This window comes from Methylomonas sp. 2BW1-5-20 (assembly GCF_052474515.1).
This window is the reverse complement of record NZ_CP184127.1, coordinates 1,670,889-1,728,559: the sequence shown is the minus strand read 5'-3', so window position 1 is coordinate 1,728,559 and position 57,671 is coordinate 1,670,889. Positions and strand designations below refer to the sequence as shown.

At 51.5% G+C, this 57,671-nt stretch carries 47 protein-coding genes (2 of these 47 cut by a window edge); 34 read left to right on the top strand and 13 right to left on the bottom strand.

Annotation, left to right across the window (positions count from 1 at the left end; genetic code table 11):
* The 11 genes from ACH50O_RS07900 to epsC all read left to right on the top strand — a co-directional run.
* Positions 1–336, top strand: the 3' end of a protein-coding gene (locus ACH50O_RS07900) for a toll/interleukin-1 receptor domain-containing protein (RefSeq protein ID WP_446811475.1). 1,071 nt of this gene lie to the left of the window's left edge; only the last 336 of its 1,407 coding nucleotides appear in the window; its start codon lies beyond the left edge, outside the window; the stop codon is at positions 334–336.
* A 9-nt stretch (positions 337–345) separates the two neighbouring features.
* Positions 346–1,404 carry an AAA family ATPase gene (locus ACH50O_RS07895; protein WP_446811474.1) on the top strand — a complete coding sequence of 353 codons (1,059 nt, stop codon included), beginning with the start codon at positions 346–348 and terminating at the stop codon, positions 1,402–1,404.
* A 46-nt stretch (positions 1,405–1,450) separates the two neighbouring features.
* On the top strand, positions 1,451–4,339 hold the full coding sequence (locus tag ACH50O_RS07890; RefSeq protein WP_446811473.1) for a formylglycine-generating enzyme family protein: 2,889 nt from the start codon (positions 1,451–1,453) through the stop codon (positions 4,337–4,339).
* On the top strand, positions 4,336–4,542 hold the full coding sequence (locus ACH50O_RS07885; protein WP_446811472.1) for a hypothetical protein: 207 nt from the start codon (positions 4,336–4,338) through the stop codon (positions 4,540–4,542). The genes ACH50O_RS07890 and ACH50O_RS07885 overlap by 4 nt, the downstream gene beginning before the upstream one ends.
* A 5-nt stretch (positions 4,543–4,547) precedes the next feature.
* On the top strand, positions 4,548–5,378 hold the full coding sequence (locus ACH50O_RS07880) for a formylglycine-generating enzyme family protein (RefSeq protein ID WP_446811471.1): 831 nt from the start codon (positions 4,548–4,550) through the stop codon (positions 5,376–5,378).
* A 159-nt stretch (positions 5,379–5,537) separates the two neighbouring features.
* Positions 5,538–9,431, top strand: coding sequence for an ATP-dependent RNA helicase HrpA (gene hrpA / locus ACH50O_RS07875; protein ID WP_446811470.1), 3,894 nt, complete (start codon positions 5,538–5,540; stop codon positions 9,429–9,431).
* 42 nt (positions 9,432–9,473) lie between these two features.
* Positions 9,474–10,169 carry a rhomboid family intramembrane serine protease gene (locus tag ACH50O_RS07870; protein ID WP_446811469.1) on the top strand — a complete coding sequence of 232 codons (696 nt, stop codon included), beginning with the start codon at positions 9,474–9,476 and terminating at the stop codon, positions 10,167–10,169.
* A 166-nt stretch (positions 10,170–10,335) separates the two neighbouring features.
* The gene (locus tag ACH50O_RS07865) at positions 10,336–10,659 is read left to right on the top strand and encodes a hypothetical protein (protein WP_446811468.1); all 324 of its coding nucleotides are present in this window, start codon (positions 10,336–10,338) and stop codon (positions 10,657–10,659) included.
* A gap of 426 nt (positions 10,660–11,085) precedes the next feature.
* Complete coding sequence (locus ACH50O_RS07860) at positions 11,086–11,247, top strand: hypothetical protein (protein ID WP_446811467.1); 162 nt, start codon at positions 11,086–11,088, stop codon at positions 11,245–11,247.
* A 514-nt stretch (positions 11,248–11,761) separates the two neighbouring features.
* Complete coding sequence (gene cysK, locus ACH50O_RS07855) at positions 11,762–12,739, top strand: cysteine synthase A (protein WP_446811466.1); 978 nt, start codon at positions 11,762–11,764, stop codon at positions 12,737–12,739.
* Positions 12,736–13,665 (top strand): serine O-acetyltransferase EpsC, encoded by a 930-nt coding sequence (gene epsC / locus ACH50O_RS07850; RefSeq protein ID WP_446811465.1) that lies wholly within the window; start codon positions 12,736–12,738, stop codon positions 13,663–13,665. Before cysK ends, epsC begins: the two co-directional genes overlap by 4 nt.
* Positions 13,666–13,805: 140 nt before the next feature.
* Here the strand turns inward: epsC and ACH50O_RS07845 are convergent, their stop codons facing one another.
* Genes ACH50O_RS07845 through ACH50O_RS07835 form a run of 3 tightly spaced genes read right to left on the bottom strand, consistent with a single transcriptional unit; the run spans position 13,806 to position 19,512 of the window.
* Positions 13,806–15,242 (bottom strand): TolC family protein, encoded by a 1,437-nt coding sequence (locus ACH50O_RS07845; protein WP_446811464.1) that lies wholly within the window; start codon positions 15,240–15,242, stop codon positions 13,806–13,808.
* The gene (locus tag ACH50O_RS07840; RefSeq protein WP_446811463.1) at positions 15,229–18,405 is read right to left on the bottom strand and encodes an efflux RND transporter permease subunit; all 3,177 of its coding nucleotides are present in this window, start codon (positions 18,403–18,405) and stop codon (positions 15,229–15,231) included. Before ACH50O_RS07840 ends, ACH50O_RS07845 begins: the two co-directional genes overlap by 14 nt.
* Before the next feature lie 21 nt (positions 18,406–18,426).
* Positions 18,427–19,512, bottom strand: coding sequence for an efflux RND transporter periplasmic adaptor subunit (locus tag ACH50O_RS07835; protein WP_446811462.1), 1,086 nt, complete (start codon positions 19,510–19,512; stop codon positions 18,427–18,429).
* 572 nt (positions 19,513–20,084) lie between these two features.
* On the opposite strand from ACH50O_RS07835, the gene ACH50O_RS07830 reads away from it, so the two are divergent.
* Positions 20,085–20,261 (top strand): hypothetical protein, encoded by a 177-nt coding sequence (locus ACH50O_RS07830; RefSeq protein WP_446811461.1) that lies wholly within the window; start codon positions 20,085–20,087, stop codon positions 20,259–20,261.
* Positions 20,262–20,430: 169 nt separating this feature from the next.
* Here the strand turns inward: ACH50O_RS07830 and ACH50O_RS07825 are convergent, their stop codons facing one another.
* From ACH50O_RS07825 to ACH50O_RS07810, 4 genes are all read right to left on the bottom strand, one after another.
* Positions 20,431–22,557 carry a peptidase domain-containing ABC transporter gene (locus tag ACH50O_RS07825; protein ID WP_446811460.1) on the bottom strand — a complete coding sequence of 709 codons (2,127 nt, stop codon included), beginning with the start codon at positions 22,555–22,557 and terminating at the stop codon, positions 20,431–20,433.
* A 2-nt stretch (positions 22,558–22,559) separates the two neighbouring features.
* Positions 22,560–23,807: an HlyD family secretion protein gene (locus ACH50O_RS07820; RefSeq protein WP_446811459.1), complete on the bottom strand. Its 1,248-nt coding sequence runs from the start codon at positions 23,805–23,807 to the stop codon at positions 22,560–22,562.
* A 107-nt stretch (positions 23,808–23,914) separates the two neighbouring features.
* Complete coding sequence (locus tag ACH50O_RS07815; RefSeq protein WP_446811458.1) at positions 23,915–24,112, bottom strand: hypothetical protein; 198 nt, start codon at positions 24,110–24,112, stop codon at positions 23,915–23,917.
* Between the two features lie 269 nt (positions 24,113–24,381).
* Positions 24,382–24,588 carry a hypothetical protein gene (locus tag ACH50O_RS07810; protein ID WP_446811457.1) on the bottom strand — a complete coding sequence of 69 codons (207 nt, stop codon included), beginning with the start codon at positions 24,586–24,588 and terminating at the stop codon, positions 24,382–24,384.
* 285 nt (positions 24,589–24,873) lie between these two features.
* On the opposite strand from ACH50O_RS07810, the gene ACH50O_RS07805 reads away from it, so the two are divergent.
* The 3 genes from ACH50O_RS07805 (at position 24,874) to ACH50O_RS07795 (ending at position 27,061) form a co-directional block, all read left to right on the top strand.
* Positions 24,874–25,302: a hypothetical protein gene (locus ACH50O_RS07805; RefSeq protein WP_446811456.1), complete on the top strand. Its 429-nt coding sequence runs from the start codon at positions 24,874–24,876 to the stop codon at positions 25,300–25,302.
* A gap of 55 nt (positions 25,303–25,357) precedes the next feature.
* Positions 25,358–25,528, top strand: coding sequence for a hypothetical protein (locus ACH50O_RS07800; protein ID WP_446811455.1), 171 nt, complete (start codon positions 25,358–25,360; stop codon positions 25,526–25,528).
* A gap of 462 nt (positions 25,529–25,990) precedes the next feature.
* Positions 25,991–27,061, top strand: coding sequence for an OmpA family protein (locus ACH50O_RS07795; protein ID WP_446811454.1), 1,071 nt, complete (start codon positions 25,991–25,993; stop codon positions 27,059–27,061).
* A gap of 227 nt (positions 27,062–27,288) precedes the next feature.
* Here ACH50O_RS07795 and ACH50O_RS07790 read toward each other — a convergent pair whose 3' ends face one another.
* Positions 27,289–27,867: a beta-class carbonic anhydrase gene (locus ACH50O_RS07790; RefSeq protein WP_446811453.1), complete on the bottom strand. Its 579-nt coding sequence runs from the start codon at positions 27,865–27,867 to the stop codon at positions 27,289–27,291.
* A 155-nt stretch (positions 27,868–28,022) separates the two neighbouring features.
* Between ACH50O_RS07790 and ACH50O_RS07785 the strand changes: the two genes are divergently transcribed.
* Positions 28,023–28,907 carry a LysR family transcriptional regulator gene (locus ACH50O_RS07785; RefSeq protein WP_446811452.1) on the top strand — a complete coding sequence of 295 codons (885 nt, stop codon included), beginning with the start codon at positions 28,023–28,025 and terminating at the stop codon, positions 28,905–28,907.
* 1,043 nt (positions 28,908–29,950) lie between these two features.
* Here the strand turns inward: ACH50O_RS07785 and ACH50O_RS07780 are convergent.
* The 3 genes from ACH50O_RS07780 to ACH50O_RS07770 form a co-directional block, all read right to left on the bottom strand.
* Complete coding sequence (locus ACH50O_RS07780; RefSeq protein WP_446811451.1) at positions 29,951–30,724, bottom strand: hypothetical protein; 774 nt, start codon at positions 30,722–30,724, stop codon at positions 29,951–29,953.
* Positions 30,725–31,166: 442 nt separating this feature from the next.
* Positions 31,167–32,075, bottom strand: coding sequence for a carbohydrate kinase family protein (locus tag ACH50O_RS07775; RefSeq protein ID WP_446811450.1), 909 nt, complete (start codon positions 32,073–32,075; stop codon positions 31,167–31,169).
* Positions 32,072–33,550, bottom strand: coding sequence for a RimK family protein (locus ACH50O_RS07770; RefSeq protein ID WP_446811449.1), 1,479 nt, complete (start codon positions 33,548–33,550; stop codon positions 32,072–32,074). The genes ACH50O_RS07775 and ACH50O_RS07770 overlap by 4 nt, the downstream gene beginning before the upstream one ends.
* Positions 33,551–33,712: 162 nt before the next feature.
* Here ACH50O_RS07770 and ACH50O_RS07765 point away from each other — a divergent pair, with 162 nt between their 5' ends.
* From ACH50O_RS07765 to ACH50O_RS07695, 15 genes are all read left to right on the top strand, one after another.
* Positions 33,713–34,810: a DUF2817 domain-containing protein gene (locus ACH50O_RS07765; protein ID WP_446811448.1), complete on the top strand. Its 1,098-nt coding sequence runs from the start codon at positions 33,713–33,715 to the stop codon at positions 34,808–34,810.
* Complete coding sequence (locus ACH50O_RS07760; protein ID WP_446811447.1) at positions 34,807–35,934, top strand: peptidase C39 family protein; 1,128 nt, start codon at positions 34,807–34,809, stop codon at positions 35,932–35,934. The genes ACH50O_RS07765 and ACH50O_RS07760 overlap by 4 nt, the downstream gene beginning before the upstream one ends.
* 79 nt (positions 35,935–36,013) lie before the next feature.
* Complete coding sequence (locus ACH50O_RS07755) at positions 36,014–36,172, top strand: hypothetical protein (RefSeq protein ID WP_446811446.1); 159 nt, start codon at positions 36,014–36,016, stop codon at positions 36,170–36,172.
* Positions 36,173–36,299: 127 nt separating this feature from the next.
* Positions 36,300–37,484 carry an alanine transaminase gene (alaC, locus tag ACH50O_RS07750; protein WP_446811445.1) on the top strand — a complete coding sequence of 395 codons (1,185 nt, stop codon included), beginning with the start codon at positions 36,300–36,302 and terminating at the stop codon, positions 37,482–37,484.
* A 36-nt stretch (positions 37,485–37,520) separates the two neighbouring features.
* Positions 37,521–38,831 (top strand): homoserine dehydrogenase, encoded by a 1,311-nt coding sequence (locus ACH50O_RS07745; RefSeq protein ID WP_446811444.1) that lies wholly within the window; start codon positions 37,521–37,523, stop codon positions 38,829–38,831.
* Between the two features lie 3 nt (positions 38,832–38,834).
* Positions 38,835–39,929 carry a threonine synthase gene (gene thrC, locus ACH50O_RS07740; protein WP_446811443.1) on the top strand — a complete coding sequence of 365 codons (1,095 nt, stop codon included), beginning with the start codon at positions 38,835–38,837 and terminating at the stop codon, positions 39,927–39,929.
* A 54-nt stretch (positions 39,930–39,983) separates the two neighbouring features.
* The gene (gene recJ, locus ACH50O_RS07735; RefSeq protein ID WP_446812125.1) at positions 39,984–41,729 is read left to right on the top strand and encodes a single-stranded-DNA-specific exonuclease RecJ; all 1,746 of its coding nucleotides are present in this window, start codon (positions 39,984–39,986) and stop codon (positions 41,727–41,729) included.
* 6 nt (positions 41,730–41,735) lie between these two features.
* Positions 41,736–43,277, top strand: coding sequence for an ArnT family glycosyltransferase (locus ACH50O_RS07730; RefSeq protein WP_446811442.1), 1,542 nt, complete (start codon positions 41,736–41,738; stop codon positions 43,275–43,277).
* Complete coding sequence (locus ACH50O_RS07725; protein WP_446811441.1) at positions 43,258–43,953, top strand: phosphatase PAP2 family protein; 696 nt, start codon at positions 43,258–43,260, stop codon at positions 43,951–43,953. The genes ACH50O_RS07730 and ACH50O_RS07725 overlap by 20 nt, the downstream gene beginning before the upstream one ends.
* Positions 43,950–44,411, top strand: coding sequence for a YaiI/YqxD family protein (locus ACH50O_RS07720; RefSeq protein WP_446811440.1), 462 nt, complete (start codon positions 43,950–43,952; stop codon positions 44,409–44,411). Before ACH50O_RS07725 ends, ACH50O_RS07720 begins: the two co-directional genes overlap by 4 nt.
* A gap of 69 nt (positions 44,412–44,480) precedes the next feature.
* Positions 44,481–45,356 (top strand): 4-hydroxy-tetrahydrodipicolinate synthase, encoded by an 876-nt coding sequence (dapA, locus tag ACH50O_RS07715; protein WP_446811439.1) that lies wholly within the window; start codon positions 44,481–44,483, stop codon positions 45,354–45,356.
* A 2-nt stretch (positions 45,357–45,358) separates the two neighbouring features.
* Positions 45,359–46,102: an outer membrane protein assembly factor BamC gene (bamC, locus tag ACH50O_RS07710; RefSeq protein ID WP_446811438.1), complete on the top strand. Its 744-nt coding sequence runs from the start codon at positions 45,359–45,361 to the stop codon at positions 46,100–46,102.
* Positions 46,103–46,214: 112 nt separating this feature from the next.
* A complete protein-coding gene (purL, locus tag ACH50O_RS07705) occupies positions 46,215–50,132 on the top strand; it encodes a phosphoribosylformylglycinamidine synthase (protein ID WP_446811437.1) in 3,918 nt (1,305 codons plus the stop codon).
* Positions 50,133–50,351: 219 nt separating this feature from the next.
* Positions 50,352–51,665: an ATP-binding protein gene (locus tag ACH50O_RS07700; protein ID WP_446811436.1), complete on the top strand. Its 1,314-nt coding sequence runs from the start codon at positions 50,352–50,354 to the stop codon at positions 51,663–51,665.
* Entirely contained in the window at positions 51,662–52,306 is a 645-nt protein-coding gene (locus tag ACH50O_RS07695) for a response regulator transcription factor (RefSeq protein WP_446811435.1), read from the top strand. The genes ACH50O_RS07700 and ACH50O_RS07695 overlap by 4 nt, the downstream gene beginning before the upstream one ends.
* A 67-nt stretch (positions 52,307–52,373) precedes the next feature.
* Here the strand turns inward: ACH50O_RS07695 and ACH50O_RS07690 are convergent, their stop codons facing one another.
* Both ACH50O_RS07690 and ACH50O_RS07685 read right to left on the bottom strand, forming a co-directional pair.
* Positions 52,374–53,204: an HDOD domain-containing protein gene (locus ACH50O_RS07690; protein ID WP_446811434.1), complete on the bottom strand. Its 831-nt coding sequence runs from the start codon at positions 53,202–53,204 to the stop codon at positions 52,374–52,376.
* Between the two features lie 106 nt (positions 53,205–53,310).
* Positions 53,311–55,062, bottom strand: coding sequence for a methyl-accepting chemotaxis protein (locus ACH50O_RS07685; protein WP_446811433.1), 1,752 nt, complete (start codon positions 55,060–55,062; stop codon positions 53,311–53,313).
* A 124-nt stretch (positions 55,063–55,186) separates the two neighbouring features.
* On the opposite strand from ACH50O_RS07685, the gene ACH50O_RS07680 reads away from it, so the two are divergent.
* The 3 genes from ACH50O_RS07680 to gyrA all read left to right on the top strand — a co-directional run.
* Entirely contained in the window at positions 55,187–55,669 is a 483-nt protein-coding gene (locus ACH50O_RS07680; protein ID WP_446811432.1) for a low molecular weight protein-tyrosine-phosphatase, read from the top strand.
* Between the two features lie 22 nt (positions 55,670–55,691).
* Entirely contained in the window at positions 55,692–56,411 is a 720-nt protein-coding gene (locus ACH50O_RS07675) for a dienelactone hydrolase family protein (protein WP_446811431.1), read from the top strand.
* 126 nt (positions 56,412–56,537) lie between these two features.
* Positions 56,538–57,671: the 5' portion of a DNA gyrase subunit A gene (gene gyrA, locus ACH50O_RS07670; protein ID WP_446811430.1), read on the top strand. The gene runs 1,479 nt beyond the window's last position; 1,134 of the gene's 2,613 nt are visible here — the first part of the coding sequence; it begins with the start codon at positions 56,538–56,540; the stop codon falls past the right edge of the window.

Genomic DNA, 57,671 nt, shown 5'->3' with positions numbered 1-57,671 from the left:
CCATCTGAGCAACTGCTGCAAGGTCTCTACACGGATGTCTATGGCAAGCCGCCACCAAATTTAAGTTTGGACGATCTGAAAAAGCATATCGTCGAAAGAGCCGGAGCTCAAGTTAAATCCCGCCTTGGAAAACCGTTGTATTATTTAGTTTCAAAGGAATTGATGAATGCGTTTATCGATTGTTTTGCCGCTAGGCTGGATCAATTAAAAGGCGTTCTGCAATTCATTTGCTGCGAACAAGCAAATGGCAAGGCCAAGGGCAAAGCTTGCCGGGAAGATCAAACCGAATTGCTAGAGCAGGTTGCTTATCTTCTATCATTAATCAATGAAGCCTAGGAACAGGCCATGTCCAACTCAATTACTATTAAACGTTTCCACCCCGAGAAGCTAAGAATTTCCAATTCGGAGGAAAATTTGCACCACATCTTCGAAGAAGCCGACTGCTATGCGTTGTGGTCAGCTTATGCTGCCGGCCGGCCCTTGCTGGTGCGCGGCAAGCCTGGTACAGGCAAAAGCCAAATGGCGCGGGCGATTGCCGAACAACTAGGTTGGGCCTTTGTTTGCGAAACGATCATGGGTTCTACCGAACTCAGTGACTTGCATTGGCATTTCGATGCTATTGGCCGTCTCGGCGAGGCGCAAAGCCTATCGGTATCCAAGGGATACGACCTCCACGGCAAAGCACGAGGTAAATTTGTTGCCAAGCGAAATAATCCCGTTTTGGAAAGGCTCAATCCACTGAACTTTTTATCACCGGGTGCGTTTTGGTGGGCGTATCACTGGTCGTCGGCGGAAAGCCAATATCAGCGTTGCGTTACCCGAAGTTCGGCTAAACCGTATTCCCCTGAAGGCTGGACACCGGAAACCGGCGGTGTGGTGTTGTTGATCGACGAAATCGACAAGGCCGAACCGGATTTGCCAAACGGTCTATTGGAAACCCTGGGCTCCTACGGCTTCACGGTGCCATATTTGGACCAAGCCCCGGCTAGTTCGCAACTTAATCCAATCAAAGCAGATCCGGCAAAATTACTGGTGATCATCACCACCAACGAAGAACGCGAATTGCCTAAAGCCTTTGTGCGCCGTTGTTTCGTGCATACCTTGAAAATGGAGGAATCCATCGAACTAATTGACTCCGATGCGGAGTCGCCATTAAGCAAACGCTTGCAATGGTTGATCGAGCGTGGGCAATTGCATTTTGGCAAAACCATTGCCAAACCGGTGTATCGTCAAGCCGCCGAATTGCTTTGGCAAGACCGCGATGAGAATCCGCACACTCAGTATCCACCTGGCTTGGCGGAGTATATCGACTTGCTCGCCGCACTCAGTTCATTGGGGCGCGAAGAACAACAACAGCGCCTGGACAAGATATGCCAATACGCGTTGAAAAAGGAATTGTCTTGATTGTGGGCAGCTTGTTTTTGGGCGGTTTATTCGCTAAGGATTGACGATGACCAATAAAGCCAACGCATGGAGTCGATTGGCCTTAGTCGAAGCGGCCGGAGAAGACGATGCTTTTTTGGAAAACTTGGCAAATCATTTTGGTTACTTTAAACACCACCAAGTTCAGTTGGCTGGGACACTAATAATTAAGGGACCGATCTTTAGCGGTAAACCGGCAATTGTTTTTACCTCTGAAGCTGAAGTTCGCCGTCCGCCAGCGCTTTTTCCGCGCATCTTAAGCATAGAAAAACTGGAAACTCGGCACGAGGACACGCAAAAACCGGCGTTTTTGTCCGATCCCCGCATGGTGTTGCGCCCAGAGGATTCGCCGCCAGGCACTTATAGCTTCGAGCCACCGCAACCCTTGCTGCCGCCGTGCCGTTTGTTGCCGCTATTGTTCAATGCCCTAAATCGACCGAAATCATCGCACAAGCTGGACACCCGGCAATTGGTCCGGCGAATCGCTCGTGGGCAGCCCCTGCAAAAAATACAGAAGTCAGAGCAAGCGCGTTGGCCGCAACGCTTGCTGATAATTGTCGACGCGAGCACCAATCTGGAACCTTATTGGGCGGATTTCGTATATTGGGTAGGGCAACTGCAAGCCTTGCTGGGTCAAGAAGCAGTGGAGGCCATCCGTTTCGATGAGGAAAGCCTCGGTGAGCCGTGCAGCTATGCTAGCCGTTGGCCGGGGAAAGCGGAGGAGCCCTGGTTTGTCTGGCAACCGCCGGCAGTCGATGTGGCGGTGCTGATTTTCAGCGATTTGGGAGAAGGCGACAGCCGTCGGGCAGTGCGATGGCGTCGGCAATTGGCATGTTTAAATAACCACACGGCGCCGGTATTAACCTTAAGTCCTGCTGCTAGCTCCGATGCTAATACTTTGGATTGGCTATGTCCCAACCCATATAACGACCAAGTCACCCCTCGCCATCCTTACCGCAACGGTTTTAAGTTGGACGGGCGGGCACCGGATTGGGAAGGGATATTGGCCTGGCTGTCAGCGCTGCCCTTGGTCGACGCTGGCTTGTTTCGCCGGCTGCGCCAAGAACTTAACTGGGGCGACAGTGCGTTGGAGACGGCGATCTGGAACCATCCAGAGGTGCGCCATATCGGGCTGGGGATTCGTTTGCAGGAAGCTGTCGCCGAAAAATACCGCCTGATTTATCGTCAGCGCCTAGCCGGTAGCAAAGGTGCCGAAACCTTCTGGCAATGCGTCACCAGCCATCACCACAACGCCTACGCCGGCCTGAAGCATCTGGAAAGCCTAAATCGTTGCTGGTTGGAAGACACCGAAGACCCTGTAATGCGTGAGTATTTTCAGAGATTGTGCAAAACGGCGCTGGACGAAACTACCGACATCAGGCATCAAGCGTTATTTCAGCAACAATGCCGCACCGTCCTCGACTCTCGTCCAAAACAACTCTGGCAAAGTTCGCTGGGCGAACTGCTATATCCGATCTATGCGGCTGCCCATGCCGATAGGATTCGCGCCGGCGAGTGGCCGGCAGAATTGGAGCCTGGTTTTCAGCCCGAGCGTCTGGCTTGGCTGATCGGGTCGGACGCGCCAGATAGCTCCTTGGTGGCGTGGAATTTTGTGCAAATCGGCAGCCAAGGAGAGCTTCAATGTCAGCAAGCGCGTGACACTAATCCCGATCAACGCTACCTGTTTCAAATCGTTGCACCAAAATTCTTGCCTCCGCGTTTGATTCACAAAGCCGCATCGACGGCGATACAGCAAACCCTGGCCGATGGAGCCAAGTTTTCAATCCCGGAGAATGAAAGCGTTGCGATTGAGGCAGGCAATTTTCGTTATAGACTCGACGCAATTCGCAAACCAACTTGGGCCAGTTGTATTAGCTTGAGTAATGCCGATAGCCGCGCAGCACGATTGTCCGTTAGTATTTCCTGGGTAGGAAGACAGTTCGATAACATTGGCTGGTATGTCACAGAACAGAATAAGGGATGTTGGTCTTTGCCAACGCCGTTTGGGGAAGACGTCTACGGTCTCTACGCCGACCTCACTGTCAATAATGTTACCCAGCGCTTTCGCTGGATAGAACCCGGCAGCTACATGATGGGGTCTCCGCCGGATGAGGCGGAACGATACGACAAAGAAACTCAGCATCCGGTGACTTTAAGCCAAGGCTTCTGGCTGGCCGATACCACGGTCACTCAGGCTTTCTGGCTGGTGTTGATGGGTGGCGACAATCCCAGCTATTTTCAGGACAGTCCGGAACATCCGGTCGAGCAAGTCAGTTGGGATGATGCTCAGCGCTTTGTCGAAACCTTGAATGCGGAAGTGTCCGGTCTGAGTGCGCAACTGCCCAGCGAAGCGCAATGGGAATATGCCTGCCGGGCCGGCACCACCACGCCGTTTTCCTTTGGCGACAACATCAGCCCGGAACAGGTCAATTATGACGGCAATTCTCCCTACGCCGGCGCTAAAAAAGGTGTATATCGGGAAAAAACCGTTCCGGTAAAATCCTTGCCGGCCAACCCTTGGGGTTTGTACGAAATGCACGGCAACCTCTGGGAATGGTGTCAGGATGTCTGGCAAAAAGACCTTGGCAGTGCGGCAGCGGTCGATCCGCTAACGCGGCCGGACGTAGACACGGGTGGTGCCCGTGTGCTGCGCGGCGGCTCGTGGCGCTACGATGGCAGGTACGTGCGTTCCTCCATCCGTAACCATTACGAGCCGGACTATCGCCGCAGCTACATCGGTTTCCGGCTTGCCTTAGGTCAACCCGAACTCAAGCCAGGACGAGCAGGCGGAGCCGTAAAACTGACAATGGCCCAGGACGCGCCCGGGCCGGACAGCGGCGTCGCGGAGCAGTCACGGGCCGAATTGGGTGGTTTTCTGCGGGATAAAGTGCTCGGAAAGGGGCGAAAGAAAAAATGAAATATGTTTTCTTCCGTATCCCGGTAGCCGATTGGGCAAAAGCCGAATTCAACCCATTTTGTACCCAGAATAGAGTTGTCAGCATCGATAAACAGTTTGTGGTCGCCGGTGCCCACGTAACCTGGGCATTCTCTACTGGTTTCCCGCGTTCCTGCGTGGAATGCTGGTTTAGAAGCGCCAACTTCGCTAATCAACATACATAATGGTTATGTCTAACCGCAATTACTTGTCACCACCCGTCTTCCCCTGCCCCTGGGCTTGCGAGTGGGGCGAAGATGCATGCGGCTTATGGCAGACCTTGATCTATGGCGGCGTTAGACAGATGTTTCGCTGGATAGAGCCAGGGACGTTTATGATGGGGTCGCCGCCGTATGAGTTAGGGCGGGAGTGGCTGGGCGAGGGATCGGAAACACAGCACCCGGTCACCTTAACCCAAGGTTTCTGGCTGGCGGACACGACTGTCACTCAGGCTTTCTGGCTGGCGGTGCTGGGTGGCGACAACCCAAGCCGTTTTCAGGATAGTCCGGATAATCCGGTCGAGCGAGTCAGTTGGGACGATGCCCAACACTTCATCGAAGCCTTGAATATCGATATCCCAGGCATGAGTGCGCAATTGCCCAGCGACGCGCAATGGGAATACGCCTGTCGGGCGGGCACCACGACGCCGTTTTGCTTTGGTAATAACATCAACACGGAACAAGCCAATTATCATGGTGAAACCCCTTATGCCGGCGCTGAAAAAGGCGTTTATCGGGGAAAAACCATACCGGTCAAGTCCTTGCCTGCCAACCCTTGGGGTTTGTATGAAATGCACGGCAATGTTTCGGAATGGTGTCAGGATGTTTGGACTGATGATTTGGGAACGACACAGGTCATTGATCCGCTGAGCAGCGCTGTGGAAGCAGGTGGCGACCGAGTGGTGCGCGGCGGCTCGTGGGCCAACGGAGGGACTGTAATGCGTTCCGCATTCCGTAGCCGCGCGGAGCCGGATTATCGACTTGGCACCACCGGTTTCCGGCTTGCTCTCGCTCATACTTAGCTTAGGCCTGGTCAGGTAGTAGGAGCCGAGTAAATCAGCGGACGTCGCCACGGACAGGCCAGCGCCAGGCTTTGGCTTGTGATCGCCGAGTTGGCCCGCTAGCACTGCCTTTTCCATGCCAAGTCCGTATAATCGGCGCTTTTTTAACATTCTGTTCTGATGTCCGCTTCTGAAACCCTGAAACAACTCGCCAAAAATCTCCAGAACTGCATGGGCACCGACCGCCACGGTTTGAAGCGGCAACTGGATCGCTTGCGCAGCGAGTCGAGTAAGGGTAAGGATGTCAGCGGGGCCTTGCAGCAAGTGGCGGACAAGATCGAACGCTCGGTAGGACGATGCAATCAGCGCCGCGCGTCGGTGCCGGTGATTAATTACCCGGACTTGCCGGTCAGCGGCAAGAAGGACGAGATTGCCGAGTTAATCCGTAATAATCAAGTCACCATCGTCTGCGGCGAGACCGGTTCCGGCAAGACTACGCAGTTGCCGAAGATTTGTCTGGAGATCGGTCGGGGCTTGACGGGGTTGATCGGTCACACCCAACCGCGCCGCATTGCGGCCCGCACCGTGGCCGACCGCATTGCCGAAGAACTGGGCCAGCCCATCGGTCAGGCAGTCGGTTACAAGGTGCGGTTTCACGACCAGACCCATCCCAATTCGCTAGTAAAACTGATGACCGACGGCATCCTGCTGGCCGAGTCGCAGAACGATCCTTATTTAAATCAATACGACACCATCATCATCGACGAGGCGCATGAGCGCAGCCTCAATATCGATTTTCTGATGGGCTATCTGCGCTGGTTGTTGCCCAAGCGTCCCGATTTAAAAGTGGTGATTACCTCCGCGACCATCGACCCGGAGCGTTTTGCCAAGCATTTTAATGATGCGCCCATCGTCAACGTTTCCGGTCGTACCTATCCGGTGGATGTGCGGTATAGGCCTATCGAACTGATCGAGGAAGACGACGAAACCTCCGCCGATTTACAGCAAGCCATTCTGGATGCGGTGGACGAGTTGTATCGGGATATGCGCGGTGACATTCTGATTTTCTTGAGCGGCGAGCACGAGATTCGCGAGACTACCGAATCTTTGCGCAAGTCGCATAATAATGCCCGCTACGAGGTGTTGCCGCTGTATTCCAAACTCAGCGTCAGCGAACAGGAGCGGGTGTTCAAACCCAGCGGTAACAAACCGCGCATCGTGCTGGCGACCAACGTGGCGGAGACGTCCTTGACCGTGCCGGGCATCCGCTGCGTGATCGATTCCGGTCATGCCCGTATCAGCCGTTACAGTCATAAAAGCAAGATTCAGCGCTTGCCTATCGAGCGTATCTCCCAAGCCAGCGCCAACCAAAGGGCAGGGCGCTGCGGCCGGGTGGCTGAGGGCATTTGCATCAGGTTGTATTCGAAAGAGGATTATCTGGCCCGCCCGGAATTTACCGAACCGGAAATCTTACGAACCAATCTTTCGTCGGTGATCTTGCAGATGGCGGCTTTAAAGCTGGGCGACATCGAAGATTTTCCATTCGTCGAGCCGCCGGACGACAAGATGATCCGCGACGGCAAGAATGCGCTGTTTGAAGTGGATGCGCTGGATAAGGCCGGTCAGTTGACCGATACCGGGCGACAGTTGGCGAAAATCCCCACCGATCCCAAGCTGGCGCGCATGTTGTTGTCAGCTGCCGAATTGGCGTCTTTAACTGAAGTGGCGATCATCGTTTCTGCTTTAAGTATCCAAGACCCGCGCGATAAACCTGCCGATAAAATGCCGCAAGCCGAGGCCAAGCACGCCCAATTCAAAGCCGAGGAGTCGGATTTTCTGACATTGTTGAATCTCTGGAATACCTTTGAGGCGCAGAAAAAGCATCTGACCAATAACAAGCTGCGCAAATATTGCCAAGATAATTTCTTGTCTTACATTCGCATGCGCGAGTGGTATGACATCCATGCGCAAATTATGCAGGTGGCGCGCGGTGAATTGAAGTTAAAGTTCAACGACAATCCGGCCAACTACGAGCAGGTTCATTGCGCGCTGTTGCCGGGCTTGCTGTCCAATATCGGTTTTAGGCATGAGCAATACGAATACCTGGGTGCGCGCGGGTTAAAGTTTTTCATCTTCCCCGGTTCCGGTCAGCACAAACTAAAGCCCAAGTGGATCATGGCCGCCGAGCAAGTGGAAACCAGTAAGGTTTACGCGCGCACAGTAGCCAGAATCGAGCCGGAATGGATAGAAGCCGCCGCGCAGCACTTGGTAAAACGCAATTACTACGACCCGCATTGGGAGAAAAACGCCGGTCGCAGCGGGGTTTACGAGCGCACCTTGTTGTACGGTTTGACTTTGCAAGCCAAGCGCAAAGTGCCATACGAAAACGTCGATCCCAAAGCCGCGCGGGAGATGTTTATCCGCCACGCACTGGTTAATCACGATTACCACAGCAACGCGCCGTTCTTTAAGGCCAACGAGGCCTTGCTGGAAGAGGTGGGCTACATTCAGCATAAGGGCCGCCGCGTCGATTTGGTGGAAGACGAGGAATGGCTATATCAGTTTTACGATAAAAAGCTGCCGGCTGAGGTGGTCAGCGGCATTACCCTCGATCAATGGCGCAAGCAGGTTGAACGCGATAACCCGAAAATCCTGTTTTTAACCAAGGCAGATTTGACTCGCAGCGACGACAATCAAATTAATGATTGGGATTTTCCGGACAGCAAAAAAATCGGCGACTTGACGATTGAATTGCACTATCGCTTCGAGCCCGGCCACGACGAAGATGGCGTCACGGCCATCGTGCCGGTGCATCAACTTAATCAAATCCGCCAAGCGCCGTTCGATTGGCTGGTGCCGGGCATGCTGGAAGAAAAAGTTACGGCTTTGATCAAGTCGCTGCCCAAGCATCTGCGTAAGCATTTCGTGCCGGTGCCGAACACTGCCAAGGCTTGCCTGGAAATTGAGCCGGATTTTAAGGGCTCTCTGTTCGAGTGGTTGAGTGGCCGTTTGCGCAAGCTGACCGGCGAATCGATACCGCTTAACGAATGGCAGCCGGATACGTTGCCGGACCATTTGAAAATGAATTTCCGCATCGTCGATGATCACGGTCGAGCCTTGGGTTATGGCCGCAATCTGATCAAGCTGCAAACCGAGCATGCCACCACTGCCGGTGACAGTTTCGATAAGTTGGCGCAAGAAGAGATGAATCACACCGGCTGTATCGCCTGGGCTTTCGACGATTTGCCGGAGACCTGGCAGTTCATGCAAAAAGGTCAGACTTTCATCGGCTTTCCGGCGATTGTCGATGAAGGCGACACAGTGGGGGTGAAGATCCTCGATACTCAATATAAAGCCGATCTGGCGCATTTCGATGGTTTGACCAAGTTGTTTCAATTGCAATGCCGGAAGGACGCGCAGTATTTGTTAAAAAACAGCGGAGTCCAGGCTACTTTGCAATTGGCCTACAACCAATTGCCCAAGCATCCCTTGTTGAAAGAACGGCCGGGCGGAGATTTTAAGGAAGATCTATTATTCTTGATATTTAGTAGCGTGTTCGTTGCTGATACCTCAATCCGCAGTCAACAGCAGTTCGACGCGGCGCTGGCGGCTAAAAAGTCGATGTTGGTCACGGTTGGGAATCAGGTGGGCAAGCACGTCACCGAAATCATGGCAAACTATCAGACCGTCAGGCAGCGGCTGAAACAGCCCGGTGTGGCCGCGAATTTACGAGAGGATCTCGAAAAACAATTAAGCCTGATGCTGTTTAGCGGTTTTTTACGTTACACACCCTTAGCGCAGGTGCAGACGATTCCAAGATATTTAAAAGCAATGGAATTTCGTCTGGATAAGCAGAAGCCGGATTCGGCGGATATACAAGGTTTGCACAGACTGTCTCAGCGCTTTTGGCAGCATGTCGAAAAGCAAACGAAGACGATGTTGCCGATGCCGGAGCGCGATAGCTTCCGCTGGGGGTTGGAAGAGTTGCGGGTGTCTTTGTTTGCGCAGCAACTGAAAACAGCATTTCCGGTTTCTGTGCCGCGCTTGGAAAAGATATGGAACGAAAAATTTTAAACAGCCTCTGATTTATGTGCTCACTAATTTAGGAAGCCGAAGATGATACCCATTCGAGATTCGATACCGTGTAACACCAAACCTTATGTGACATGGGGCATCATGGCTGTCTGCATTGCGGTGTATGTGTTCATGCTGTTTATGCCGGACGAAATGGGCCAGCATTTTGTCTACATGTACGGTATGGTGCCGATTCGCTATTCCAATCCGGATTGGGCTTATAGCTTTGGCTTGCCGCCGGATTATTATCTGTCGTTTTTCACCAGTTTGTTTTTGCATGGCGGTTTTGGTCATCTATTGATGAATATGGTGTTTCTGTGGATATTCGCGGATAACATCGAAGATTTGATGGGGCACAAACGATTTGTGGTGTTTTACATTTTGTGCGGCTTGTTGGCAACTTACGCACAATGGTATTTCTACCCGAAGATGGTGGTGCCGGTAGTTGGGGCTTCGGGAGCGATTGCCGGTGTATTGGGGGCTTATTTTTTCCGCTTTCCGCACGCTACCGTAGTGATATTGGTACCGATCCTGTTTTACCCATTGTTTTTCCAAGTCCCTGCGATTGCGTTTCTAGGGTTTTGGGTGATTATTCAGATTGGCGATGTCTTTACCGCTGCGTTTTTCGACAACGTGGCCGTAGACTCGGCGTGGTGGGCGCATTTGGGCGGTTTTGCAGCCGGCGCCTTGCTGCATCCGTTTTTCATCGAAAAAAAACATGAAGAGTATCAATACTAGCCGCTAAATTGTGCTTTGAAGCCACGCTTTGCCGGCAAAAAAGCAAGAAACACTAGGGCTTTTATTTTATAATGCGGCCGATTGGTTAACGGCTAAAAAGGCAATACAAATCAAGACCGTTGCCTGTGTTTGCAAAAGATTCTTCCTTCATTCGAGACAAATAAACATGAAAAACCTTAATGTCGCACTGGTAAGACTGCTGCAGTTTGTAGTGTTCGCGCTGTTCACATTCATTGTGTTGTTGTACTTCGGTACTTTGATTCTGTTACCGCTGGATATTGTGGTGCTGATTACTAAACTGCTGCACTTGGTCGGTATTGGCACTCTGTTTGGTGCAATTGTCGCGGTGCCGCTGGTTGCTTACCTCGGTAAAATTGTTTACGGTATTCCTGGCTTGATTCAGATGATCGTCGAAAACGGTATTGATCTGGCTAACACCGGCAAACAACGCGTAGAAGCGTTTAATAAAATCGCCGAGGCTGTAAAGTAAGGCGATTAGTATGAACGGAAAAAAGGGGCTTTTGGCCCCTTTTTTGTGCCTGATGCCTAGCTATAGCGGTTTGTAAATCGTGTCGAAAGTTTTTACAGCGGTGTTTTCTAGAAAATGGTATGTCATGCGGTGATTAACCGAAACACCCGGAATATATCGGTGCCGTACCGGTAATATCTACTAGATATAGCCTTAGGAGGCAGTATTCCTGGATGACAGGTAAAAGCAGGGAGCTTGGGCAGCTTGCAGTTCAAGTCGGAAAATTTTACAGCTCGCTATTAATCCAAGCCGTTTTTATTGTATTACTGGAACAAAGTCTTTTATTAACATTACGTTACGGTATTTGTGTATGTTTTTTGCTTAAATTTGAATGTGACAAGTTTTGTTAAATAATCATGCATTTAAGCACGAAGCTAGGGGAAGATTATGGACACAAAAAAAACCGAAACATCCGCCAAAAGCCGCAACGATGATTGCAATCATCCGTCATTGACAAAAGAATTTGTATCAGGCGTACCGACAGGAAATTTTGTTTGTGCACAGTGCGGCCGTCATTTATCCGCAATTTTAAAAGCTTCCAGAAAATAAAGCTTTTCTGCCGCTTAACACGGCTTCAAGGCGTGTTAAGCGGCAGATGCAGCAAATCTATGGACAAGCGAACGGTGGCGGTATCGCCCACCCAGGGTGGTAAAAAAGCAAGCGATTTAGTCATTCGTCTTCGCTTATATCCATGCCAATAAATCAGGCCTTTCTTTTTGACCGCTTCTCGTATGGTTTGAAGCCGAAACAGGGTTTGTGTTGGGTTATGTTTTTCGCATAGCTTTGGGCGCATTGCCGACGTCGAGAATCAAACCGGTTTAGCCCGTTAGATCGCCTTGCAAAGTTGCAAAATCTCTTGAAGAAGAGCAATCTGACATACGTGGAAACACAGACTCCCCGATCTATGCTTGAACTGTTTATAATTGGCGCATGTCTTTTGCCGAGTTGAACAGTCTGCGATAAAGATGATGTAAAATCTGCAAGCTGACCGGATCACCGGAAGCCAGTGTACCAGTGCGCACACTGGCTTTTTTTTGGCCTTATGAAATGGATGGATGATGATATGACATACTGGTACCCCGATAACTCTCAATCGATCGGCAAAACGCCGCTGGTCAGACTTAACCGTATTACCGATGGCGCGCAAGCAACTCTGCTAGCGAAAATTGAAGGGCGTAACCCTGGATATTCGGTGAAATGCCGGATAGGCGCGGCCATGATCAATGACGCGCAACAACGGGGCATATTAGGCCCAGGCAAGGAGTTGATCGAACCCACCAGCGGTAATACCGGCATTGCCTTGGCTTTTGTGGCCGCCGCGCGCGGAATTCCATTGACTTTGACCATGCCGGATACGATGAGTATCGAACGCCGTAAATTGTTGGTGGCGTACGGCGCCAAGCTGGTATTGACCGAGGGCGCGAAGGGCATGAAGGGGGCTATCGCCAAAGCCGAGGAAATTGTCGCTTCGGATCCCGAACGCTACGTACTGTTACAGCAGTTTAAAAATCCCGCCAATCCGCAAATTCACGAACAGACGACCGGACCGGAAATTTGGCATGATAGCGACGGTGCAATCGATATTTTCGTCTCGGGCGTCGGCACCGGCGGCACCATTACCGGCGTGACGCGCTATATCAAACACACGCAAGGCAAGCCTATCGTATCCATCGCGGTGGAGCCTGAAGCCAGCCCGGTATTGACCCAATTCCGTAACGGCCAGGACATACAGCCGGCGCCTCACAAAATTCAAGGTATCGGTGCCGGATTTGTGCCGGATATATTGGATTTATCCATCGTCGACGCCATCGAACAAGTCAGCAACGACGAAGCAATAGCTTATGCCCGGCGTTTGGCGCGGGAGGAGGGCATACTATCGGGGATATCCTGCGGCGCCGCCGTCGCCGTCGCCGTGAGAGTGGCAAAACGCCCGGAAAATGTCGGTAAAACTATCGTCGTGGTGCTGCCTGATTCGGGTGAGCGCTATTTAAGTTCTGCTTTGTTCGAAGGCCTGTTCGATGCGCAGGGAGTTGCGGTATGAGTCTGAGCGATTCAGACCAAGCCTGGGGTATTGAAGCGCTGGTAGTCGAGTTGCGCGAGTTGCGCTTGCGTTCGCTGGAAAATCGGCAGCGCCGCGAACATCCACCCAAGTTGCCGTCACGTAAGACGTTGAGCCAGATCATTGAGAACTTGGGCGCGGTACTGTTTCCCAACCGGCTGGGAATGCCGGATCTGAACGACGAAGGTATCGATTACTTCGTCGGCCACACCCTGGATAGCGTGTTGCGACAACTAAACCGGCAAATTACGCTGGAGCTGCAATTTATTGCCGAACAACAAGGCCTATCGTCCGATGTTCGGCAACAGTCGGTGGATATTACCCGCCAGTTTGCCGAGCAACTACCGGTTATCAGAGTGTTGATCGATAGCGACATTCAGGCGGCCTATGAAGGCGATCCTGCTGCCAGAAGCGCGGACGAAGTGCTGGTCTGCTATCCCGGCATAACCGCTGCTATTCATCACCGTGTCGCCCATGTGCTGTATACCCTGGGCGCGCCATTGGTGGCGCGGGTCATTGCGGAGCTTGCGCATTCCGCTACCGGGATCGATATTCATCCCGGTGCGCAAATCGCGGAAAGTTTTTTCATCGATCACGGTACGGGCGTGGTAATTGGGGAAACCGCAGTAATCGGCAGCCGGGTTAGGGTTTATCAGGCGGTCACGCTGGGAGCCAAACGTTTCGATAAGGACGACAACGGGATGCTGGTTAAAGGCAACGCCCGTCACCCTATCGTCGAAGACGATGTGGTGATTTACGCCGGTGCCACTATCCTCGGTCGAATCACTATCGGGCGTGGATCCACTATTGGCGGTAATGTCTGGCTCACGCACAGCGTTCCGCCGGGTAGTCATGTGTCGCAAGGGCAAACACGCACCGAGGTTTTCGCGGCGGGTGGCGGTATTTGATTCGACGCAATGCTGCCGGGGCAGGTAGTTAGCTGATCGGCTAACTACCTGCCCCGGCATTGCCTCCGGATCGAACCACTCTAGCGATGCCGATTTAGTCGCGCCGGTATGCAGCCGAGCCTATCGATAACACGATTGCGCTACTGCCAACCGCCGCCCAGCGATTTGTAAAGATCGACCATCGCGCCGATTTGCTTTTCCTTGGTTTCGATCAACTCTTTCTTGGCTTCCAAGGCATCGCGTTGCGTCAACAATACCTCCAGGTAATCCGCTCTGGCCGATAAGAACAATTGATTGGCAACTTCGATTGATTTCACCAGCGAATCCACTTGCTGCCGCTTTAACTGGTAGCTTTTATCCAGGTTGTCGATATTCGACATTTGATTCGCAACTTCGGCATAGGCATTGATAATGGTTTGCTCGTACTCATATGCTGCCTGTACCTGTTTGGCATTGGCGTTTTTGTATTCCGCGGTAATGGCGTTTTTATTGACTAGCGGCGCCACCATCTCGCCCGCCACCATCGCCGCCAGTGATTCCGGCGTATTGATCAGATATTTCAACGCGAAGGCCTGAAAACCCACGCCGGCCTTGATCCCAAACGACGGATAGAAATTGGCTCGGGCTACGTCGATGTTCAGATCGGCGGCTTGCAATTCGAGCTCTGCTTTGCGAATATCCGGGCGGTTTTGCAACAACTCAGACGGTACGCCGGCGCTCAATGCTTTGGATTTGATGTCCATGAAGCCGCCCGATGCGCGTTCTATTGGCTGCGGCGTTCTACCGAGTAAAGTGTTGATTCGGTTCTCGACCACGGTTATCTGCTGCTCGATCTCGTATTGGCGGGCTTGGTTTTTCGCCACCTCGGCCTCGTAACGCTTGACTGCCAAGGCATTGGTTCTGGCATAGGTTTGCAACTGCCTCACCATCAGCAAACCGTTTTGCTGGATCGCAATGTTCTGTGCCAGATTTTGCAATTGGTTGTCCAAGGCCAGCAGTTCGTAATACGCGTGTGCCACTTCGGCAACCAGGTTAGTCAGCAGAAAGTTCCGGCCTTCGGCCGATGCCATGTATTCATACACGGCCACTTGCGTTGCGTTTCTCAGTTTTTTCCAGATATCGATTTCCCAAGTCGAGAATAAACCGAACTGGTAATCGCCGAGGAAAGCCGGAAACGCCTGGCCTTTGGCAATATTCAGATTATCCTCCACCGCGCCGTTGCGGGTGTATTGGCCGGTTTTGTCGCCACCCGCCGCCGCGCCAAATCTGACGAAGGGCAGGTATTCCCCTTTGCGCGCCAGGATCTCGTTTTCAGCAATGCTGATCCGTTGCAGCATGATGTTGATTTCCTTGTTATTGGCCACGGCGGTATCGATCAGACTTAATAGATGCGGATCGTCGAAAAACGCCTGCCATTTCACCGTTGCCGAGCTGGCCTGACCGTTCGGTCCGGATTTGAATTGTTCGGGCAGCTGAGTATCCGCCGTTTTCTTCGTCATATCGGGAATGCCGCAGGCTTGCAGCATCGAACCCATTACAGCGATTGCTATCGCAAAATTCGTTTTACTCTTCGACATCATGGGTCCCGTAATGATAGGTTTCGGTAAATGGATTCACGTCTTCGTCCTTGATCATGCGTTTGCCTTCGATTAACTTGGCGAAGATGTAGTACAGCCCGGGAATCAATACAACGCCGAATACCGTGCCGAACAACATTCCGCCCAATGCGGATGTACCGATGGTGCGGTTGCCGACCGCTCCGGCGCCGGTGGCAAAAGCCAACGGCACCAGACCAGCGATAAAGGCGAAGGAGGTCATCAGAATCGGCCGGAAACGGGCCTTGGCGGCTTCGATGGCCGCTTCTCTGACCGACAAACCTTGCTCTTGCCGCTGCACTGCGTATTCGACGATCAATACCGCGTTCTTACCCAGCAAGCCGACCAACATCACCAGACCGACTTGGGAATACACATCGTTGGCCAAGCCCATGGTTTTTAGTAATAGGAATGAGCCGAAAATACCTGCCGGCAACGAACAAATCACCACCAAAGGCAACACAAAACTTTCGTACTGGGCTGCCAACACCAGGTAGACGAACACCAAGACCACGACGAAAATCACCAGGGCTTCGTTGCCGCGCGCCGCTTCGTCGAACGATAAACCTTCCCAGGCCACATCGTAACCTTGCGGCAACGTGGTCTTGGCGACTTCCTTGATGGCCGCGATGGCGTCGCCGCTGGTGTAGCCAGGGGCCGGTTCGGCTCGGATTGCCGCGGAGTTATATAGGTTGTATCGGGTCAATTCGTTCGGACCTTGCTGTTGATTGACGGTCATAAAAGCTGAGTAGGGCACCATTTCGCCGGCGTCGTTTTTGACGTAATACTTCAATACATCGGTTGGGAATCGGCGGAATTCGGGCAAGGCTTGCACATAGACTTTAAAAAAGTTGTTGAAGCGGATAAAGCCTTGCTCGTAGGTGCTACCGATCATGATGTCCAGGTTTTCCATGGCCTTGTCGATATTCACCCCTTTTTGCATCGCCAGTTTGTTGTCGATTTTCAGCTCGTATTGGGGGTAGTTGGCTGCGTAAAAGGTAAACAGACCGGTCAATTCCGGGCGTTTTCGCAGGGCGGCCATGAACTCCTGATTAAGCTTGTCGAACTGGAAGTAATCGGTGCCGGTGGTCTTATCCAGCAAGCGGAAGGCCAGACCGGAAGCGGCGCCGTAGCCCGGGACCGCCGGCGGTTGGAAGAATTCGATCACGGCGCCGAAATCGTGGGTTTTTTCTTCCAGTTCGTGAATGACGTCTTGCACCGAACTTTTGCGTTGCGACCAGTCCTTGAGGTTGATGATGCAAGTGCCGGCATTGGAGCCGCGGCCCTCGGTCAGCACTTCATAGCCCGCCAATGACGATACCGACTGTACGCCGTCGATTTTTTCGGCGACTTCTTCCAGTTGCCGTGCGACTTTGTTGGTGACCTCGATGGTCGAGCCGGGCGGGGTTTGGATGATGGCGTAGATCATGCCTTGGTCTTCGCCGGGAATAAATCCGGCCGGTAAAGTCTTATTGACGGTAAAAATGCCGAAGGAAAACGCGGCAAGTACCGCAACGGTCACGATGCGGCGGGTAACGACGACATTCAGCAATTTGACGTAGCGGCCGGTGACTTTTTCGAAAAGGTAGTTAAAACCTTCGATAAAAAGGCTGATAGGTGTTTTGCGTTTCGGCTGTCCATGCGTGTTTTTTAGAATCATCGCGCATAACACCGGCGCCAAAGACAACGCGACAACGGCTGAGATGATGATGGACGAGGCCATTGCAATCGAGAATTGCCGGTAAAACACCCCGACCGGACCGTTCATGAAGGCGATAGGTACGAATACCGATACCATCACCAACGTGATGGCGACGATGGCGCCGCCGATTTCACCCAATACCTGCCGCGACGCGACGTAGGGACTGAGGTGTTCCGCTTCCATCTTGGCGTGCACCGCTTCCACGACTACGATTGCATCGTCCACCACCACACCGATCGCCAGCACCAACGCGAACAGCGTGATCAAGTTGATCGACAAGCCAAAAGCCGACATCACCGCGAACGAGCCGATCAACGATACCGGCACCGCCAGAATCGGAATCAAGGTTGAACGCCAGTCACCGAGGAACAGAAACACCACTAAGGTCACCAGCACGAAGGCTTCGCCCAAGGTGTGCAACACTTTATGAATCGAGGCTTCGACGAAGCGCGATACGTCGTAGTTGATCTCGTAATCCATGCCTTCCGGAAAGGATTTTTTCAGTTCCTCCAATTTGGCCTTAACGTCTTCAATGACTTTGGTGGCGTTAGTGCCGTAGTTTTGTTTCAGGACGATGGACGCGGACGGGAAAGAGTCCTTGTCCGAATATATGTTGTAAAACTCACTGTCCAAATCGACTTTGGCTATGTCTTTCAGGCGCAGGATCTCGCCTTCCGAGTTGGCGCGGATGATGATATCCGCGTACTGCTCCGGCTTGTTATACCAGCCTTGGTAAATCAACACATATTCCTTGGATTGCGCGGCCATGCCGGTACTTTGACCGATCCGGCCCGGCCGGCCGATGATGCTTTGCTTGGCAATCGCGTCCATTACTTCTTCGGTCGAAACGCTGTAGGCGCGCATCCGGTCCGGATTCAGCCAGATCCGCATCGCGTACTGCCGGGCGCCCAGGATTTGCGCTTGGGCGATGCCGTAGATACGCTGGATTTCCGGTATCACGTTGACGTAGGCGTAGTTGAACAAGAACTTTTGGTCGGCGTTCTTATCCTTGCTGTACAGGTTGACGTACATCAGCATGCTGGGCTGGACAAAATTGACGATCACACCTTCCAAACGCACCAGATTAGGCAATCGGCTCATCACCTGATCGACGCGGGTTTTAACGTTGACCATTGCGATATTCGGATCAACACCCAGTTCGAACAATACCTGTATCGTCGCTTCGCCGGCACTGGTTGCATCGGAAACGATGTATTTCATGCCGGGTACGCCGTTGATGGCGCGCTCGATGGTAATCAGCGACGATTTGACCAATACGTCGGCGCTGGAGCCTGGGAAGGATAAGGAAATCGTCACCCGCGGCGGTGCGATATCGGGAAACTGCGATACCGGCAATGAGCGGATGGCTAGGAATCCCATAAATAGGAAACTCAGCGACAATACTATCGCCATGACCGGTCTTTTTATAAAGATGCTAAACATAGTTGATCTCTGGCTAAAGAATTACTCTGTATATAATTCCAACTCGGAGCGGACTTTTTCCGGTGGCTGTAAATTGATTTCCACCTTTTCGCCGGCGTGCACCTTGCGCAGGCCTTCCAGCAGAATTCTGTCGTCGTCTTTCAATCCGTCTTTCACGATAAACAGATAGGGTAATTCGGCTTCGATATTGATGAGCCGTTGTTCCAGTTTTTCTTCGTGGTTGATGACGTAGACATAGGTTTTGTCCAGGATTTCGAACGTCGCTTTTTGCGGAATGAGCAATGCGTTTTTATAAGGCTTGACCATTAGGATGGTGCCGGTTTCGCCATGCCTGAGCAATTTGTCCGGATTGGCAAACGTGGCGCGGAATTCGATATTGCCCGCGGTATTGTCGAAGTCGGCTTCGATGGTTTCGATGGTGCCGGTTTGATCGAAAATCTGGCCGTTTGCCATTTTGAGCTGCACTTTGGTTCTGGCATCTTCGTGTTTGTGCATTTTGTAATCCAGATATTCTGATTCCGGAACGTTGAAATACACCCATAATTTGCTGATATCGGAAAGGGTTGTTAACAGCGAACCGTCTTCAACCAGACTGCCGTTACGCACGTTGAAATGGTCCATAATTCCTTCGAAAGGAGCGTTGATGTCGGTGAAGCCCAAATGGGTTTCCGCTAATTTGACTTCCGCGTCAGCCTTATCCAGCTTGGCTTTGGCCAGCGCCAACTCATTGGGCGAAACGATTTTTTGATCGGCCAAACCCTTGGTATTGAGGTATTCAATATTCATGGTATTGGCTTCGGCTTTCGCTTTTAAAAGATCCGCCTGATAAATATTGGGCATGATTTTGAACATGGCTTGCCCTTGATGCACGAGTTGCCCCTCGTCCACGAAGATATTCTGTAAATATCCCCTTTCCAGCGCGCGAATCTCGATATGCCGAATGGCATGAATCTGACAGACATATTCTTTGGTAACTGCGGCATCCTCACGTAACGGTTTGGTTGCTTCCAATTTGGGAGCCTCTTCTTGTTTCTCACTGTCGGCCTGACGGCAACCGCTGAGCAAAATAACGAATAGGCATAGAAAGATAGGCATTTTATTTGTCATCACGTTTTCTCAGGGCGAATATAAATAAACCCGTTAATAAGGCTGGGTGTTTTCGATAAAGCATGGGGTCTCGATTGATAGAATAGCTATTTATTCCAAAAAAATTGCTAGGTAAAAAACTAATCCTGCATATGCTGGTTTTCCAATTTGGGTTGACAATATTTCGTCAATAATTTGATAGCAAACAGGGTGCCAGTTATTTTTGTATTTATAATCAATTAGTTATTTGAATGTGATGTGAGATGGGGCAAATTGCCGGTTGGGATCAACCAGGCCGGGGGATATTGCCCGGCAATTTGCGGGAATGACGCGGAGGTTATTTGTTAGCGAATGGACGCTATGAGGTCGTTTATGGGTGAAATGAATAAACAGATATTTGCATAATGGAAGTCAAACCCGCTGAATTTGCTGGGTTTGATACGCTTGTTGGCGGACGTGGTCGCTTGTTTCCGCGTCCGGCGATACCTTTTTAACGAGTTGTTGGCATAAAAATCGCTCATCTTGGCTGCGAGTCTTTGAATAGCAACCCAAAGGGCAAGGCTCGTTTTTCGCCAACCATTAAGGAGTAAGCGATGAAAAACCATATTCACCATCTTGCAAAATATACCGCGCTGATATTGATTTCGGCATTGCCGTTATCGATAGACGCCGTGGCCAATCCGGACCAAAGTTATAAAACGGTGTCGCTGGAACTCAATGTCGATGAAGAGGCGGTGGAACCTCCTTCCATCAAAGAAAAAGAGGATTAGCCGGTTTATCGGTTTGACAGAATGCGATTGTTCGGGCCAATGGACTGGCTTGAACGATACCAGGGGGTGACTGAGCAAATTTCAAATTAGCCAGGTGAGCCGGCCTTAGTTTGGGCGAGGAAAAGCCTGATTCAAGCTCACTGACAACCCGCACATACTTCGAAGCCTATCAGCATGTGGCGCGTTTGATTACAAGTTGTTGCACTTCTTCCCCTAAGACGATGACGCGATCCGCCGAGGCGATGGTTTCCTGGCGATGAGCCACGATGATGCGTGTCAAATTTAGCCGGCGAATCGCATCGTTAACCGATTTTTCGCGGTTCACATCCAAGTGGCTGGTAGCCTCGTCAAGAAATAGGATTTGCGGATTCTTATATAGTGCTCTTGCCAGTAACACTCGCTGCTTCTGGCCGCCCGAGAGGATAGTTCCCATGTCGCCGATTAGGGTGTTGTAGCGCATCGGCATTCGTTCTATGTCGTCGTGAACGGCGGCGATTGCCGCGCAGGCTTGAATTTTTTCGGCAGCGGGGCTGGGGTCGAAAAAACAAATGTTGTCGGCAATGGAGCCCGCAAACAATTGGTCTTCCTGCATCACGGTACCCAGCATTTCCCTGTATCTGCTAAGGCCGAATTTATTGAGCGGACTTCCGCCGACTAAGACCTCGCCGTCATTTGGCGGTAACAGTCCCAGCAATACTTTTAACAAAGTCGTTTTTCCGCATCCGGACGGCCCAATGATGGCAACGGATTCGCCGGCTTCGATTCTAAAATTGACATTTTTCAGTATCCAGGGCTCAGACTCGGAATAACGGAAGCTAAGGTTGCGCACCTCAATTTCCGCGGGGATATTGTCTTCTTCCATCAATTCCATAAACACCGGCGTATTCTGCTCGGGCTCGGTCAGCGCGATATCGGCCACGCGCTCGCTGTGCAGACTCAACATTTTCAAGTCAATGCCCTTTTCGATGAAACTGACAATACGGGTAATAAACTGTTGTTTGTAAGACATGAACGCAAATAGCATTCCCACGGAAAACGCGCCGTCGAGCACCATTAGCGCCCCCAGCCAGACCACGGCGATATTTTCAATAGTGAACAGTGCACCGTTCAGTCCGCGAAACAAGATGTTCAATTTTTGGATGCGGATGCCGGTATTGAAATTGTCCACCAACAAATTTTGATACAAGGTTTGCCGGTAAAGTTGCCGGTTGAACAACTTGACGCTTTGAATGCCTCGTACGCTTTCGATGAAATTGCTTTGCTGTTTGGCGGCGCGCAGGATTTGCTCTTCCTGGGTTTGCCGCAACGGGCGATACAGCGCCAGGCGCAGAACGCCGTACAATAACGCCGCTCCGCAGACGATCAGGGCGAGTTGCCAGCCGTATACGCACATCATAACCAGTGTAATGACAGCCATGATGCCATCGACAATCGCCTCGACCACGCTGGTGGTCAAAGTGCGCTGGATAGCTTCTAAAGATTCGAAGCGGGACACCACATCGCCGAGGTGACGTTTCTCAAAAAATGCCATCGGCAAATTTAGCAGTCGACGGAATAGATTGCCGAACAAACGCAGGTTTAAGGTAGTGCCCAACACCACGACGACCCACGAACGTAAAGCCGTTACGCCGATTTGAACCAGTCCCAGTAATAGAAAGCCGACGCCCAGCACCACCACCAAATCCCTATCTTCGGCCACAATGGCATGATCCACGACCAATTGCATGAAAAACGGCGCCAGCACCGACAGCACTTCCAGAACGACGGCTAACACGAAAATCTGGGCGATTGTGCCTTTCAAACCCGGCAATCCGCCCAGCAATTGACCAAAGCGAATCTTTTGCCGCTCGCGCCGAGGTTGGAACTCCTGCGTGGGCGCCAATTCCATGGCGACACCGGTAAAGTGCCCCGAGATCTCGTCCATTGTCATCATCCGTTTGCCGCGTGCCGGGTCGTGGATTACCATGCGCCGCTCGTTAGCTTGGGACAACACGACAAAGTGATTGAAATCCCAATGCAAGATCGCCGGCAGCGTCATTTTGCTTAGATCGCTTAATTCGGCTTTGATGGGCCGGGTCGCCAGATTCAAATGGGTGGCGATGCGAATCAAATCGTTCAGGGTGGCGCCCTTCATCGAGATGGAAAACTGGCGGCGCAAACTGGCAAGATCGGTATCGAAACCGTGATAAGCGCTTACCATGGCCAAGGAAGCCAGCCCGCATTCGGCGGCTTCCGTTTGCAAAATAACCGGGGTTGTTCGTCGTCCGGTGAAATTCAGCGTTTTATAGGTACTCATGATCAGATTTTTCCGGTGATACTGAATAACGGATCGAATATCCACTCGATCAGGCGGCGGTGATCCAGGGCCACATCGGCATCCAACAGCATCCCGGATTGTAAAGGGATAACATCCCGATAGGCTTGCACGGTTTGCGAAAACAAGGTCACGGTTACCCGGTAAACCGGTTCGTCCAAGGAGACGGGCAAGTCGATTTCATTAGGGCGGATCAGGGTTTTGGCGATCTCTTTCACTTCGCCTTTGTGGCTGCCGAAGCGTTGGTAGGGAAATGCTTGATAACGCACGGACACGGATTGTCCGGCTGCAATAAAGCCGATGGCGCGCGACGGTATCAATAGTTGAGCCTCCAGTGACGCGCCTTCCGGCAAAATCGACAGCAACGGCGCGTTGGATTGGGCCAGTTGTCCTCGTTCGGCCAGAATGGTGGTAACCACCCCGTCACGCGGTGCGGTAATCACCAGGTTTCTGCGCGATTCCGATTCGGTCAATTGTTGTTCCAGCGTCGATACCTCCCGGCCGATTGCCGCCTGATGGTTTTTGGCCTTCAGTTCGTCGGATTGCACCTGCAAACGTAACTCCTTGATTTCATGGTCGCGGGTCAAACGTTGCCGCTCCAGTTCTTGCAGCCGATATTCCTGATTCAGGAGTTCCTGCTGTTTATCCTGGGCTTGCAAATCGGAGACCGACTCGGTCGCCTGTAAGCGGCGGAAGCGACCCAATACCTCGCGCGAACCATCGACCAGTTGTTTCTGCAGATCGATTTCAGCATCGATTTTCGATCCCTCCGCTTCCATGCCTTTAATTCTTTCGGCCAGCGTATGCTGTTCGATAACGGAAATATTGCCTTGCTTGCTGAGTTCTTCTTTCAAGCTGTCCCGGCGTTCCTGCAATTTGGCAATTGCCGCTGCCTGCGCTTCCGGCGTTACCCTGGAACTACGTTCGGTAGATAACACGAACAACATGTCGCCGCGCTTGACCATTTGTCCTTCGCGGACGTGCTTCTCGATAATCGTGCCCGGTTCCGGCGCATAAACCTTAATTAAACCCATGTTCGGAGCCAGATAGCCGCTAACATGGGCCTTGCGGGTGTATTCTCCCCAGGTCGCAAACGCTATGACGATTACCGCAATCGCCGCCGCGCAGCCGGTTAACAGGGAAATCGATAAGGGTTGATGTAGCGCGATTTCGCCAAACTGGCTATCGCGACTGGACTCGAGTGCCTCCTCTCGGAACAGAGTTTGACGCATGCTTAGGCCTATACAGATCGACGTTTAAATTTCCGACGTTAATGTCAATTAAAGCGCTCGCGGGAGTGAGAACAGATAATTCCCACTCCCGAAAGCGCGGTTTACCGCTAGCCAATTACCACGTCGCGACCATACCAGCTATCGTAAACAATAACGGGTAACCAATATTTTGCCTCGCCCACCGGCACGAATTGTCCTCCCGCGACTGCATTAATTTCATTCGGTGACAATGTGATGTTGCCGTTGTCTAACTTAAGTAGGCTATCAGCTTGATTTTGGCCGGAAAAATGATTGTTGCCATGCATGATGATTCTCCAAACAATGAGTAAATGAAACGATCCTGGCGCGATTTTTTCTAACGCCGAACACATTAAAGTTCCCTTTGTACGTTCGCCCTATGAGACATTTCACACCATGAAGAAATTGGATAGAAAATTTGTCGGTATCAAGTTTTTAAATGTTATTAATAAGGAAGTAATGCGATATCAGCCTGGCGAGATGTATAGAAAAAAATTAAATCTATAAAGAATTATTAATGCCTGGAATGCCATATGGCATTCCAGGCGTATACTACTTAACTATTCAAACTTTTCCCCCAGACCGCACCCCAAATGAAGGCGTCAAAAACTACTAGGCCACCGATTATCAGAGGAACAAAACCACCGCTAACGGCTTCCATCTCGGTAACGTTTAACTCAGTACCTACCGCAAAATTTTCAGTTTTGAAAATTTGATTTTTAGTTGAGTTTATGTCCGCGGAATCTTGGTTTTTTGCATGCATATTATTTCTCCGAATGAAAAGTTTATATTACGAGTAATTTGACAGCATTACTTGGCCGTCAATAGTATTAAAACGCTGCTTTGCTTTTGCCGCGTATGAAAAATTTCACAGGGTGTAACATCCGGATTTACTTAGTTTAAAGCGCTAAAAGTTTAATTAGACAGGCAGACATGCTATAACTTGCGGATAATATAGGAAGCAAACTGCGTATAGTCATGTTTGGCTTATTCGCTGCACACTGTCTCGTTCACATCCATCCTAATCAAGTTTTTGCCAATAATGACCATGAAAAAACTCATACTAGCCGCCGCATTGTTAGCCTGCGGCCTTACTGCCGCCTTTGCTAACGACGGAAACCCGGTGCAAATCCCGAAAAAAGCGGATGCCGAAAAATGGTTGGAAGAATTCACCGAGGCGCAAGACATGACGCGTGATGCGACGTTTCTGGAAAGCTTTCAAAATCGGCAGGCGCATAAGCAACTGTTGATTGATTTGCGCGAGAAAGCCGAGAACATCTTCGGCGATGTGGTGAGCCCTTATGGGGATTGTACGAAAACGGCGGAATCAGTAAGCTGGTACTGGCAAACACAACTCTCGCTGATAAGCGATCCGACAAATAACACCAGCATCAAGGCGGCAAGTTTGGTTACCTTGGCCTGGGAAGCCGGTGAATATTATGCGAAATGTCGACAAATTATTAACACTATTAAATAAGTCGTAGCATATCCAGTCCAAAACATATTCCAGCTAACCAACTTAGGATGGATTTATGAGTAAAATCCCTTTTTTTTCTAAACTGGTCTTTTGCATCTTACTGCTGCTGGTGTTGATTGCTTTACACATAATACCTTTGCCGATTTTGGAAACCTTGATTTTGTACGTGATGATTTTTCGGCCGCCCTGGTTTAAAAATCTAGTGGACCAGCTTTATGATCGATAGGTCTAGCGAAAATAGACCGGTCGGCAAAATGTACGTAACTCACGAAGGTACGCTTTAATATTTGCAATTAGTTTTTGGCTTATTTTGCTCGGTATCGTTTGCCAAATCCTCATCTGGCCGCAAATGGTATTGTCGCTTTGAAATTGCGAGTTTGATTCTGTCGCCCGGTCTTGAGGCGATGGGTGGTTTTATCTCCGTTAAATAAGTAAACGAACAGACGATTCGGTCGTTTCACATTAACAAACCGCTGAGAAGTCTGTGTTGGATGCGCTCCGGAGTCCGCAAACGATGTGCCTAAATGTTTGCCGATTCGGAAAAATGTGGTATTTTTACAACATAAGTTTGTGGAATTTGCGATTCTCTTTGATTTTTAAAGCTTAAGTTTTAACGAGCTTGGCTTGCGTACAAAATTTTAGCGGCATCGGAATATCAAATCTTTTATTAGTAATGCAAGGAGTTTTTATGTTGAAAGCAAGATTATTGGCGGCAGCCACAATCACGACGCTCGGTTTTCTGTCGGCGGCGCGAGCCGAGGAATTCCTGGATGACAGATGGTACGCGGCGCCATTCGGCACTTTCGTGCAGCCGGGCGGCGATCGTAGCGCTCATAGTGGCTGGGGTGGTGGCTTGGGCTTGGGTAAGATCATCAACGAACATCTAAATATCGAGGTCAGAGGTTTATACCAAAACCTGGAAGGCGCCAAAACTAACGGTAACTGGGATTTGACCGGCGGTACGGTAGATGCGCAGTATTATTTGTTTAGAGATAAATTTTCGCCTTATGCAGTAGTCGGCGTGGGCGGCATCAATTCTACGCACAATGGCGACAGCGGCGCGGGCTTCATCGGCGAAGCGGGTGCGGGTTTTACTTATGAACTGCACGATAATTTCCTGATTCGCAGCGACGTTCGATACCGTTACAACAACAATTTCAACGCCAAACTACAGCCCGGCACCGAAGAATTTCATGACATGACGGTTAATCTGGGTTTCGTGATTCCATTCGGCGAAAAACCTAAAGCGGCCGTGGTTGCAAAAGCCGAGCCGACTCCGCCTCCCGCTGCTCCAGCGCCGGCTAAATTGGATTGCTCGAAATTGGATGACGACAAAGACGGCGTAAATAACTGCCTCGATAAATGCCCGACTACCTTACCGGGTGTTGAAGTCAGCGTCTTCGGCTGCTGGATCGTTGACGTTAAGTTCGATAACGACAAAGACATTATCAAACCGCAGTATTTCCCAAAACTGGATAAAGTCGTTGACCGCATCAAACAGTACCCCGATATGGCTTTCGAAGTTCAAGGTCATACCAGCAATACCGGTTCGTACAAACACAATTTGAACTTGTCGGAGCGCCGGGCATTAGCAGTTAAAAAATACCTGACCAAAGGCAGTGCTTCGCCCAACATTACTTCACACGGTTATAGCTGGGACAAACCGATCGACACCAATGAAACCGAGGAAGGCCGCGCAAATAACCGCCGCGTGCAGTTGGAAGTTGATGGCAAAGCGCAACAGCCTTTGAAAAAATAAGAAATCCAAAGCCAATTAACTTGGTGGCAAAACAAACCCGCTGCAAGGCGGGTTTTTTGTGTGGCAAGCAGAGTTGCCGGATCTCGGTTATGGGGCCAAATTGTGTTGCCTATATATACACCGGCTGAGTAGCGAAATCTATATCGTCGGTAGCTACTACTTAGATTCTCGGGCGCGCAACCATTCCTAATAGCATTGCGCGCCTATTTTAGATTAAGGCCAAAATCCTAGTGTGCCTGGCCTGCGGCTGTCGCTTCAGGCACTTCGATCAAACGGCCGGTTTTGACGTCGTAGACGTAACCATAAACCGGAATTTCACCAGGCACCAGCGGATGGGATTTGATGCGCTTAACGTCTTCCAGCACGCTCTCGGCTTGGTTTTTGATGGTTAGCCAGTTGATGTATTTGCCGTCTGTCGAACCGGGGCCTTCGCCGCCGTCGTGCCAGCCGGTGGCATCGACGCTGGCGGTTTTCAAGCTGCTGGCCAACAAGTCGCTCATGATCTCGTTGGTAAAGGTCTCCATACCGCAGTCGGTGTGATGGATCACAAACCATTCCTTGGTGCCGAGTAATTTGTAGGAAATAACCAGGGAGCGGATTGCGTCGTCGCTGGCGCGGCCGCCGGCGTTGCGAATCACGTGGGCGTCGCCTTCGGATAAGCCGGCATATTTGGCAGGGTCCAGGCGGGCGTCCATGCAGGTCAGTATGGCAAACTGGCGAGCGGGCGGCATAGCCAAATCGCCTTTGTTGAAACTGGATACATAATCGCGGTTGGCTAACAGTACTTCGTTGTGAATTTTGCTCATAAAAACCTCGGTGGGTGAAAAGACGTCTGGCCTAAACTGCAAACCAGACGAGGTAACGACTATCTCCGGGCGGCATTGTAGCCAAGCGGCATTCTGGTTTAAAGACGCTATTTGGTTTATAAAATATAAACTTTAAGTTTATATTGAGTGCCGTAATGGATAAGTTTAACAACATGCGCGTTTTTTGCCGGATAGTCGAGCTCGGGACGTTTTCCGCTGTTGCCAAAGAGTCGAAGCTTTCGACAATGATGATCAGCAAATACATCGCCCAACTGGAAGCTTCACTGGGTGTGGTGCTACTACATCGCACCACCCGTAGCCTAAGTCTGACCAGTGCCGGCGAAGCCTACTACAACCGCAGCAAACAATTGCTGGAAGACTTGGCCGATTTGGAAGCCTCCACCGCGCAGCTGGGCGAGCGGGTGAAGGGCACCATTAAAATCAGCGCGCCTATCGATTTTGGGGGCATGTACATGGTGCCTGCCATCGAAAGTTATCTAAAGCAATATCCGGAAGTGAAGATTTTAATGTCGCTGGATAATAGACCGCCGAATTTGCGGGTCGGCAGTTTCGACATTTCCTTGTTAGTCACCGATACCCTGGATCCGGGCGTGGTGGCGCGCAAGATTGCCGAGACCGAATTGTGTACCTATGCCTCGCCGGCCTACTTAGCAGAAAAAGGCTGTCCGCAAACCATAGACGAACTGAGTAATCACCAATGCCTGCACTACGTCGATACCCCGCATGGCGAGTTTTGGTTGTTTAATGTCGATGGCGAGCTGAAGAAAATCAAATCCGATTGGGTGTTGGCGTCCAATAACGGTCGTGCACTATGCGAGGCTGCTGCACTGGGTATGGGTATCGTGCAAGCGCCGAGATTGTCGGTGGCGCCGTATTTACAAAGCGGCGAATTGGTGGAGATCCTCAGGCAATACCGCCGACCGGCGCTAGCCATTTACGCCACTTATCTACAACGCCGCTTTTATCCAGCCAAATTGACGACGTTTATCGATTTTTTACTGGAGTATTTCGAGCGTTAACCGGCTTTTGGTATCACGTCACTCGATTGGTGAAAGCGGACGAATGATTTGGAAGAGCAGTTGGGCCTGAAAAATCTCGTTCGTCCTGAGTTTTGTCGAAGGGCGAGCGAGATTTTTCAATCACCCGGAGGGTGAGGGTGTTGTAGGCCGTCCATGCTTCGACTTTGCTCAGCACGAACGGCCTACAACACCCTCCAACTGCTCTTTTTAGGATAAACAATTGCGTCACGCCGCGAGAGACTTAGCCAACGCGGCGGATGACTCCCCGCTCAAAGCATTTAAGCTCGCGCACGCGGTCATTTGCTACCGTCACGAAGCTTTTTAGCTTGCACGCAACCCGTTTGAGCTTGTGCACGAGATATTTTGCTATCGGCGCAATCTTTTTTACCTTGCGTGCAAGCCTACCTAGCCTGGCGACTAAACCTAGTTGCCTTGTGGGCGAGGCAAATTGATTCTCCCGTCCGGCAAAACGCCTTGCGAGCAACCCGTTTCAGCTCGTGCACGAGGTATTTTGCTATCGTCGCAATCTTTTTTACCTTGCGCGCAAGCCTACCCAGCCTGGCGATTAAACCTAAAAGCCTTGCGGGCGAGGCAAATTGATTCGCTCGTAAGGCAAAACGGCTTGCGCGCAACGGGATTAAGCTCGCGCACAAGGTCATTTGCTATGGTCGCAAAGCTTTCTGTATTGCCCGCCAGCTTACTAAGCTATGCGGCAACGCATTTTCGCTTGAGTCCAAGCGAACGGGGTTTTCGCGAATAGCTCAATGCGATTGGCGCTAGGCTTCAAGGGCCGTAGGGCGGATGCCGATAGGCGATCCGCCAATCAGACGCCACCATACGGCGGAACCGCGATGCGTTCCGCCTTACGCGGGTTATAGCCGGTATCCCAATTTCCACCTTTGGAATCAATTGGGATTCCAATCTCGCGATAAATATCTTTCCGAGAATAGTGACTGTCAACCCTAAAGTCGTACAAATTTTCTCCTCTGTCCGAAGGGGCCGCCTAACGCCAAGTTGATACGCTGGTTAGGCATATTTTTCATTTAGTGAATGCAGCCTAAGTAGTTTATACCGAATCTCTTCTTGGCAGCAGCAGCCAGCTCTTCGGAACAACTGTCGGCTATATAGAGTCCGTAACCGTCTACCATAAAGAACGGGTTTGCAGGATCGTCCGGAGGTGGTGATAGCCCCTCAATATACTGATTGTTGCCAATCAATGCATAGCGGAGACTAGCCCATAACTCAAAACCCAAATCCAGCATATCGTCAGGGTGATACCCGGAATTCTCACCAGCCCTTACTTGTTTTTTTACAATATCCATTTCTTCAAGCAATATACCTCCTAAGGCATGTGATGCGTGATCAGCCAGCTGTATTCCTGCTTCCAATTTTGAATCAGAATTCAAATACAAGTTAACCTTAGAGTCCTCTAACATAGCCTTAATATTTTTATCAATGAACACATTTTCATCTATGTATAGTTCGTGTGATTCATTTCTTAATTTCTTGGTATCAAGCAGTTGTAATACTAACGCAACACAATAATTGCCTAACTGTCTTCGATCATGGTTTGGTAATACTAGTAAGGCTAATTTGGAACTATGTACTAGGTAACTAATAAACTTTCTTTGCTTAACAGATACTTCATTGTTGGCTTTTATAGCAGAGCTTTTATATTCGTCATCATTCGGGTTTAAGCCCATGTTTTCCCACTCCGCCCTTATTCGAGAAGATAAATCTTCCTCAGAGATCACTAAAGTACCAATTATAAATGCACCGTTATCTCTAATTGACTCATCAAAGTATAAGTTTGCCATTATTGATGCCCAACTAGTAATCAGAAAGCTCTATTTACCCACAGAGAAATGACCTTCGACAAGATAATTTATTGATCAGCATATGTTTTTCCCTTCTGTATATCATCAATGACAAGCGGCTATGACTGGTAACAATTCAATCGCTGTCATTGAATCACGTTAGGCGATAAACAGCAACGGGTCGATTGCGTCATTCGCTCTTTCCAAATAACCTGATTCTACGCTTGCAAAAACCTATGGGAATTGATGGCAGACAATTCACCTGAATGCACAGTAGTTTTTAATTTGGATACAACTCAATCAGAGTGTAATTTGCTAAAGCCCGGCTGAAAATAGGCCTCCCATTCAGGCGCCAAGCATCAATTCCACTCGCTTATTCATTATTTGCATTACTCGATAGTTGGATTGGCAAGAGGAATAGACGCAAGGTCTCGTGTCTTTTCTATTCTGATTCACCGTTCGCCGACCAGCTAGCCAGTAAGTTCTGATGCTCACTCAAGCTAGGTAATCCCGGTCTCGCCCCTATCCGCGAGCAGCAAAACGCGCCGGCTACACTGGCGTAACGCAATAATTCTATCCAGCTCAATCCACGGGCAAGGCCGGCGGCGAAGGCGCCGTGAAAGGCGTCGCCGGCACCGGTGGTGTCTATGGCAACGATAGGCGGCGCGCTTAGGCTACCTCGTTCCTGGCCGCGTTGCCAGATCAGGCCGCGCTCGCCCAAGGTAATGATTACCACCGGGGCAACTTTCGCCAGTTTGGTTAAGGCTAGGTTTTCATCGCCGGCATATTGCACCGCAAATTTTTCCGAACAGACCAGATATTCGGCTTTGTCCATCAGAGCCAAAGTGCCGTCGTGCAGCGAGCCGGCGTCTAACACTGAATGTACCGGTTGGGTTAACTGATTCAGTAAGCGAAGGGAAATATGCGGTTCGTGTCCATCGAACAACAACACTTTGGCTGCTAAGGCGTCAAAGTCGATAGCGGTGGCAGGCAAGGCGCTGGTTTGCCCTTTGTAATTGATTAACGCGCGCTGCCCGTTCGGTTTGACCAGCACCGTGGATAACGGCGTTGGCGATGCGCCGCGTACAACAAGTTGGGTATCGACGCCATGGTCTTGCAACTCCCGTAAATGACTGTCGCCATACACGTCGTCACCCAAATAGCCGCAAAACCCGGCCTTGCCGCCCAATTTGGCGACCGTGACGGCGGCATTGGCAGCCGGTCCGCCACCGCAGCCCAGCAAGTCGTCGGCGAATATTTTTTCATCGGCGCCGGGATGGTGCGGCACGGAAAACACCAAGTCATAACTGGCATGGCCGACGCAGAGCACGTCGAGCGGTTTATCGATCATTGAGCAACGCCCTTGCTGCGGTTATCCATCCGTCGCAGGAATTCGCTCATGATGGCTTTGTAAAGTTCATCGCCCAGATATTTGTCTTCCACGCCACTGTCGATGCTGGGGTTGTCGTTGACTTCTATGACATAGCCTTTGCCCTTGATTTCTTTGACATCGACGCCGTATAAGCCGTTGCCTATCGGTTGTGTGGCCCTTAACGCGGCGTCGAGTACGCCTTTGGGTACTTCAAAAGTAGGCAAGGTATCGAAATTGCCGCTGTCGGTGCGTTTGGCGCCGTGCCGGTAGATTTGCCAATGGTTTTTCACCATGAAATAGCGGCAGGCATACAGAGCTTTTTGATTGAAGATGCCTATGCGCCAATCAAAATCGGTGTACAAAAATTCCTGGGCCAGCAACAGCGCCGATTGCTCGAACAGTTCGGCAACTTTGCTTTCCAGTTCCTGGCGGTTATGCACTTTGACGATGCCGCGCGAGAATGAGCCGTCCGGAATTTTGATCACCACCGGGTACCCGGCGATGGCTTCCAAATTATCCAGGTGTTGGGTATTGCCCTTGTGCAATATCCAGGTTTTCGGCGACGGGACTTTATGGGTGCGGAACAAGTCGGCCAGATAGACTTTGTTGGCGCAACGCAAGATAGAGGTCGGATCGTCGATCACCACCAAGCCTTCTGCTTCGGCTTTTTTGGCGAAACGGTAGGTGTGATGGTCGATGGCAGTGGTTTCGCGGATGAATAAACCGTCGAACTCCGGCAGGCGGCCGTAATGATTCAGGGTGATCAGTTCCACATCGATACCCAGTTGCCGGCCGGCATCGATAAACTTTTTCAGCGCGCCGCGATTGCTGGGAGGCAATTGCTCGGACGGGTTGATCAGAATCGCCAAATCGTAACGCGCGGTCTTTCTGGCCCGGCTTTTCCGCCAGACCTTTTTGCTAAAGCGATCCAGCGCGTCGGCAAACAAAGTCTGCATCGCGTCGTCCAGTTGCTTGGGCGAGACGGCTTTTAGGTCGGTGATTTGCCATTGCTGCTCAAAGCGCAAAACAATTTCCAAAATCGGGCAGGCGAAACGCTCGAACAATAGCCGCGCCAATTCTTGAAATGCCGGTTCCGGCGTCGTGCCGAAATAGCTGTACAGGGTAAATTCGCCGTTTTTGTTTTGATGTTTGAAGGCGCGGGCCAGCGGCTGGTTTAAGTCTTCCAGTTGCAGGCGATACAGGGCATTTTTGCCCAAGTCGTTGATGACTTTAACCGAAGGAATGACGTGGTGATTCCGCGCCTCGGCCAGCAGCGAACAATAATAGCCGTCGGACAGATAGGTGTAACTGCTGCACAGGTTTATTACCCGCACCCGCTGATCGGGGTCGGTTTGTTCGCTGGCGAGATAGTCTTCAAAGCTGACCACCTGATCGCTAGGATAGTAAGGGTTCCAATCCGAAAGGTCGTCAACGACCAGCAGCGTGCTTGCCATGGTAAAAAATGCTCGGTAGGTTTAAATTAGGCGGGGATTTTGAAACCAGTCGAGTTTTAAGACAAGCCGAATTCTGCGATTCCCTTTAAGAATGCCTATTGCTTGCGGCTGAGGGGTTTGCCACACTGTACAATTATTGTCTCCGAACATTTGAGTATGCAGATGAGTTTGTCCCCATACGGCACTGAAATCGACACCGGCGTATTCCCGGCTAGTTATGCTACTGCCCGCCAGACTTGGTTGTCGCTAATCACAGAGATGGAACACCCTGTGCGGCATGAGATTTATCAATGCGCCGGACTGGGGCCGGACGGTGAAGCTCTGTTGACAGATATCGCATGGATAGGCGATGAAAATGCTGACAATCTGGTGGTGGCTATTGCCGGCACGCACGGTGTGGAAGGCTTTGCCGGCAGCGCGATCCAGCTTGATTTGTTGCAAGGATTACGCAAGCGTCAGTTTGACATTCCAAACGATACCGCGATATTGCTGATTCATGCGTTAACGCCCTGGGGATATGCCTGGTCGCGGCGCTGCGACGCCGACGGCGTGGATTTGAATCGCAATGCGGTGGATTTTGCACAGTCATTACCCGAAAACCCGGATTATGACAATTTGCGAGAATGGCTATTTGTGGCGGATAGTAGCCAAAGACAGCAGGCATTTGCCGAGTTTAGCCGGCAATACGGCCGAGTCGCGCTGGAAAAAGCCATCAGTGGCGGTCAATACCGAGACCCGTCCGGACCGTTTTACGGTGGCGGGGCGCCGGCGCATGGACGTATGGTCTGCGAGGATTTGATTCAACGTCACAATTTGGCGCAACGCCGCGTGGCGGTGGTGGATCTTCATACCGGTCTCGGTCCTTATGGTTACGGGGAAATTATTTGCGATCACAACCCGGATAGCCCCGGTGCGGCGGTTGCGCAAAACTGGTATGGCGATTCGGTGGCCCTGCCGCTGGCGGGTACGTCCAGTTCGGTGCCCAAACTGGGCTTGTTGGATTATCTGTGGCACGCCAACATGAATCCGCAAAGTTGTTATATGACGCTGGAGTTTGGCACTTACAGCACCGACCATTTGTTTGAGGTTTTGCTGCGCGATCATCAACTTTGGGCGGTAGAGGATAATCACGATCAACGTTTCGCGCATAGCATGGTGATGCGGCATCATTTCTGCCCCAACGACAACGCCTGGCAGGAAATGGTGTTATTTCGGGCTCGGCAAGTGCTGGGGCAGGCGTTGCGCGGAGTGTCGTCGTGACCGCTTTACAGGCCGTAGCGAATACGTTGGCGGTGCGCCCGGCGCAAAGCGCGGATCTTGAAGGCTTGGTGGCTTTGGAAAATGCCAGCTTCGCGACCGATAAATTAAGCCGGCGCAGTTTTCGGCATTGGCTGAGTTCCGAACATCGCGCCCTATTGGTAGCGGAATGGGAGGGACTGGTGGCAGGGTATATTTTGATTATTTATCACCCCGGCACTCGTTTGGCGCGGATTTATTCATTGGCGGTAGCGCCGCAGCTGCGCGGCAAAGGCATAGCCAAGACTTTAATGCTGGCCGGCGAGCAAGCGGCGCGCGACGATGGCCGCCTGTATCTGCGTTTGGAAGTCAGCGTGGATAACACCCCGGCCATCCGCTTGTACGAGGCGCTGGGTTTTCAAAAATTTGGTTTGTATCGCGATTATTACCAAGACCATAAAGATGCGTTGCGTTACCAAAAGCGGATTCGCCGTTATCGCGATACCCCGCAGCATCGTTCCGTACATTGGTTGCGGCAAACCACGCCGTTTACCTGCGGCCCGGCGGCTTTGATGATGGCGATGCATGCGTTGGATAAGAGTTATTTGCCGTCGCGCGAGCAGGAAATCGAGCTATGGCGCGAAGCGACGACAATTTTTATGACTTCCGGACACGGAGGTTGTCATCCCATCGGTTTAGCGCTGGCCGCAAAACGCCGGCAGTTTTCGGTGGAAGTCTGGATCAATCAAACCGGCTCCTTGTTTATCGACAGTGTGCGCAGCGAAGATAAAAAACAGATCGTCGAGCTGGTCGATACCTGTTTCAAGCGCGACGCGGCGGAGCAGGGCGTGGCGATCCATTACGCCAACGTCACGCAGAACGATTTGATAGCCGCGTTCGAAGCCGGGGCAATACCGCTTATTCTGATCAGTACTTTTTCGATGGACAGGAAAAAAGCCCCGCACTGGGTGGTGATGAGCGGTTTTGATAAGGATTGTTTGTACATGCACGATTCCGATCCGGACGACGGCCGGCAGAATGAGTTGGATTGCCAGTTTATTCCGATTGCCCGCGAGGATTTCGACCGCATGTCCTGTTTCGGCAAATCGCGGCTGCGGACGGCGGTCATTGTGCGACCGGGTGCATAGTGCGAGCTTTTCGTTCTCAGACGACGGTGTAAACGGTACAATTGCGTATGCAACAACGAATATTCAAGAGACCTTGCCCATGAACGACCATAATCAAGACGACGGCAGCAAGAAAGTTAAAAACATTGCGGCAGTGCTTTACCTGTTGGTACTGACGTTTCTAGTCGGCGGCTCTTACCTGCATCAGCAGGAAGCGGATGCCGGTCAAGTAGCGTCAACAACTGCCGTACAACCCTAAGTTTCGGTCGGTAGCGGTTTTCGACCGCATCCCGTTGCACCGTAATTGACATCGCTTCGCAACAACAGTACCTTAGCCGGCTTTTCTTTAGAAGCCGTCTCCAAAACCAGAATCTCAAGAGTCATTAATGGAAGAATTTCATCGCATTAGCCGTCTGCCGCCTTACGTTTTTAACATCGTCAACGAGCTGAAAGCCAAAGCTCGAGCGGAGGGCGAGGACGTTATCGATTTTGGTATGGGCAATCCTGATCAGCCCACGCCCAAGCACATCCTCGACAAGATGTTGGAAGTGGCGCAACGCGATGACACCCACCGTTATTCGGTATCCAAAGGTATACCCAGATTACGGAAAGCAATTTGCGGTTGGTACAAAAAACGGTTTGATGTTGATTTGGATTTCAACACCGAGGCTATCGTCACGATAGGCTCGAAAGAAGGTTTGTCCCATCTGGCCCTTGCGACCCTCGGGCCGGGCGATGTCGTGCTGGTGCCGAATCCGGCTTACCCGATACATCCCTATGGCGTGGTGATTGCCGGCGCGGATATTCGGCATGTACCGTTGACGCCAGGCGTCGATTTCTTCGAGGAATTGCGTAAAGGCATTGCGGAATGCTGGCCCAAGCCGAAAATGTTGATTTTAAATTTTCCAGGTAATCCGACCTGCCAATGCGTGGAGCTGGATTTTTTCGAGAAAGTGGTGGCGATTTGTAAAGAGCATGGCATCTGGATCGTCCACGACATCGCTTATGCAGACATTGTATTCGATGGATATGTGGCCCCGTCGATTTTACAAGTGGAAGGCGCGAAAGACATCGCTGTCGAATTTTTCTCCTTATCCAAAAGTTACAACATGCCCGGCTGGCGCGTTGGTTTCATGTGCGGTAACCCAACACTGGTAGCGGCCTTGACCCGGATCAAATCCTATATGGACTATGGTACGTTTACACCTATCCAGGTGGCGGCGATCACCGCATTGGAAGGCCCGCAAGATTGCGTGAAAGAAATATGCGATATGTACAAGGCGCGCCGCGATGTGCTGTGCGATGGTCTGAATGCGATGGGTTGGCATGTGGAAAAACCGAGGGCGACCATGTTTGTTTGGGCCAAAATTCCGGAAGCCTATCGGGAAATGGGTTCCATTGAATTTGCCAAGAAGTTGATAATCGACGCCAAGGTAGCGGTATCGCCCGGCATTGGCTTTGGTCAACACGGCGACGACCATATCCGCTTTAGTTTGATCGAAAACGAGCACAGAACTCGCCAAGCCTTGCGCAGCATCCGCAATATGCTGAAAAAAGACAACGTAGTATAATCGCCGCCATTTTGGGTATAACGCTAGGAGTCAGGTTTGAAGCCGGTAACAGTTGGGGTTTTGGGATTGGGTACCGTCGGTGGCGGTACCGTCAACGTACTGAAAAGGAATGCCGGGGAAATTGCTCGCCGGGCCGGCCGTGAAATTGTGGTCACCCGCGCCTCCGCGCGCGATCTGAACCGGACGCGGATTTGCGCTACCGACGGCATTGCCTTGACCAGCGATCCGTTCGAGATCGTCAACGATCCTGACATCGATGTGGTGGTCGAACTGATCGGCGGCTACGATCTGGCTAAACAACTGGTGTTGACGGCGATTGCCAACGGCAAGCACGTGGTCACCGCCAATAAGGCTTTGATCGCGCTGCATGGCAATGAAATCTTCGCGGAAGCCAGTAAAAAAGGCGTAATGGTATTGTTCGAAGCGGCGGTGGCGGGCGGCATACCGATCATCAAAGCCATCCGCGAAGGTTTGGCCGGTAACCGCATCAAATGGCTGGCCGGCATCATCAACGGCACCGGCAATTTCATCCTCACCGAAATGCGCGATAAGGGCCGTGACTTCGCCGATGTGTTGGCCGAAGCGCAGGCTTTGGGGTACGCGGAAGCCGATCCGACTTTCGATGTGGAAGGCATCGATGCCGGGCATAAATTGACCATTTTGGCGTCAATCGCCTTTGGCATCCCGCTGCAATTCGAAAAAGTCTTCACCGAAGGTATCACCAAAATCACCCGCCTGGATGTGGAGTACGCCGAAGCGCTGGGTTACCGGATCAAAAATCTGGGCATCGCCCGCAAAACCGAGGATGGCATCGAGTTACGTGTGCATCCGACGCTGATTCCCAAGCGGCGCTTGATCGCCAATGTTGATGGCGTGATGAATGCCGTCTTGGTGTGCGGCGATGCGGTTGGACCGACCTTGTATTATGGCGCCGGTGCCGGCGCTGAGCCGACAGCTTCAGCCGTAGTCGCTGACTTGGTAGACGTGGTCAGAGCGATGACCAGCGACCCGGAAAACAGAGTGCCGCATCTGGCGTTCCAGGCCGATGCGATTGCCGACATTCCGGTGTTGCCTGCCGAGCAAATTCGAACCGCTTACTACCTGCGCCTGACCGCCGAAGACAAACCCGGCGTATTGGCAGACGTGACCCGGATTCTGGCCGCGCACAATATCAGCATCGAAGCCTTGATTCAAAAAGAGCCGCCGCAAGGCGAGACTTCAGTGCCGATCATTATGTTGACGCAACTGACGCTGGAAAAAGAAATGAACGCCGCGATTGCGGCCATCGAAGCGCTGGCGACGGTCAGCGGCAAAGTGGCGCGCATCCGCTTGGAAACTTTAGGATAAACAATGGCAACCCAAACCCTTTACACAGGTATTATCGAACGTTACCGCGACCGCTTGCCGGTCTCCGCCGACACCCGGCTGATCAGTCTTTGCGAAGGTAATACGCCGCTGATTCAACTGCAAAATATTCCGCGATTGATCGGCAAGGATGTCGACATCTATGTGAAATTCGAAGGCTTGAATCCGACCGGCTCTTTCAAGGATCGCGGCATGACCATGGCTGTCACCAAGGCCGTGGAAGAGGGCAGTCAGGCCATTATCTGTGCCTCGACCGGTAATACTTCAGCGGCTGCCGCTGCTTACGCGGTGCGGGCTGGCATTCGTGCCTTCGTGTTGATTCCCGAGGGCAAAATTGCTTTAGGCAAATTGGCGCAAACCATGATGTACGGGGCCAAAATTATTCAGATCAAAGGCAATTTCGATGCCGGTATGGATATTGTCAAAAATATTACTGCGCATGCGCCGGTGACCATCGTTAATTCGATCAACCCTTTTCGACTGGAAGGCCAAAAAACCGCCGCTTTCGAGATTGTCGACGCCTTGGGCGCGGCGCCCGATTTCCATTGCTTGCCCGTGGGTAACGCCGGCAATATCACGGCCTATTGGAAAGGCTATAAGGAATATTCGACCGATAGCGCGACGCATAAAGCGGTGACCAACAAACGTCCGGTGATGTGCGGCTATCAGGCTGCCGGTGCCGCGCCATTTTTGGCGGGCCACCCGGTGGAGAATCCGGAAACGGTTGCTACGGCTATCCGCATCGGCAATCCGCAATCCTGGGACGGTGCCTGGGCCGCGCAGAAGGAATCCGGCGGCTGGTTCGAAAAGTTCACCGACGCACAGATTTTGGCCGCGCAAAAAATGTTGTCGGCCTATGAAGGTATTTTCTGCGAGCCGGCCTCCGCCACTTCGTTGGCTGGTGCCTTGCACGACATCGCAAATGGCAACATCCCGGAAGGTAGCAAGATCGTCTGTACCTTGACTGGTAACGGTATCAAAGATCCCGATACCGCTATCGCTCAGTGCAAGGACGATCAACCAATAACGATAGACGCCACGCTGGATGCGGTGAAAAAAGCTATTCTGGATTCGATGTGATTCTAACGATGAGCATCGTAAAGCCGGCAATTGCCGGCTTTTTTATTGTCTGATATGTATCTGCAAAGCGTAAAAAAAGTAATCGTACCGAGGCCAGAGTTGGTCAAGCATTCGCATTTCGGCGAGATGGATTCGGTCCTGCAACGCATATTCAGCAGTCGCGGTGTACAAAATGCCGAGGAGTTGGATCGTAGTCTGGCGAGTTTGCCTTCGCCGTGGTTGTTGACCGGCATGAAGGAAGTGGTTGAGCACTTGGTTTCGGCTATCAAGCAGCGGCAAAAGATTACCGTAGTGGCCGATTTTGATGCCGATGGCGCCACCAGTTGTGCGTTGGCCTTGAAGGGCTTGAGCTTGCTGGGAGCCGGCGCGGTGGATTTTGTGGTGCCCAATCGTTTCGAATACGGTTACGGTCTGACCCCGGAAATCGTCGAACTGGTGAAACGGCAAACGCCCGACATTATCGTCACGGTCGATAACGGCATTTCCAGTATCGAGGGTGTCAACGCCGCTAAAGCTGCCGGTATTAAGGTATTGATCACCGATCACCATTTGCCCGGTCTGGAATTGCCGGCTGCCGATGCGATCGTTAATCCTAATCTGCCGGATGACAAATTCCCCAGTCGGCATATCGCCGGTGTGGGGGTGATGTTTTACATCTTAATGGCCTTGCGGATTCGTTTGCGCGAGTTGCATTGGTTTGAAAAAGCCGGCATCGCCGAGCCGAATCTGGCACGTTTGCTGGATTATGTGGCATTGGGTACGGTGGCGGACGTGGTGGCTTTGGATCAAGTTAACCGCATCTTGGTGCATCAGGGCTTGTTGCGAATTCGCTCCGGGCAATGTCAGCCCGGTATCAAGGCTCTTGCTGAAGTCGCCGGCAAGCAATTGTCCGGGATACACGCCAGTGATCTAGGTTTTTCCATCGCGCCGCGTTTGAACGCAGCCGGGCGGATGGACGATATGTCCCTGGGGATTCAGTGTTTGCTAACCGACGATGCCGGGCTGGCGCATGACATAGCCGAGCAATTGCATGCCTTGAACCAGGACCGAAAAGAAGTCGAAGGGCAGATGAAGACCGAGGCTATGGCTTTGCTTTCGGAAATGAAAGCACTCGACGAAAAACATGTGCCGGCAGGGGTTTGTTTGTACGACGGCAATTGGCATCAAGGGGTGATCGGTATCCTGGCATCACGCATCAAAGACCGCTTACACCGGCCGGTGATCGCATTTGCGCCGGCCGATAATGGCGATATCAAGGGTTCGGCCCGCTCCATCAATGGCGTGCATATTCGTGACGTGCTGAGCGAGATTGCCGCCAAGCATCCACAGATTTTAAGTAAGTTCGGCGGTCATGCGATGGCGGCTGGTCTGACGATAAAATTGCACGACTATCCGCATTTCGCGTTGGCTTTTGCCGAGACGGTGGCGGCGAAACTGGAATTAGTAGACCTGGAGCAGAAAGTCTATTCCGACGGCGAACTGGACGAGCAACACATGACTTTGTCCTTCGCGGAAATTCTCCAGCAAGCGGCGGTATGGGGGCAAACCTTCCCGGAGCCAGTATTTAATGGCGTCTTCGATGTGATTCAATGCCGGATCGTCGGCCAGCAGCATTTGAAGTTTGTGTTGCGCTTGCCGTTCAGCGGCCAGTTGTTGGATGCGATAGCGTTTTTTGCCGATCACCCCGAGAAATGGTTGGGTTGCCGGAAAATCAATGCGGCGTATAAGCTGGATATTAACGAATTTCGCGGGCAACGCAGCCTGCAACTGTTGTTGCATTATCTGGAGAAATGGGAATAACAACCTATGTCTGAGAGATTGTTACGCTGGATAGATGGGCATACGCTGGCCTTGCTGTTGGCGATTATGCTGTTGCGCGGCGGGTTTTTGCTGGTCAATGGCTTTGATTTGATTGGCGACGAAAGCTATTACTGGGATTGGTCGCGGCAACCGGATTGGTGTTATTACAGCAAGCCGCCGATGATAGCTTGGCTGATCGGCGTGTTTACCTGGCTGTTGGGCGATTACACATTTACCGTGCGTTTGCCGGCACTGCTGTTGGGTACGGTATTTCTATGGTTTTTTCACGCCACAGCAAAGGCATTTTACGGTGCGCGCGGTGGCGCTTTGGCGCTGTTGCTGGTGTTGGCGACGCCGATCAATGTCTTGGCCAACTTTCTGATGACCATCGATGCGCCGCTGTATTGTTTCTGGATGATGAGCATTTATTACCTGAGGCAGGCGCTGTTCGACCAACAGGCGCGCGCCTGGTTTTGGGCGGGTCTAGCAAGTGCAGCGGCCTTGCTGAGCAAGCAATCGGCATTGATCCTGCCGTTGATGTTGGCGATCTTTTTAGCCTTGGATGGTCAGCGGCGCGGCTTGCTGAAAAAAGAATTTTTTGTCTATTTAACGCCTATTGTGATCGCGGCAGTGCCGATTTTATGGTGGAACCAGCAACACGATTGGGTGATGTTCGGGCATAGCAAAAGTCATTTCGGCAACCATGAAACAGTCAGTTTGCTTAAGCATTTACAGTGGGCCGGGGAGTTTTTGCTCTACCAGATTTTATTAGTCTCGCCGGTGCTGTTTGTAGTGGTAGTGGTGAGTAGTGTCCGGGCGTCGTTTAATTTTAAATGCTTGCCCGCCGAACAACGGTTTTTACTGTTGCTGGGGCCGGCGACATTGTTAGGGGTGCTGCTGTTAAGTGTTTTGCAAAAAGCCCAGGGCAATTGGCCGATGCCATTTTATTTTACCGGCCTGATTTTGTTGGCCGGTAACTGGTTGGCAGGTGCTTGGAGAAAGACCTTAAAATACGGCATCGTGCTGGGTTATGCGATGGTGCTTTTGACCTATCTGTTGCCCATCGTTTTGCAAGTCTTCAAATTACAGAATACGGCGTTCGATCCCACCAAGCGTTTCAATAGTTGGCGGGAGTTGGCGATTAATGTGCATTTCGAGCGATTGATCAGCTTACCCAATCTGGATAACACCTTTGTGGTAGCCTTGGGCCATCGTTATCTAGCCAGCGAGTTGGCGTTTTATTTGCCCGATCATCCCAAGGTTTATCGTTTCGAAACCAGTGGCTTGGTGACGTCGCAATACGAGGTCTGGCCCGGCCCAGAAGCGTTCGTCGGTAAAAATGGCTTTGTGATTGGCGAATTCGCCGAGGAAAATCTGCCTGTTGAATTGACTGCAGCGTTTGAGCGTTTTCGATTTTTGGCTCAAATCCCTAATCCCGGCAAGCCGGCTTCGCCGTATTACCTATATTTGGGCGAAAACTTGAAATTTTGGCCGCAAACCGTTCGTCTAACGCGAGACAAGGAAAATAATGCCCCATCGGAAAATTAAACGCGCGCGCCGCGAAATGTTGATAGTGTCCGTGTTGGCGCTGGTGACTACTGCGGTATTTTGGCTAACCGATCTCGATTTGCGTTTGGCCGCACTGTTTTACCGGCCGGAAAACCCTGCCGATGTTTGGCCGTTTCAGCATTGGTGGCCCTGGAAATTACTATACGACTACGCTTTTCCGTTTACCGTCTGGTCAGGTTTGATGGCATTAGCAGTGTATATCGTCAGTCATTTTCATGCCTATACCGCCCGTTTTCGCAGAAAAGCTTTGTATATATTGTTGGTGATTGCGCTCGGGCCCGGCTTGGTGGTCAATTTGATCGTCAAGGATCATTGGGGGCGGCCGCGACCGGTGCATGTTACGCAATTCGGCGGCCAATATGCCTACGTGCCGCCGGCCAAGTTAGGTCATACCGCGGATAAGTCTTTCGTCTGCGGGCATTGCTCGGTGGGCTATACGTTTTTTGTGTTGTATTTTCTGTCGCAAAACCACAAGCTCATCTATTTTTTACTGACCTTGGTGTTGGCCTGGACCTTGGGTTTTACTCGAATGACATCGGGCGGGCATTTTGTTTCCGACATATTATGGTCGGGTTATCTAGTGTTTTTGGTGGCTTTTGCCTTGTATTACGGCTGGTATATTCGGGTCAAACCGTTAGCCAAGGCTGCCGATTGAGCAGGCCTCTTAAAATTTGGGTAGACGCGGATGCGTGCCCTAATTTGATCAAAACGGTATTGTTCCGGGTTGCGCAAAAAAAGCAGCTGGAATTGCTGCTGATTGCCAATCAGACAATTGCCGTGCCGCCGTCCCGATATATTAAATCGATTCGGGTTGGCGGTGGTTTCGACGTGGCGGACGATTACATCGTCGAACATTTGCGGACCGGCGATTTGGCGATTACCGGCGATATTCCGCTGGCCGCGAAGATCGTAGCCAAGCAGGGTTTTGTAATCAATCCGCGCGGCGAAGCCTACACTGTAGAAAATATCGGCGAAAAACTCGCAATGCGCGATTTTATGGAAGGCTTGCGCGATAACGGCTTGGCGGCGGGCGGTGCGGCGGCCATGGCGGCGAAAGACGTACAAAATTTCGCTAATGCGCTGGATCGGTTTCTGACGGCCAGACAAATATAACAGGCTGAGTTTTCAGGGTTAGCTTGATATAATGGCTCAGTTTTGTATACCTAAATACGAGAGATTTGCATGATTCAAGGTAGTATCGTTGCGTTGGTAACCCCTATGACGGAAGATGGCGCGGTGGATGAAGCCAGCTTAAAACGGTTGGTGGAATTTCATATAGAACAGGGTAGCGACGCATTGGTCGCTGTTGGTACTACCGGTGAGTCGGCGACTCTCGACGAAGACGAACACTGTGCGGTCATCAAGTTTATCGTGGATTGCGTGGCAGGCAGGATTCCGGTGATTGCCGGTACAGGCGCCAATTGTACCCGTGAAGCGATACGTCTAACGCAAAAAGCCAAACAAGCCGGTGCCGATGCCTGTTTGTTGGTCACGCCGTATTACAACAAGCCGACTCAGGAAGGCTTGTATCTGCATTACAAAGCCATTGCCGAAGCAGTGGATATTCCGCAAATCTTGTATAACGTACCGGGCCGCACTGCTTGCGATTTATTGCCGGAAACGGTGGGCCGGTTGGCGAAAGTGAAAAATATCGTCGGCGTGAAAGAAGCTACCGGTAAATTGGAGCGGGTCAAACAGATAAGGGATTTAACCGGCTACGATTTCGCCATTTATACCGGCGACGATGCCTCAAGCTGCGAATTTTGTTTGATCGGCGGTAACGGTAGTATCACAGTAACCGGTAACGTAGCTCCGAAACTGGTCCATGACATGCTGTTGGCGGCGATGAACGGTGATCGCGCTAGGGCCGAAGCGATCGACGCCAACCTTACCGGTTTGCACAGTAAGCTTTTTATTCAATCCAATCCGATCCCGGTTAAATGGGCAGTGGCTGAGATGGGTTTGATCGGTAAAGGCATTCGTTTACCTTTGACTTGGTTAACCGAGGATTGTTTCGATGCGGTGCGAGCGTCCATGCAGCAGGCCGGCGTTATATAACTATGAGAAAAAGCTCGTACGGCCGTTTGGCGGCGATTGCCGCATTGGTGCTGAATACATCCGCGTGTAGCTACATCAAGAGCCTGTTTCCCGATAAGGAAAGGGACTATCAGTTTACGACCGAAATTCCCGAATTGGTGGTGCCGGACGATCTGAAAACCAAGACAATAGCGACACGTCCGGCAGCGAACGTGGCTGCGCCTGTCCCCGCGCCGGCGCCGCAAGAATCAGCAAAAACGCCGGTGGCGAGTGCCGCCGAATCCGCGCCCAGGAAGACCGAACCCGCCGAACCGGAGGCCGCCGCCCCCAATCGTAGCGCGCAAAGTACCGGCGCTAGCGGTGTCAGCAGTTTGCAAATCGACCAATCGGCAAACCAAGCCTGGTGGACAGTCGGTAAGGCATTAAGCCGGCAAAAATTGGAAGTAGTCGAGCGGAATATGGATAAAGGCTATTTCTTCGTAAAATACGATCCGGACGCGATTAAGCCGCAAGACGGCTCCATTTTGGACGAGATCAATTTTTTATTCGGCGACGATCCCAGCCAGGAACAAGAATATCGGGTGAGTTTGCATGAGCTCGATGCACAGCTAACCGAAGTTACCGTGCAGGATAGCGCAGGCAAAACACTGTCCAACGTTGCCGCCACTTCCTTATTAAGATTAATTACGGAAGGTATCAATCTGGATTTACCGAAGAGTACCGGGGAAAATTCAGAGAGCGTCACCGAGAAGCCGGCCGCACCTTAGCATAGCAAGCAGTTGCGACTCCGGATTGTCTCCGCGTTTTACATGAAGAATGCCGTACTGTTAAGTTTCGGCATTTATTTTTCAGCTTTAGAAATCGACTCAAACACAGCCCATGTTGACCATTTCCGGAACATCAGCACTCTCCCGTTTTCGCATTGAAAAACTGTTCACCGAACTGCAATCCGTTACCGGCGAAATTACGGCTCTCAGCGCCCGGTTTCAGCACTTTGTGCAACTTGACGGCGATTTGAACGCTGAACAATTGGAAATGTTGAAACGCTTGTTGGATTACGGTTACGCCGCTGATGGCATCGAAGCCTTAAATTCCGCGCCAACGGCGGATATCAGTTCAGAAGCGGCGGCCGAATCAAGTACCGCATGCCTATGGGTTGTGCCGCGTTTAGGAACGATTTCACCCTGGTCGAGTAAAGCTTCGGAAATTGCCGAGCGTTGCGGTCTGGTAGCGGTAAAACGCATTGAGCGAGGCATTGAATACCGCTTTACTTGCAATGCGCCTTTGAGCGACACCGTCAAACATCAATTAGCCGGTTTGCTGCATGACAGGATGATACAACAAGTCGTGTTTCATGCATCTGAGCTCGATCTATTCGCTGAGCACGATCCCAAGCCCTTGCAAAGCGTGGCTATCATCGAACTGGGCAGGGAGGCATTAGTTCAAGCCAACACCGAATTAGGCATGGCACTGTCGGCCGACGAGATCGACTATCTAACCGATAGTTTTACAAACTTGGGCCGTAATCCAACCGATGTCGAGTTAATGATGTTCGCCCAAGCCAATTCCGAACATTGCCGGCATAAGATCTTTAACGCCAGTTGGACTATAGACGGCGAAGAACAAGCCAAGTCCCTGTTCGCGATGATCCGCAACACGCATACCTTGAATCCGCAAGGCGTGCTATCTGCCTATAGCGACAACTCTTCAGTACTGGAAGGGCCTACAGCGCAAGTCTTTATCCGCGATGCCAACACCCATGCATACGGCTATGTCGAGGAAGAAGCACATATGCTGATGAAGGTGGAAACCCACAATCATCCTACCGCGATATCGCCGCATCCCGGTGCGGCCACGGGTTCCGGCGGCGAGATTCGCGACGAAGGTGCTACCGGACGCGGTTCCGCGACTAAGGCCGGTTTAACCGGTTTCAGCGTTTCGCATCTGAAAATTCCCGGTTTTCCGCAGCCTTGGGAAGCCGACTACGGCAAGCCCGAGCGTATTGTTTCGGCCCTGGATATCATGCTGGAAGGGCCGATAGGCGGCGCGGCGTTTAATAACGAATTCGGCCGGCCCAATATCGCCGGCTATTTCCGTAGCTTTGAGCAGCCATCGGCAACCGGGGAAGCGAATCAGTATCGCGGTTACCATAAACCGATCATGATCGCCGGCGGCATGGGAAATATTCGGCCGATGTTGGTCGACAAACAGCCGATTCCGGCCGGCTCCTTGATCGTCATTCTCGGCGGTCCGGCAATGCTGATCGGTTTGGGCGGCGGCGCGGCGTCCTCGCAAACTTCCGGTGAAAGCGCGGCGGAATTGGATTTCGCTTCGGTACAGCGCGAAAATCCGGAAATGGAGCGCCGCTGCCAGGAAGTGATCAATCACTGTAATTCCCTGGGCGCAAACACGCCGATTGTCTCGATTCACGATATCGGCGCCGGCGGCTTATCCAACGCGGTGCCGGAAATTATTCACGACTGCGATCGCGGTGGCAGCTTTGAATTGCGCAAGGTACAGAATGCCGACAAAGGCATGTCGCCGATGCAAATCTGGTGTAACGAAGCCCAAGAGCGCTATGTGGTGGCGATTAAACCTGAGTCTTTGGCGTTGTTCGAATCGTTCTGCAAGCGCGAGCACTGTTTGTACGCGGTAATCGGTCACGCCACCGACGAAGAACATTTAACCTTGAGTGACGAATGGCTAGGCGGCAAGCCGGTCGATCTGCCGATGTCGGTGCTGTTCGGCAAGCCGCCGAAGATGCATAGAAACGTGCAGCGTTTGACCAAGGATTTGCCCGCCCTACAACTCGACAAAGTCGAATTGGCCGAAGCCGTCAAACGGGTTTTGGCATTCCCGGCCGTGGCCGACAAGAGCTTTTTGATTCACATCGGCGACCGTTCGGTGACCGGCTTGGTCGCGCGCGACCAAATGGTCGGGCCGTGGCAAGTGCCGGTGGCCGATGTCGCTGTCACCGCCTCTGGTTTTTATGCCCATACCGGCGAAGCCATGGCGATCGGCGAACGCACGCCCTTGGCGGTGATCGATGGTCCTGCCTCGGGTCGAATGGCGATAGGCGAGGCCCTGACCAATCTGGCCGCGGCGCGGATCGGCAAACTCGATGACGTGAAACTGTCCGCCAACTGGATGGCGGCTTGCGGCAGCCCCGGCGAAGATGCCGCGTTGTTCGATACCGTCAAGGCGGTGGGCATGGAATTATGTCCGGAATTAGGAATTGCGATCCCTGTCGGCAAGGATTCCTTATCGATGAAGAGCGTCTGGAAAGACGCAGGCGGTGAGAAAACCATGACTTCCCCGTTATCGCTGATTATCACCGCCTTCGCGCCGGTGCTGGATGTGCGTAAGACGCTGACACCGGTACTCCAGGACGCTGATAGCGTCTTGTTATTGGTCGATTTGGGACAAGGCCGGAACCGACTTGGCGGTTCCGTGCTGGCCCAGGTTTACAACCAGCTCGGCAACCAAGTGCCGGATCTGAACGACGCCGGTTTGTTCAAACGCTTCTTCGATACCATTCAGACTTTGAACGAACAAGGTTTGATCTTGGCATATCACGACCGCGCCGACGGCGGCTTGCTGGCAACGGTCAGCGAAATGCTGTTCGCCGGACGTAAAGGAATCGATTTGGATATTTCCGATCTGGGCAATGACGCATTGGCGGCCTTGTTCAACGAAGAATTGGGCGCGGTGCTGCAAGTCAAGGTCAGTGAACTGGATCATGTGGCGCGGCTTTTGGACCATGCCGGACTGGACGATTTTACGCATATCATTGGTAAGGTGACCGATGGCCAACACTTGCGCGTCGCCCAAAATGGCAGCGAAATTTACAGCGCCGCTCGCGCCGAGTTGCAACAGACGTGGTCGGAAGTCAGTTATCGGATGCAGGCGCTACGCGACAATCCCGATTGTGCCGGCCAGCAGTTCGAATGTATCGCCGACGACAATGATCCGGGGTTGTCCGCCGTTCTGACCTACGACATCAACGACAATATCGCTGCGAAATTTATTAACGGGCAACGCCCCAGGGTAGCTATTTTGCGCGAGCAGGGTGTCAATGGTCATGTCGAAATGGCGGCGGCATTCGATAGAGCCGGCTTCGCGGCCATCGACGTACATATGACCGACATCATCAGCGGCCGTGTTAGCTTGAGGGAATTCACCGGTCTAGTTGCTTGCGGCGGCTTTTCCTATGGTGACGTATTGGGCGCTGGCGGCGGCTGGGCCAAGTCGATTTTGTTCAATCCGAAAGCGCGTGACGAATTTGCTGCGTTTTTTGCGCGTCCCGATACCTTTGGTTTGGGTGTCTGCAACGGTTGCCAGATGATGTCCGGGTTGAAAGACATTATCCCCGGCGCCGAGGGTTGGCCGCAGTTCAAACGCAATCTTTCGGAACAATTCGAAGCGCGGGTGGCAATGGTGAAGGTACAAGCATCTCCGTCGATTTTCTTCCAAGGTATGGCGGGTTCTATGCTGCCGGTGGTGGTGGCGCACGGTGAAGGTAGAGCGGAGTTTGGTTCGCAAAATCCCGCCGATGCATTGGTTGCAGTTAATTACGTCGACAATTACGGCAACGAAACCACCGCATTCCCAGCTAATCCGAACGGTTCGCCGCTAGGTATAACCGGTTTAACCACAACCGACGGCCGGTTCACGATAATGATGCCGCACCCGGAACGTTGTTTCCGGGCGATACAAAACTCCTGGCATCCGGACGATTGGATGGAAGACGGCGCTTGGCTGCGGATGTTTAGAAATGCCCGGGTGTGGGTGGGCTAAGCCGCCGATCAGTGTTAGGCGCGATTTCGATGTACTTATGGGGCAGGTCGATTGACATGGATATTGCCGATAAGCGCTTGGTGCAGGGCTGATTAGCAATTCGTCAAGGAATGCGAGGAGGGTGTTTGAAGACGCGTAATAAGGTTAATAAAGAATTTTTCCTATAGCTGCATGGGAAGCAAGGCGGGATAATGCCGGGTTTATAATTCACTTGATGTCATGAGCCTTCGTTACCGGATTATTTGCCGCATCCTGTTGTCTTCGATTTGTATTCTGGTGCTGGGTGGGGCGATCGCAATATGGCAGGCGCGGCAATCGGTCGAGAAAGAAGTCGATGCCTCTATCCATTTGGCGCTGCAACTGATTACCTTGGGCATCGCCGACACTCCGGTGTTTCAACAAAGCGACGACTTATCTCGCTTCAGTGCCTTGCGGCAAACGCGGCACCTGAGTATTCAACTACAGAAGCCGGATGGGCAATTGATCCATTTCGCCGGCGAAAATCAACCCAGTAATCCCGAAGAAATGCCGCCTGCTTGGTTTATTCGCTTGGTGAAAGGCGATTATCCCAAGGTCGAGCATCAGCTGAAAACCCGGGATGGAAAATTGTTGAAGTTGATTATCCAAGCTCAACCGCTTGACGAAATCACGGAAGTTTGGCAAGAGAGTGTTGCATTTTTCGCGTCGATTTCCTTGCTGGCCATGCTGACCTTTTTGGCTGTCAATCTGGTGTTCAACAAATCCCTGAAATCGATTGCGGTGATCGTCGATGCCTTGCGTCTGATCGAAACCGGCCAATATCGACAGCAATTGCCGATGTTTGCCACGCAGGAATTCGACGATATTGCGAAGGCTATCAACCATATGACGGTGGAGCTTGAAAAAACTCGTCAGGAAAATCGGGCGCTGACGCAACATTCGCTGGCGATTCAGGAAGAAGAACGGCAGCGCCTGTCGCAAGAATTGCACGACGAATTCGGCCAATCGTTGACGGCTATAAAGGTGATGGCGGTGACGGCAGCGCACCAAAAGGCCGATACCGCTAAAATCACGACGTCTATTACGGAGATTTGCGATCATTTGATGACTGTGGTGCGGTCGATGATGCAACAGCTGCACCCTTTGGTGTTGACCGAATTGGGTTTGAAAGCCACGCTGGAAGAAATGGTCAACCATTGGTCGGAACGTAATGCCGATTTGGAGTTAACGATCCGCTGTAGCGATACGGTGGACTATCTCGACAAGAATCTCACCATTCAAGTTTTTCGCGTGATTCAGGAATGTTTGACCAACGTGGTTCGCCATGCGCGGGCTCATCGGGTCAATATCGATCTGGATAAGTTGGATGGTCCGCAAGCTTGTTTGCAACTGACCGTACAGGATGACGGGCAAGGCTGCGATTTGCAGACTATTAATCGAGGTTTTGGTTTGTTAGGTATGAAAGAACGTATAAAGTCCCTGGACGGCGAATTACAGGTGTTGTCCCGGCCTGGCGCCGGCATGACTGTTAACGCGCGTATACCGCTGTTATGAATAATAAAATAAGAATCGTTCTGGTCGACGATCATTTGGTGGTGCGCGCCGGTTTTAAAATGCTGTTGGCTGCCGGAGATAGTGTCGAGGTGATAGGCGAAGCCGAGCGCGGCGAGCAAGCGATTCAGCTATATCAAGAGTTGCAGCCCGATATGTTGGTGATGGATTTATCGATGCCGGGTATCGGCGGCTTGGAAACCATACGGCGGATCATCCAGCGCGATAGCGAAGCGAGAATTCTGGTGTTCAGCGTTCATCACGAACAAGTTTATGTTAGCCGGGCTTTGGTGGCCGGCGCACAAGGCTATATCACAAAAAACAGCGCTCCCGGCATCCTGGCCGAAGCGATTGCGGCGATCATGAGCGGCCAGAGTTATGTAGAACGCGGATTGATACGAGATAGGGGCGAAGCGACGCAGTACGCCGGACATCAGGCGATAATCGCCGGGTTCTCGCCGCGGGAGTTCGACGTTTTTAGCCTGTTGGCTCGAGGGTTGACGGTGCATAAAATAGCCGATCAGCTTTGTCTGGGCCATAAAACCGTGGCGAACTACGCCACGCAAATCAAGAAAAAGTTGCAGGTAGACACCACGACCGAACTTGCCCATATCGCGGTTAATTTGGGATTAACCGCGAGTTGATAGGCTGCTATCTATAACCAGTACAAATTAAAATTTTTTAGCGGGCGTTGACGAAAAAAGCGCTTGTTTAATCGAGCAGGCCGTCCAGCTCTGATTTGGCATTCAAAACTTCCGGTAACTTATCTTTGACTACTTGCTCAGTCAGCCCCAATTGCTCGATAACTTGCGTCGATAACGAGGCTAAAATTTGCTCCGCTTCTAAACCCTGATCTTGATAGTCGCTAATCGAATGGGCTAAAAAGACCGCGCAAGCCAATTTATCGGGCTGGTCAGACAGCAGAGGCTCCGCTGATTGCTCAATGGTTTCAACCAATTGATCGGCAAATTTCCAACGCCGGCATAATTCCGCGCAGGTTGCCTGACTGGTAAAACCCAGCCGGCGTTTTTCAATTTCCAGTCGGGAGTTGCCGGCTTTCACATGCTGGTCGATTTCGTTAGCTTCTCTAGGACTGCCGATATGAATCAGAATATTACCGAGATTACTAATCAAACCGGCTGTATAAGCCACTTCAGCCGGCAGGCCGGTTTGTGCCGCAAACCAGCGTGCATAACCTGCGGTGCGAAAGCTGTTGCGCCAACTTTGCTTAATGTCGAAATTTTCCAATTGCGGCACCACGCTGACAATGCCGGTAGCAACCACCAGGGTTTTCAACTGATTCATACCGAGCATTGTGATCGCTTCGTCAATCGAGCCGATTTTACGGGATAAGCCAAAATGCGCGGAGTTAACCAGGCGAAGAATTTTTAACGCAATAACTTGTTCTTTTTCAACGTTTTTTGCTATATCCAGCATATCCACGTTTGGATTGTTGAGTTGGTTGATGATGTGTCTCACCACCTCGGGGACTTGCGGTATTTTATGGATTTGATCGAACAGCTGGTTCATTGGTGTAGGCATTTCTAGGTCCTTAACGTAAGAAACGGGTGATTAAGTGCGATAAAAATATGAAGCATATAGATAGGCGCGACGCTGTTAGGCATCGCGCTTTCTGTTTATGCGTCGATTAAGTTTTAAAGTTTCCAACCATGGAGCGTAGTTGGTTAGCCAGTTCGAGCAATTCGTGGCAGGCCTCAGCGGTGTTTTTCGCGCCTATCGACGTTTCCTCGGATACATGGCTGATATTACTGATATTGCGATTGATTTCCTCGGCAACAGCAGTTTGTTCTTCGGCAGCGCTGGCGATTTGGTTGTTCATATCGTTGATAGTATCGATACGTTCACTGATCGTTGTGATCGAACCGCCCGCGGATGCGGCTTGTTCCACGCTTGACGTGGCACGGGCTCGACCGTTCTCCATTACTGCGACGGCTTGTTTGGCGCGATCTTGCAAGCGCTCTATCGTTTTTTGAATTTCCAGAGTGGAGTTTTGGGTGCGGCTGGCCAGGGTTCTGACTTCGTCGGCCACCACGGCAAAGCCGCGACCTTGCTCGCCGGCCCGAGCGGCTTCGATGGCTGCGTTCAGTGCCAGCAAATTAGTTTGCTCGGCTATGCCTTGAATAACCCCTAGAACTTCACCGATGCTATTGCTGTCGTTTTCCAGTTCGTGAATGACATTCGCGGCATTTTCGACTTCCGACGCCAAGCTGTTAATGCCGTGTACCGCATCTTTTACAATGTTTTTTCCCGTTGAGGCTTCGCGGTCGGCAATTTCAGCCGCTTCGGACGCGCGGACAGCGTTCTTGGCAACTTCCTGGACCGTGGATGTCATTTGCTTCATCGCATTCGCCACTAAAGTGGTTTCGTGCAGCTGCCGTTCGACACCCGCTTGCGTGGACTGTGTAATATTGGCCAGTTTGTGCGAAGCGCTGGCAAGCTTTTCGCTAGTTACACTGATTTGGTCTATGGTTTTGGCGATTTTACGGACGAACGAGTTAAAACTCGATGCGATCCAGGCAAATTCCGATTTACCGCTCGCGTCCAGTCGGGCGCGCAAATCGCCGTCCCCGCTACCGATGTCCTGGAGTTTTAAGGCTAAGGATGTCAGCGGGCCAATGATGATTTTGCTCATTGTAAAATAACCGGTAAAGCCAATAATGATCAAAGTTAAGCCTAAAAAGCCGATAGCATAATAGGTGCTGGCTTTGAGTTCGCTGAGGGTTACGCTGAATGGCGTAATGATTTCAAATGCGCCGTGCAAATCGCCGGCACGACGATTTTCCATGGGATAACCGAGCAAATCCTGGCCTTTGTCGTTGTTCCAGAGGGTTTGTGATGTTTTAGGGTCACCATGGCACAACTCGCATTGCTTAACCATTTTTACGGGACGCAAATAACGTACTTCTTGCCGCTCTTCGTCTACAAAGCTGTAGTCTTTCGCCGAAGGATTGCTCCGAAAATATTCCAAAGCTTGCCGTTCTATCTCGTCGGCGGCATTTCTGGGGTTTCTGGGGATCAGCGCGGGGGCTTTAAAACGGAAGCCATGCTCCTTGGCTTGAGCTTCTATCACATCCCAGGCGTTGGCTGTCGGTACAGTGGCGATGACCAAATCTCTGGCTTTGGAGCTGCCTTTTTGTTCGACCAATTGCATGAGTTGCTCGGGTGTGTAAATACCTGTTTCCCATTTTTTTACTACATTGTCGCGGATTGATTCTGATAGCACGAGTAATTGGCGCGAGGCTTCGATTTCCCGGTCAATCAATTTTTGCTTCTCGACACTCGAGTAAACAATCAAAATTGCTATGCCAACCAGTGTGAGTACCGACATGGTTATGGAAACCACCTTTACCCCCACAGAATGCCAGTTCATCATCAACATTCGAAACTCCTCAATACGTTCTAATTTTTCTTAATTTACCCGACTTTTCAGTGCCACCCTAAAGACAGGCGATCTGAGTATAGCTTACAATTTAGCGTCATCTATTTTAAAAGCTTTATAACTTATGCGGAAAATCAAGGTTCTGTTTGTCTGTATGGGCAACATCTGCCGCTCGCCAACCGCGGAAGGGGTTTTTGCTCATTTGGTCACGGCCAATAACCTGTCGGAACGCTTTGAAATTGATTCGGCAGGAACTCATGCCTATCACATTGGCGATGCGCCGGATCTGCGTGCGCAAAAAGCCGCTCGGGATAGAGGGGTTGAATTGAAAAATCTGCGGGCACGCAAGGTTGTGTCGGCCGATTTTGAAGCATTCGATCATATATTGGTGATGGATGATGAAAATCACGCCATATTAAAGGAGGCCTGTCCGGTTGATCTCAGTCATAAGATTCGGCATTTTCTCGATTATGCGCCGCACTTGAATCAACGCGAAGTACCGGATCCTTATTATGGTGGCAGTTATGGTTTCGAGCGGGTACTCGATATGGTCGAAGAAGCCTCTGCGGGTTTTTTGCAGGCCTTGCAACAGACTGGTGAGTTGTGATTAACAGGATGGGGAAAAGCATATGGCGATGATCTCCAATACGGTCAGTTATTTGGATCGCGATACGGTGCTGGAAGGCTTTTTCGCCTATGACGACGCGATTGCCGGGCAGAGGCCAGTCGTTCTGATACACCATGCCTGGGGTGGGCGAGATCAGTTCGTGGCCGACAAGGCGGTTAAGCTGGCGGAATTGGGTTATCTGGCGTTTGCCACCGACATGTATGGTAAGGGCGTACTCGGAAAAAATCCCGAGGAAAATGCCGCATTGATGCAGCCGTTTATAGAGGATCGGGCAAAGTTGCAGCAGCGTTTACATGCGGCGCTGTCAACGGTCAACCTAATGCCGTGGGCCGATAACGCTAGGGTGGCCAGTATCGGATTTTGTTTCGGCGGCTTGTGCGCGTTGGATTTGGCTCGCACCGGTGTCGATATTCGGGGGGTAGTGTCGTTTCATGGATTGCTTGGAGCACCCGAAAACATTTTAAATCTGCAGATCAAGGCCAAGGTGTTGGTGCTGCACGGCTACGATGACCCGATGGGGTCGGTGGAGCAGGTAATCGCACTGCAAAAAGAATTGACCAAAGCCGGCGCCGATTGGCAGTTACACAGTTACGGTCATACCATGCATGCGTTTACCAACCCTGTTGCCAATAATCCTGATTTCGGTACAGTCTATCAACCTGTTGCCGATCGCCGTTCCTGGCAAGCCATGCAAAACTTTTTAACTGAGATTTTTGCCTGACGCCAGCGAGTCGCGTTTGCTATAATCGACGGCTTTATAAACCTGTTAGCAATGCTTAAATGGAATTGATAATGCAGGCTAACCCGTCGATCGATAAGCTTTCGACTGCACTGGAACCACGGACCCATGTCAGACTTCGCTAAAGAAATTATCCCCGTCAATCTCGAAGACGAGATGAAACAATCCTACCTCGATTATGCTATGAGCGTAATCGTCGGCAGGGCGCTTCCCGATGTCAGAGACGGCCTCAAGCCGGTGCACCGCCGCGTACTGTACGCGATGAACGAGTTGGGAAACGACTGGAACAAACCCTATAAAAAATCGGCGCGTATCGTCGGTGACGTGATCGGTAAATACCACCCGCACGGCGACACGGCGGTTTACGACACCATGGTGCGGATGGCACAGCCGTTTTCCTTGCGCTACATGCTGATCGACGGCCAAGGTAACTTCGGTTCGGTGGACGGCGATTCGCCGGCGGCGATGCGGTATACCGAAGTGCGGATGTCGAAAATCGCCCACGAGTTGCTGGCCGATCTGGACAAGGAAACTGTCGATTTCGTCGCCAATTACGATGAATCAGAATCCGAGCCGACTGTCATGCCAACCCGGGTACCAACCTTGTTGGTCAATGGCTCTTCCGGTATCGCTGTCGGTATGGCTACCAATATTCCGCCGCATAATCTCGGTGAAATTATTAGCGCTTGTCTGGCTTTAATCGAAAACCCCGATTTGACTATTCCCGAACTGATGCAAATCGTGCCGGGACCTGATTTTCCAACCGCAGGCATCATTAACGGCGCGTCCGGTATCTTTGAAGCTTACGCCACCGGTCGCGGTCGTATTTATCTGCGCGGCCGCAGTCATTTTGAAGACATCGGCGATAGCGGTCGCCAAGCGATCATTACCACCGAATTACCGTATCAGGTCAACAAAGCCCGCTTGTTGGAAAAAATCGCCGAACTGGTAAAAGAAGGCAAGCTGGATGGTATCTCCGGCCTGCGCGACGAATCCGACAAGGACGGTATGCGCATGGTTATCGAACTGCGGCGTGGTGAAGTGCCTGACGTGGTGCTGAATAATCTGTACAAGCAAACCCAGATGCAGACCGTATTTGGTATTAATATGGTTGCTCTGTACGACGGTAGGCCGCATTTGATGGGGCTGAAAGAGATTCTGGCGGCGTTTGTCGATCACCGTCGCGAGATCGTCACCCGCAGAACGATTTATAACCTGCGTAAGGCGCGGGAGAGGGCGCAT

What these genes read in the sequence shown, in the direction of transcription:
- ACH50O_RS07815 (WP_446811458.1), bottom strand. Translation starts at nt 24,112, where the DNA reads ATGCATGGCAACAATCATTTTTCCGGCCAAAATCAAGCTGATAGCCTA.
- ACH50O_RS07755 (WP_446811446.1), top strand. Translation starts at nt 36,014, where the DNA reads ATGAACGACCATAATCAAGACGACGGCAGCAAGAAAGTTAAAAACATT.
- ACH50O_RS07890 (WP_446811473.1), top strand. Translation starts at nt 1,451, where the DNA reads ATGACCAATAAAGCCAACGCATGGAGTCGATTGGCCTTAGTCGAAGCG.
- ACH50O_RS07845 (WP_446811464.1), bottom strand. Translation starts at nt 15,242, where the DNA reads ATGTCGAAGAGTAAAACGAATTTTGCGATAGCAATCGCTGTAATGGGT.
- ACH50O_RS07730 (WP_446811442.1), top strand. Translation starts at nt 41,736, where the DNA reads ATGTCTGAGAGATTGTTACGCTGGATAGATGGGCATACGCTGGCCTTG.
- ACH50O_RS07780 (WP_446811451.1), bottom strand. Translation starts at nt 30,724, where the DNA reads ATGGCAAACTTATACTTTGATGAGTCAATTAGAGATAACGGTGCATTT.
- ACH50O_RS07785 (WP_446811452.1), top strand. Translation starts at nt 28,023, where the DNA reads ATGGATAAGTTTAACAACATGCGCGTTTTTTGCCGGATAGTCGAGCTC.
- ACH50O_RS07805 (WP_446811456.1), top strand. Translation starts at nt 24,874, where the DNA reads ATGAAAAAACTCATACTAGCCGCCGCATTGTTAGCCTGCGGCCTTACT.
- ACH50O_RS07770 (WP_446811449.1), bottom strand. Translation starts at nt 33,550, where the DNA reads ATGGCAAGCACGCTGCTGGTCGTTGACGACCTTTCGGATTGGAACCCT.
- ACH50O_RS07790 (WP_446811453.1), bottom strand. Translation starts at nt 27,867, where the DNA reads ATGAGCAAAATTCACAACGAAGTACTGTTAGCCAACCGCGATTATGTA.
- ACH50O_RS07765 (WP_446811448.1), top strand. Translation starts at nt 33,713, where the DNA reads ATGAGTTTGTCCCCATACGGCACTGAAATCGACACCGGCGTATTCCCG.
- hrpA (WP_446811470.1), top strand. Translation starts at nt 5,538, where the DNA reads ATGTCCGCTTCTGAAACCCTGAAACAACTCGCCAAAAATCTCCAGAAC.
- ACH50O_RS07700 (WP_446811436.1), top strand. Translation starts at nt 50,352, where the DNA reads ATGAGCCTTCGTTACCGGATTATTTGCCGCATCCTGTTGTCTTCGATT.
- ACH50O_RS07695 (WP_446811435.1), top strand. Translation starts at nt 51,662, where the DNA reads ATGAATAATAAAATAAGAATCGTTCTGGTCGACGATCATTTGGTGGTG.
- dapA (WP_446811439.1), top strand. Translation starts at nt 44,481, where the DNA reads ATGATTCAAGGTAGTATCGTTGCGTTGGTAACCCCTATGACGGAAGAT.
- ACH50O_RS07835 (WP_446811462.1), bottom strand. Translation starts at nt 19,512, where the DNA reads ATGACAAATAAAATGCCTATCTTTCTATGCCTATTCGTTATTTTGCTC.
- ACH50O_RS07690 (WP_446811434.1), bottom strand. Translation starts at nt 53,204, where the DNA reads ATGCCTACACCAATGAACCAGCTGTTCGATCAAATCCATAAAATACCG.
- thrC (WP_446811443.1), top strand. Translation starts at nt 38,835, where the DNA reads ATGGCAACCCAAACCCTTTACACAGGTATTATCGAACGTTACCGCGAC.
- ACH50O_RS07895 (WP_446811474.1), top strand. Translation starts at nt 346, where the DNA reads ATGTCCAACTCAATTACTATTAAACGTTTCCACCCCGAGAAGCTAAGA.
- alaC (WP_446811445.1), top strand. Translation starts at nt 36,300, where the DNA reads ATGGAAGAATTTCATCGCATTAGCCGTCTGCCGCCTTACGTTTTTAAC.
- ACH50O_RS07775 (WP_446811450.1), bottom strand. Translation starts at nt 32,075, where the DNA reads ATGATCGATAAACCGCTCGACGTGCTCTGCGTCGGCCATGCCAGTTAT.
- ACH50O_RS07685 (WP_446811433.1), bottom strand. Translation starts at nt 55,062, where the DNA reads ATGTTGATGATGAACTGGCATTCTGTGGGGGTAAAGGTGGTTTCCATA.
- ACH50O_RS07825 (WP_446811460.1), bottom strand. Translation starts at nt 22,557, where the DNA reads ATGAGTACCTATAAAACGCTGAATTTCACCGGACGACGAACAACCCCG.
- cysK (WP_446811466.1), top strand. Translation starts at nt 11,762, where the DNA reads ATGACATACTGGTACCCCGATAACTCTCAATCGATCGGCAAAACGCCG.
- ACH50O_RS07860 (WP_446811467.1), top strand. Translation starts at nt 11,086, where the DNA reads ATGGACACAAAAAAAACCGAAACATCCGCCAAAAGCCGCAACGATGAT.
- ACH50O_RS07680 (WP_446811432.1), top strand. Translation starts at nt 55,187, where the DNA reads ATGCGGAAAATCAAGGTTCTGTTTGTCTGTATGGGCAACATCTGCCGC.
- ACH50O_RS07870 (WP_446811469.1), top strand. Translation starts at nt 9,474, where the DNA reads ATGATACCCATTCGAGATTCGATACCGTGTAACACCAAACCTTATGTG.
- ACH50O_RS07675 (WP_446811431.1), top strand. Translation starts at nt 55,692, where the DNA reads ATGGCGATGATCTCCAATACGGTCAGTTATTTGGATCGCGATACGGTG.
- ACH50O_RS07795 (WP_446811454.1), top strand. Translation starts at nt 25,991, where the DNA reads ATGTTGAAAGCAAGATTATTGGCGGCAGCCACAATCACGACGCTCGGT.
- recJ (WP_446812125.1), top strand. Translation starts at nt 39,984, where the DNA reads ATGTATCTGCAAAGCGTAAAAAAAGTAATCGTACCGAGGCCAGAGTTG.
- ACH50O_RS07810 (WP_446811457.1), bottom strand. Translation starts at nt 24,588, where the DNA reads ATGCATGCAAAAAACCAAGATTCCGCGGACATAAACTCAACTAAAAAT.
- ACH50O_RS07840 (WP_446811463.1), bottom strand. Translation starts at nt 18,405, where the DNA reads ATGTTTAGCATCTTTATAAAAAGACCGGTCATGGCGATAGTATTGTCG.
- epsC (WP_446811465.1), top strand. Translation starts at nt 12,736, where the DNA reads ATGAGTCTGAGCGATTCAGACCAAGCCTGGGGTATTGAAGCGCTGGTA.
- ACH50O_RS07800 (WP_446811455.1), top strand. Translation starts at nt 25,358, where the DNA reads ATGAGTAAAATCCCTTTTTTTTCTAAACTGGTCTTTTGCATCTTACTG.
- ACH50O_RS07885 (WP_446811472.1), top strand. Translation starts at nt 4,336, where the DNA reads ATGAAATATGTTTTCTTCCGTATCCCGGTAGCCGATTGGGCAAAAGCC.
- ACH50O_RS07865 (WP_446811468.1), top strand. Translation starts at nt 10,336, where the DNA reads ATGAAAAACCTTAATGTCGCACTGGTAAGACTGCTGCAGTTTGTAGTG.
- bamC (WP_446811438.1), top strand. Translation starts at nt 45,359, where the DNA reads ATGAGAAAAAGCTCGTACGGCCGTTTGGCGGCGATTGCCGCATTGGTG.
- ACH50O_RS07880 (WP_446811471.1), top strand. Translation starts at nt 4,548, where the DNA reads ATGTCTAACCGCAATTACTTGTCACCACCCGTCTTCCCCTGCCCCTGG.
- ACH50O_RS07830 (WP_446811461.1), top strand. Translation starts at nt 20,085, where the DNA reads ATGAAAAACCATATTCACCATCTTGCAAAATATACCGCGCTGATATTG.
- ACH50O_RS07725 (WP_446811441.1), top strand. Translation starts at nt 43,258, where the DNA reads ATGCCCCATCGGAAAATTAAACGCGCGCGCCGCGAAATGTTGATAGTG.
- purL (WP_446811437.1), top strand. Translation starts at nt 46,215, where the DNA reads ATGTTGACCATTTCCGGAACATCAGCACTCTCCCGTTTTCGCATTGAA.
- ACH50O_RS07820 (WP_446811459.1), bottom strand. Translation starts at nt 23,807, where the DNA reads ATGCGTCAAACTCTGTTCCGAGAGGAGGCACTCGAGTCCAGTCGCGAT.